General features: G+C 54.8%; 49 protein-coding genes (2 of these 49 cut by a window edge). 22 read left to right on the top strand and 27 right to left on the bottom strand.

What is annotated here, in order from left to right; genetic code table 11:
- Nucleotides 1–700, bottom strand: the 5' portion of a protein-coding gene (locus ACKWMY_RS00510; protein WP_409485717.1) for an MBL fold metallo-hydrolase. It extends 122 nt beyond the left edge of the window; 700 of the gene's 822 nt are visible here — the first part of the coding sequence; its start codon is at nucleotides 698–700; its stop codon lies beyond the left edge, outside the window.
- A 367-nt stretch (nucleotides 701–1,067) separates the two neighbouring features.
- On the opposite strand from ACKWMY_RS00510, the gene ACKWMY_RS00505 reads away from it, so the two are divergent.
- Nucleotides 1,068–3,245 (top strand): extracellular solute-binding protein, encoded by a 2,178-nt coding sequence (locus ACKWMY_RS00505; protein WP_409485716.1) that lies wholly within the window; start codon nucleotides 1,068–1,070, stop codon nucleotides 3,243–3,245.
- A gap of 60 nt (nucleotides 3,246–3,305) precedes the next feature.
- Here the strand turns inward: ACKWMY_RS00505 and cysS are convergent, their stop codons facing one another.
- A complete protein-coding gene (gene cysS, locus ACKWMY_RS00500) occupies nucleotides 3,306–4,691 on the bottom strand; it encodes a cysteine--tRNA ligase (protein ID WP_024528446.1) in 1,386 nt (461 codons plus the stop codon).
- A gap of 286 nt (nucleotides 4,692–4,977) precedes the next feature.
- Between cysS and ppiB the strand changes: the two genes are divergently transcribed.
- The 4 genes from ppiB (at nucleotide 4,978) to purK (ending at nucleotide 7,925) form a co-directional block, all read left to right on the top strand.
- Nucleotides 4,978–5,472: a peptidylprolyl isomerase B gene (gene ppiB / locus ACKWMY_RS00495; protein ID WP_024486088.1), complete on the top strand. Its 495-nt coding sequence runs from the start codon at nucleotides 4,978–4,980 to the stop codon at nucleotides 5,470–5,472.
- A gap of 10 nt (nucleotides 5,473–5,482) precedes the next feature.
- Entirely contained in the window at nucleotides 5,483–6,205 is a 723-nt protein-coding gene (locus tag ACKWMY_RS00490) for a UDP-2,3-diacylglucosamine diphosphatase (protein ID WP_309046894.1), read from the top strand.
- A 131-nt stretch (nucleotides 6,206–6,336) separates the two neighbouring features.
- On the top strand, nucleotides 6,337–6,861 hold the full coding sequence (gene purE, locus ACKWMY_RS00485) for a 5-(carboxyamino)imidazole ribonucleotide mutase (RefSeq protein ID WP_024486090.1): 525 nt from the start codon (nucleotides 6,337–6,339) through the stop codon (nucleotides 6,859–6,861).
- Nucleotides 6,858–7,925, top strand: coding sequence for a 5-(carboxyamino)imidazole ribonucleotide synthase (gene purK, locus ACKWMY_RS00480; RefSeq protein WP_409485715.1), 1,068 nt, complete (start codon nucleotides 6,858–6,860; stop codon nucleotides 7,923–7,925). Before purE ends, purK begins: the two co-directional genes overlap by 4 nt.
- A 237-nt stretch (nucleotides 7,926–8,162) precedes the next feature.
- Here the strand turns inward: purK and ybbP are convergent, their stop codons facing one another.
- Nucleotides 8,163–10,595, bottom strand: coding sequence for a putative ABC transporter permease subunit YbbP (gene ybbP, locus ACKWMY_RS00475; protein ID WP_409485714.1), 2,433 nt, complete (start codon nucleotides 10,593–10,595; stop codon nucleotides 8,163–8,165).
- Complete coding sequence (ybbA, locus tag ACKWMY_RS00470; protein WP_024486093.1) at nucleotides 10,592–11,278, bottom strand: putative ABC transporter ATP-binding protein YbbA; 687 nt, start codon at nucleotides 11,276–11,278, stop codon at nucleotides 10,592–10,594. The genes ybbP and ybbA overlap by 4 nt, the downstream gene beginning before the upstream one ends.
- Between ybbA and tesA the strand changes: the two genes are divergently transcribed.
- From tesA to ACKWMY_RS00455, 3 genes are all read left to right on the top strand, one after another.
- Nucleotides 11,249–11,887, top strand: coding sequence for a multifunctional acyl-CoA thioesterase I/protease I/lysophospholipase L1 (tesA, locus tag ACKWMY_RS00465; protein WP_161629483.1), 639 nt, complete (start codon nucleotides 11,249–11,251; stop codon nucleotides 11,885–11,887). The two genes, ybbA and tesA, sit on opposite strands and share 30 nt — an antisense overlap.
- Nucleotides 11,888–11,912: 25 nt before the next feature.
- Entirely contained in the window at nucleotides 11,913–12,689 is a 777-nt protein-coding gene (locus ACKWMY_RS00460) for an SDR family oxidoreductase (protein ID WP_409485713.1), read from the top strand.
- Between the two features lie 85 nt (nucleotides 12,690–12,774).
- A complete protein-coding gene (locus tag ACKWMY_RS00455) occupies nucleotides 12,775–13,629 on the top strand; it encodes a co-chaperone YbbN (protein WP_161739601.1) in 855 nt (284 codons plus the stop codon).
- 43 nt (nucleotides 13,630–13,672) lie between these two features.
- On the opposite strand, the gene ACKWMY_RS00450 is transcribed toward ACKWMY_RS00455, so the two are convergent.
- From ACKWMY_RS00450 to ACKWMY_RS00430, 5 genes are all read right to left on the bottom strand, one after another.
- Nucleotides 13,673–14,899, bottom strand: a complete 1,227-nt coding sequence (locus tag ACKWMY_RS00450; RefSeq protein ID WP_409485712.1) for an MFS transporter — start codon at nucleotides 14,897–14,899, stop codon at nucleotides 13,673–13,675.
- Between the two features lie 43 nt (nucleotides 14,900–14,942).
- On the bottom strand, nucleotides 14,943–15,845 hold the full coding sequence (locus ACKWMY_RS00445; RefSeq protein ID WP_024528439.1) for a carbamate kinase: 903 nt from the start codon (nucleotides 15,843–15,845) through the stop codon (nucleotides 14,943–14,945).
- Between the two features lie 70 nt (nucleotides 15,846–15,915).
- The gene (locus ACKWMY_RS00440; protein WP_065686309.1) at nucleotides 15,916–16,734 is read right to left on the bottom strand and encodes a DUF2877 domain-containing protein; all 819 of its coding nucleotides are present in this window, start codon (nucleotides 16,732–16,734) and stop codon (nucleotides 15,916–15,918) included.
- Nucleotides 16,735–16,777: 43 nt separating this feature from the next.
- Complete coding sequence (locus tag ACKWMY_RS00435; RefSeq protein ID WP_024528437.1) at nucleotides 16,778–18,043, bottom strand: DUF1116 domain-containing protein; 1,266 nt, start codon at nucleotides 18,041–18,043, stop codon at nucleotides 16,778–16,780.
- Nucleotides 18,044–18,052: 9 nt separating this feature from the next.
- Nucleotides 18,053–19,720, bottom strand: coding sequence for an acyl-CoA synthetase FdrA (locus ACKWMY_RS00430; protein WP_409485711.1), 1,668 nt, complete (start codon nucleotides 19,718–19,720; stop codon nucleotides 18,053–18,055).
- Nucleotides 19,721–20,128: 408 nt separating this feature from the next.
- Between ACKWMY_RS00430 and allD the strand changes: the two genes are divergently transcribed.
- The 4 genes from allD to allE all read left to right on the top strand — a co-directional run bounded on the left by allD (nucleotide 20,129) and on the right by allE (nucleotide 24,650).
- Nucleotides 20,129–21,178 carry an ureidoglycolate dehydrogenase gene (allD, locus tag ACKWMY_RS00425; RefSeq protein WP_024486472.1) on the top strand — a complete coding sequence of 350 codons (1,050 nt, stop codon included), beginning with the start codon at nucleotides 20,129–20,131 and terminating at the stop codon, nucleotides 21,176–21,178.
- 120 nt (nucleotides 21,179–21,298) lie between these two features.
- Complete coding sequence (gene allC, locus ACKWMY_RS00420) at nucleotides 21,299–22,546, top strand: allantoate deiminase (protein ID WP_309047885.1); 1,248 nt, start codon at nucleotides 21,299–21,301, stop codon at nucleotides 22,544–22,546.
- A complete protein-coding gene (locus ACKWMY_RS00415; RefSeq protein ID WP_059200049.1) occupies nucleotides 22,543–23,820 on the top strand; it encodes an MFS transporter in 1,278 nt (425 codons plus the stop codon). Before allC ends, ACKWMY_RS00415 begins: the two co-directional genes overlap by 4 nt.
- A gap of 44 nt (nucleotides 23,821–23,864) precedes the next feature.
- The gene (gene allE / locus ACKWMY_RS00410; RefSeq protein WP_074027782.1) at nucleotides 23,865–24,650 is read left to right on the top strand and encodes a (S)-ureidoglycine aminohydrolase; all 786 of its coding nucleotides are present in this window, start codon (nucleotides 23,865–23,867) and stop codon (nucleotides 24,648–24,650) included.
- A gap of 421 nt (nucleotides 24,651–25,071) precedes the next feature.
- Here the strand turns inward: allE and ACKWMY_RS00405 are convergent, their stop codons facing one another.
- The 9 genes from ACKWMY_RS00405 to ACKWMY_RS00365 form a co-directional block, all read right to left on the bottom strand.
- Nucleotides 25,072–26,418 (bottom strand): MFS transporter, encoded by a 1,347-nt coding sequence (locus ACKWMY_RS00405; protein ID WP_024528432.1) that lies wholly within the window; start codon nucleotides 26,416–26,418, stop codon nucleotides 25,072–25,074.
- 127 nt (nucleotides 26,419–26,545) lie between these two features.
- Nucleotides 26,546–27,853 (bottom strand): uracil/xanthine transporter, encoded by a 1,308-nt coding sequence (locus tag ACKWMY_RS00400; protein WP_199063378.1) that lies wholly within the window; start codon nucleotides 27,851–27,853, stop codon nucleotides 26,546–26,548.
- Nucleotides 27,854–27,924: 71 nt separating this feature from the next.
- Nucleotides 27,925–29,286 (bottom strand): allantoinase AllB, encoded by a 1,362-nt coding sequence (allB, locus tag ACKWMY_RS00395; RefSeq protein ID WP_074027779.1) that lies wholly within the window; start codon nucleotides 29,284–29,286, stop codon nucleotides 27,925–27,927.
- Nucleotides 29,287–29,360: 74 nt separating this feature from the next.
- Nucleotides 29,361–30,815, bottom strand: coding sequence for an allantoin transporter (locus ACKWMY_RS00390; RefSeq protein ID WP_409485710.1), 1,455 nt, complete (start codon nucleotides 30,813–30,815; stop codon nucleotides 29,361–29,363).
- A gap of 203 nt (nucleotides 30,816–31,018) precedes the next feature.
- Nucleotides 31,019–31,900: a 2-hydroxy-3-oxopropionate reductase gene (glxR, locus tag ACKWMY_RS00385; RefSeq protein WP_199063380.1), complete on the bottom strand. Its 882-nt coding sequence runs from the start codon at nucleotides 31,898–31,900 to the stop codon at nucleotides 31,019–31,021.
- A 10-nt stretch (nucleotides 31,901–31,910) separates the two neighbouring features.
- Nucleotides 31,911–32,690 (bottom strand): hydroxypyruvate isomerase, encoded by a 780-nt coding sequence (gene hyi / locus ACKWMY_RS00380; protein ID WP_065686302.1) that lies wholly within the window; start codon nucleotides 32,688–32,690, stop codon nucleotides 31,911–31,913.
- An 11-nt stretch (nucleotides 32,691–32,701) separates the two neighbouring features.
- Entirely contained in the window at nucleotides 32,702–34,483 is a 1,782-nt protein-coding gene (gene gcl / locus ACKWMY_RS00375) for a glyoxylate carboligase (protein WP_409485709.1), read from the bottom strand.
- A gap of 134 nt (nucleotides 34,484–34,617) precedes the next feature.
- Nucleotides 34,618–35,433 (bottom strand): HTH-type transcriptional repressor AllR, encoded by an 816-nt coding sequence (gene allR, locus ACKWMY_RS00370; RefSeq protein WP_024528426.1) that lies wholly within the window; start codon nucleotides 35,431–35,433, stop codon nucleotides 34,618–34,620.
- A 68-nt stretch (nucleotides 35,434–35,501) separates the two neighbouring features.
- Nucleotides 35,502–35,993: an ureidoglycolate lyase gene (locus ACKWMY_RS00365; RefSeq protein ID WP_065686476.1), complete on the bottom strand. Its 492-nt coding sequence runs from the start codon at nucleotides 35,991–35,993 to the stop codon at nucleotides 35,502–35,504.
- Nucleotides 35,994–36,335: 342 nt separating this feature from the next.
- Here ACKWMY_RS00365 and allS point away from each other — a divergent pair, with 342 nt between their 5' ends.
- Nucleotides 36,336–37,259: an HTH-type transcriptional activator AllS gene (gene allS / locus ACKWMY_RS00360; protein ID WP_024528424.1), complete on the top strand. Its 924-nt coding sequence runs from the start codon at nucleotides 36,336–36,338 to the stop codon at nucleotides 37,257–37,259.
- A 9-nt stretch (nucleotides 37,260–37,268) separates the two neighbouring features.
- On the opposite strand, the gene ACKWMY_RS00355 is transcribed toward allS, so the two are convergent.
- Nucleotides 37,269–37,610 carry a hypothetical protein gene (locus ACKWMY_RS00355; RefSeq protein WP_024528423.1) on the bottom strand — a complete coding sequence of 114 codons (342 nt, stop codon included), beginning with the start codon at nucleotides 37,608–37,610 and terminating at the stop codon, nucleotides 37,269–37,271.
- A 350-nt stretch (nucleotides 37,611–37,960) separates the two neighbouring features.
- Here ACKWMY_RS00355 and ACKWMY_RS00350 point away from each other — a divergent pair, with 350 nt between their 5' ends.
- The 4 genes from ACKWMY_RS00350 to ACKWMY_RS00335 all read left to right on the top strand — a co-directional run bounded on the left by ACKWMY_RS00350 (nucleotide 37,961) and on the right by ACKWMY_RS00335 (nucleotide 40,122).
- On the top strand, nucleotides 37,961–38,386 hold the full coding sequence (locus ACKWMY_RS00350; protein WP_074032030.1) for a hypothetical protein: 426 nt from the start codon (nucleotides 37,961–37,963) through the stop codon (nucleotides 38,384–38,386).
- Nucleotides 38,387–38,391: 5 nt separating this feature from the next.
- Nucleotides 38,392–38,607, top strand: coding sequence for a hypothetical protein (locus ACKWMY_RS00345; protein WP_024528421.1), 216 nt, complete (start codon nucleotides 38,392–38,394; stop codon nucleotides 38,605–38,607).
- A 148-nt stretch (nucleotides 38,608–38,755) separates the two neighbouring features.
- Nucleotides 38,756–39,661, top strand: coding sequence for an SPFH domain-containing protein (locus ACKWMY_RS00340; RefSeq protein ID WP_021180096.1), 906 nt, complete (start codon nucleotides 38,756–38,758; stop codon nucleotides 39,659–39,661).
- Between the two features lie 2 nt (nucleotides 39,662–39,663).
- On the top strand, nucleotides 39,664–40,122 hold the full coding sequence (locus tag ACKWMY_RS00335; protein WP_065686299.1) for an NfeD family protein: 459 nt from the start codon (nucleotides 39,664–39,666) through the stop codon (nucleotides 40,120–40,122).
- Here ACKWMY_RS00335 and cueR read toward each other — a convergent pair.
- Nucleotides 40,119–40,520 carry a Cu(I)-responsive transcriptional regulator gene (cueR, locus tag ACKWMY_RS00330; RefSeq protein ID WP_065686298.1) on the bottom strand — a complete coding sequence of 134 codons (402 nt, stop codon included), beginning with the start codon at nucleotides 40,518–40,520 and terminating at the stop codon, nucleotides 40,119–40,121. The genes ACKWMY_RS00335 and cueR overlap by 4 nt on opposite strands.
- Nucleotides 40,521–40,620: 100 nt before the next feature.
- On the opposite strand from cueR, the gene copA reads away from it, so the two are divergent.
- The 3 genes from copA (at nucleotide 40,621) to ybaK (ending at nucleotide 44,989) form a co-directional block, all read left to right on the top strand.
- Nucleotides 40,621–43,335, top strand: a complete 2,715-nt coding sequence (gene copA / locus ACKWMY_RS00325) for a copper-exporting P-type ATPase CopA (RefSeq protein WP_409485708.1) — start codon at nucleotides 40,621–40,623, stop codon at nucleotides 43,333–43,335.
- A 149-nt stretch (nucleotides 43,336–43,484) separates the two neighbouring features.
- Nucleotides 43,485–44,288 carry a TraB/GumN family protein gene (locus ACKWMY_RS00320; protein WP_024528416.1) on the top strand — a complete coding sequence of 268 codons (804 nt, stop codon included), beginning with the start codon at nucleotides 43,485–43,487 and terminating at the stop codon, nucleotides 44,286–44,288.
- Between the two features lie 221 nt (nucleotides 44,289–44,509).
- Nucleotides 44,510–44,989, top strand: a complete 480-nt coding sequence (gene ybaK / locus ACKWMY_RS00315) for a Cys-tRNA(Pro)/Cys-tRNA(Cys) deacylase YbaK (RefSeq protein ID WP_074032028.1) — start codon at nucleotides 44,510–44,512, stop codon at nucleotides 44,987–44,989.
- Between the two features lie 42 nt (nucleotides 44,990–45,031).
- Here ybaK and ushA read toward each other — a convergent pair whose 3' ends face one another.
- Nucleotides 45,032–46,684 carry a bifunctional UDP-sugar hydrolase/5'-nucleotidase UshA gene (gene ushA / locus ACKWMY_RS00310; protein WP_024528414.1) on the bottom strand — a complete coding sequence of 551 codons (1,653 nt, stop codon included), beginning with the start codon at nucleotides 46,682–46,684 and terminating at the stop codon, nucleotides 45,032–45,034.
- Nucleotides 46,685–46,935: 251 nt separating this feature from the next.
- On the opposite strand from ushA, the gene ACKWMY_RS00305 reads away from it, so the two are divergent.
- Together ACKWMY_RS00305 and ybaL are read left to right on the top strand one after the other, a co-directional pair.
- Nucleotides 46,936–48,156, top strand: coding sequence for an MFS transporter (locus tag ACKWMY_RS00305; protein ID WP_409485707.1), 1,221 nt, complete (start codon nucleotides 46,936–46,938; stop codon nucleotides 48,154–48,156).
- A 225-nt stretch (nucleotides 48,157–48,381) separates the two neighbouring features.
- A complete protein-coding gene (gene ybaL / locus ACKWMY_RS00300) occupies nucleotides 48,382–50,073 on the top strand; it encodes a YbaL family putative K(+) efflux transporter (RefSeq protein ID WP_065686293.1) in 1,692 nt (563 codons plus the stop codon).
- Nucleotides 50,074–50,126: 53 nt separating this feature from the next.
- Here ybaL and ACKWMY_RS00295 read toward each other — a convergent pair whose 3' ends face one another.
- The 6 genes from ACKWMY_RS00295 to htpG all read right to left on the bottom strand — a co-directional run.
- Nucleotides 50,127–51,431: an inosine/guanosine kinase gene (locus ACKWMY_RS00295; RefSeq protein ID WP_024528411.1), complete on the bottom strand. Its 1,305-nt coding sequence runs from the start codon at nucleotides 51,429–51,431 to the stop codon at nucleotides 50,127–50,129.
- A gap of 111 nt (nucleotides 51,432–51,542) precedes the next feature.
- Complete coding sequence (hemH, locus tag ACKWMY_RS00290; RefSeq protein ID WP_409485706.1) at nucleotides 51,543–52,505, bottom strand: ferrochelatase; 963 nt, start codon at nucleotides 52,503–52,505, stop codon at nucleotides 51,543–51,545.
- Nucleotides 52,506–52,632: 127 nt separating this feature from the next.
- On the bottom strand, nucleotides 52,633–53,781 hold the full coding sequence (locus ACKWMY_RS00285; protein WP_409485705.1) for a glycerate kinase: 1,149 nt from the start codon (nucleotides 53,779–53,781) through the stop codon (nucleotides 52,633–52,635).
- 135 nt (nucleotides 53,782–53,916) lie between these two features.
- Nucleotides 53,917–55,050 carry a sugar diacid recognition domain-containing protein gene (locus ACKWMY_RS00280; protein ID WP_098928396.1) on the bottom strand — a complete coding sequence of 378 codons (1,134 nt, stop codon included), beginning with the start codon at nucleotides 55,048–55,050 and terminating at the stop codon, nucleotides 53,917–53,919.
- A 112-nt stretch (nucleotides 55,051–55,162) separates the two neighbouring features.
- Nucleotides 55,163–55,807 carry an adenylate kinase gene (adk, locus tag ACKWMY_RS00275; RefSeq protein WP_024528407.1) on the bottom strand — a complete coding sequence of 215 codons (645 nt, stop codon included), beginning with the start codon at nucleotides 55,805–55,807 and terminating at the stop codon, nucleotides 55,163–55,165.
- Nucleotides 55,808–56,054: 247 nt separating this feature from the next.
- A protein-coding gene (gene htpG / locus ACKWMY_RS00270; protein ID WP_173410227.1) for a molecular chaperone HtpG crosses the window boundary here: on the bottom strand, nucleotides 56,055–57,671 show its 3' portion. The gene runs 249 nt beyond the window's last position; 1,617 of the gene's 1,866 nt are visible here — the last part of the coding sequence; its start codon lies off the right edge, out of view — the gene reads right to left on this strand; it ends in the stop codon at nucleotides 56,055–56,057.

Raw genomic sequence — 57,671 nt, 5'->3', positions numbered from 1 at the left:
TGCCGGCATGCAGGCACTCCATCGCACGCAGTTTCTCTTGCGCGGCAAACACGGTTTCCAGGCTCATATGGTTATCGGTGCGATCGTCGCCGTTGAAACCGTAAGTGCATTCCAGCACCACCAAATCCAACGCTTTGCCCTGTAGCCACTGCCAGGTGAGTTCCGGGAACCAGCCCGAATCATGGCCATAGAAAATCGTCTGCCCGTCTTTTTCGATCACATACACGTAGCAAAGCTCCCACTTGGCGTGGTTGGCCAGCAGCGGTGTGATCTTGTAGCCATGGCTTTCTACGGTGACGAAAGGCACCAGGCAGTGAAAACCAAAGCGCTGTTTGCTGTAGCCCGGCAATACCGCAGCACAGCCGTTGATCGCTCGATCGTTACCAAAAATCTCCAATGGATGGTCGATATTGAAACCATAACCCTCCATGCGGCTAAACAGCTCACCGACGTTGAAATGGTCTGGATGAGTGTGAGTAAACAGCAGGTCGGTGATACCACTTGCGTCCAGCCCATCACGCAACAGCTGTTGACTGAACTCCGGGGCGACGTCGATCAACATCACATCATCAATAATCGCCGAAGAGTGGGTACGCAGATCTTTCCCCTTGAGAAAACGGGCCTGTTGGCAATGTTCACAGCGGCAAAACGGATTGGGGACCCCTTCAGATGCAGCCGATCCCAGGAAATGTATTTTCATTTTTTATCCTTTTTATTCAGTACATTACTGACCTATTGCTCCTATCCCCTTCGTTAATGTGGTCGACGAAAGTGATTTTGGAACGTGTCAATCATAGTCTTGAGGGCAAAAAACGGTTAATACTGCAATGAATATTGGTGATCTGCTTCAAAAATTTAATTTAATATTTATTAAAATCAAACAACTAAAAATAAACATTGGTAATTATTACGTTTTTCATCAATTTTGTGGCACTGGATTAATTAAGGACAAATAACAACCACCTAATGATGGAACGATCCAAATTTTATGCTTGAAGAGAAATCGAGATAGCGAAGCGCCCAAGCCGGTGTTAGCATCAAAACAGGCGGCTCAAAGCGGTGGGAAAATGGCAACTATCAAGGATATAGCGAAGCTGGCGGGGGTATCACACGGCACCGCTTCCAACGTGCTCAACGGGCGCGGCAATGTCAGCGTTGAAAAGATCGAGGCGGTCAAACAGGCTGCCCAGCAAATGGGTTATCAGATCAATGCCCAGGCGCAGTCGCTACGCGCCAGCAAAAGCAGTGGCGTTGCGCTGATCCTGCCCGATATCAACAGCGAGCAGTATCACCAGCTCTACCGTGGGCTTCAGCAATCATTACGATCTTCTTTCCCGGGCGATCTGGATTTGTACGTCACTAACGATCTGCCCTCTGCCGAAAGGGATATCTTGCAGACGCTGGCCGCAAAATCCTACCAAACCATCGTTACCGTCTCCTGCCTTGCCGACAGCGAAAGCTATTATCAGACGCTAAGGCTGCCAGCGGAGCAGATCCTGTTTGTCTATCGCCATCCAGCGCAGGCCAAGGTCACATTCAGCCTGAACTTTTGCCAGGCGGGCCAGGCCATTGCCAGCGAGATCGCCCGCGAACAACCCGCGCACGTTGGCGTGCTATGTGAGCCCCTCGCTTATACTAACGGCCAGTGTTTTGTCGAGGCATTGAAAGATACGCTGGCACAGTTAAGCCCATCGACCCAGTTAACGGTCGTTCCGTCACCGGCCAGTGAATGTCACACCGCCGCTTTTGCTTTTTTTGCTGGCCAGCCGCCACAGCTACTTATTGCTCAAGACAGTGAAAAAGCCCGTTGCCTGACGCAGGCGGCCTATCTGGGTAGCGCAGCACCCTGCCCACCGATCTGGCAACTCAGCGATAACGAACCCGCCGTGGTAGCCAATCAGTACCACTATCAGATGGATTACGCCCGGCTGGGCCTGGAAATTGCCCGATATATCTGCGGATTGGCAACACTGGCCGATGAGCTGATACTGGATAGCCGTGGCTTTGCTCTGGACGTTCAACCCATGCCCGCCGTTTCTGAGCAGGGTGAAACGCTGAACATGCTGATCTTGCCTAGCCCCTCGACCGATGCGCTGAAGAAGCTGTTGCCGCATTTCTATCGTCAGACCGGTATCAAGGTTAATCTCGCGGTTTATCCTTACGATGAAGTGTTTGAGATCCTCTCGAATCTGCATCTGCATCCTTATTACGATTTGCTGCGTATCGATATGGCCTGCCTCCCCTGGTTTGCGGAAAAGGCCCTCACGCCGTTGACAGAGATCGCGCCAGCACTACCAGAACTGCTGGAAAACTTCTCGGCAGAGGTTGGCCATCATTTCAGCCAGATTGACGGCAAAGCCTATGCGTTGCCGTTTGATGCCAGCACCCAGTTGCTGTTCTATCGCCGAGATCTGTTCGAAGACCCCACGGTCAAACGCATGTTCTATGAGAAATCGGGCAAAGAGCTGAAGATCCCGACCAGTTTCGCCGAGTTTGATGACATTACGGCCTTTTTCACGGCGACTCATCAATCCGGCAACCCGCAACGTCCGATAGGTTCATCAACGACTCTCGGGAGTTCCGGGTTAATTGCTACCGAATATCTACTGCGCTATTACGCGTTAGGTGGGCGGCTAGTGCACCAAGACAAACCGGTGCAACTGGAGGCAACCTTGGCCATCGAAGCGTTGCGGCAATATCAGCAACAGCTTACCGTCACCACCAATCTCAACAGTGAATGGTGGAATGCTGCGGTGGCCCAGTTTGAGCAAGGCCAGTTGGCGATGCTGATCATGTATATGAATCTGTTCAACGACGTCGCCCACAGCCCTCTATCACCGGCGATTGGTTACGCGCCAGTTCCTGGCAACATGCCGCAGATGGGCGGTGGCTCGTTAGGCATGTCTCGTTTCAGTGATAAGAAGGCGCAGGTAGAGCAGTTCTTCCGTTGGCTGTATTCGGCTGAAATTACCGAGCATCTGGTGCTGTTGGGCGGTAACAGCGCCCACCGCAGCATCTATCAGAACCAACGCATTCTGCATCTCTATCCGTGGTTTAACCTGCTGCGAGATAATCCTAGTATCGGCATCCGTGAATCTCGGGGTTTACAGGGCGAGTTGTTTAACCTGCGCCATGCGGAGATCATTATCGGCCAGGGCGTGACCAACGTCGTGAACAAGATAATGGATCCGCAGCAAGCTATTGATTACATCAACCAGCGCCTGCTCAGCGAAGCCCATGCTTAAGGCATAAAAAAACCGGGAAGCCACAGCAACCCGGTTTTATTAACTTAATAAGTTCTTAGTTTACTTACGACGCCAGCTAGTCCCTTGCGGGCCATCTTCCAGCACGATATTCATCTCGTTCAACCGATCGCGAGCGGCATCTGCCAGCGCCCAGTCTTTGGCGGCACGTGCGTCGTTACGCTGTTTGATCAACGCTTCAATCTCTGCCACTTCCGAGTCGTCCGCTTGCGCACCACCTTGCAGGAACTGTTCTGGCTCCTGTTGCAGCAGGCCCAATACCTTGGCCAGTTTACGCAGCTCTGCCGCCAACCCATTCGCCGCCGCCATGTCTTCGCTCTTCAGACGGTTTACTTCACGCGCTAAATCGAACAACGCGGAATAGGCTTCTGGGGTGTTGAAGTCGTCGTCCATGGCTTCACGGAAGCGCGCTTCAAACACTTCACCGCCAGCAGGTTGCGCATTGGCATCGGTGCCACGCAGTGCGGTGTACAAACGTTCCAGCGAGGCGCGCGCCTGCTTGAGGTTATCTTCGCTGTAGTTCAGTTGGCTACGGTAGTGGCCAGACATCAGGAAGTAACGCACGGTTTCGGCGTCGTAGTAGCCCAGCACGTCGCGGATGGTAAAGAAGTTGTTCAATGACTTGGACATCTTCTCTCTGTCGATCATCACCATCCCGGAGTGCATCCAGTAGTTGACGTACGGACCATCATGCGCACAGCTGGATTGGGCAATCTCGTTCTCGTGGTGCGGGAACATCAGATCGGAACCACCGCCGTGAATGTCAAAATGGGTGCCTAGCTGTTTGCAGTTCATGGCCGAGCATTCGATATGCCAGCCTGGGCGGCCTGGGCCCCACGGCGATTCCCAGCTTGGTTCGCCCGGCTTGGACATCTTCCACAGCACGAAATCCATCGGGTTGCGTTTCACGTCGTCGATTTCCACACGTGCACCGGCTTGCAACTGCTCCAGATCCTGGCGGGACAGCAGGCCATATTGCGGATCGCTATCGATGGAGAACATCACGTCGCCGTTGCTGGCCACATAGGCATGATCGCGCGCCAACAGGCGTTGGGTGATCTCGATGATTTCTTCGATATGGTGGGTGGCACGCGGCTCTTGATCCGGGCGTTCGATCAGCAGCGAATCGAAATCGGCGTGCATCTCTGCCAGCATACGCGTGGTCAGTTGATCGCAGGTTTCGCCGTTTTCTGCCGCGCGGCGGATGATTTTATCATCCACGTCGGTCACGTTACGCACGTAGTTCAGCGAATAGCCGAGGTAACGCAGGTAGCGCGCTACCACGTCAAAAGCAACAAAGGTACGCCCGTGGCCGATATGACACAGGTCATAAATGGTTACCCCGCACACGTACATACCGACTTTACCGGCATGAATGGGCTTAAATTCCTCTTTTTGACGACTCAGGGTATTAAATATCTTTAGCATCAGGGCTGTCCGTGGTGTGCGTGATAACAAACATATCCGCATATTGAAACCCGAAGGCTGCTCTATTGCAAGGTCAAGCCCAAGGATTGCTGAATTGATCGGCAGAAAATTGCGTGAGATCGGAATTAACCCAATCCAGACCAAGACAACAACACGTGTATTTCTGCCGCTGAACTGCCACCCTAGCCACTGCTGACTGATTAATTGAGATATGTTATAAAGTCGGTCTGATTGCTCACACGCCTTCCTATGTGACAGCTCATTTCATCTTGCTAGGACTAAAACTATGGTTACTTTCCACACCAATCACGGCGATATCGTTATCAAGACCTTTGCTGACAAGGCACCGGTTACCGTTGAAAACTTCCTGAACTACTGCCGTGAAGGCTTCTACAACAACACCATCTTCCACCGTGTCATCAACGGCTTTATGGTTCAGGGCGGTGGTTTTGAACCTGGTATGCATCAGAAAGACACCAAAGCAACCATCAAGAACGAAGCTAACAACGGCCTGAAAAACACCCGTGGCACCCTGGCAATGGCTCGTACCAACGATCCACACTCTGCCACCGCCCAGTTCTTCATCAACGTGGTGGATAACGACTTCCTGAACTTCCGTGCTGAAAACTCCCAGGGTTGGGGTTACTGCGTATTTGCCGAAGTGGCAGAAGGCATGGACGTGGTCGAGAAGATCAAAGCGGTAAAAACTGGCCGCAGCGGTATGCACCAGGATGTACCGGTTGAAGATGTCGTGATCACCAGCGTTACCGTCAGCGAGTAATCGCGGCTGCATGAGCACGCTGTTCATCGCAGACCTGCATCTATGCGCACAGGAACCGGCAATTACTGCCGGTTTTCTGCGTTTTTTGCAGCGAGAAGCCGTTCACGCCGACGCATTATACATTCTGGGCGATCTGTTCGAAGCCTGGATTGGTGATGATGACCCCGAGCCGTTGCATAGCGAAATTGCCGCCGCACTCAAGACGTTGCACCAGGCTGGAGTCCCCTGTTACTTCATTCACGGCAACCGCGATTTCCTGTTGGGTAAGCGCTTTGCCAAGCAGAGCGGTATGATCCTGCTACCTGAAGAGCAGGTCGTTGAGCTGTATGGCCGCAAGATCCTGATCCTGCATGGCGATACCCTATGCACCGACGATCAGGCCTATCAAGAATTCCGCAAGAAAGTTCATAACACCTGGATCCAACGTGCTTTTCTCGCGCTCCCTCTGCGCTGGCGCTTGAAGATCGCCGCTAAAATGCGTGCGCGCAGCCAACAAAGCAACCAATACAAATCCACCGCGATTATGGACGTCAACCCGCAGGCCGTTGAGCAGGCCATGTTGCGCCACAACGTCCACTGGATGATCCACGGCCACACCCATCGCCCGGCAATCCATCCGCTGGCATTACCAAACGGAGAAGCCCATCGCGCGGTGTTGGGAGCCTGGCATACACAAGGCTCAATGATTAAAGTCACGGCAGATGCCGTCGAACTGATCGAGTTCCCCTTCTAGGCCGTTTTCACGCTTTTGATGGCAAAAACCGTCGACGCAACCGTTTTCCTCGCCCTGTACCCATGGTATGCTCTACGCCCTCATACGGCCTGCCAGCCGACGTTTGTCCACATCACAGGAGCCATGCACTCATGGGAGCCACCGCTACTTCAGCCGCCAACGCTGGGGTTAAAATCGCAATCGTAATGGGTTCAAAAAGTGACTGGGCCACAATGCAGTCCGCGGCCGAAGTTCTGACCACGCTGGATGTCCCGTTCCATGTCGAAGTTGTCTCCGCCCACCGCACGCCGGATAAGCTGTTCAGCTTTGCCGAACATGCCAAGGCCATGGGTTTTGACGTGATCATCGCCGGTGCCGGTGGTGCTGCGCATTTGCCAGGCATGTTGGCGGCCAAAACGCTGGTTCCAGTGCTGGGTGTGCCGGTACAAAGCGCCGCATTGAGCGGTGTCGATAGCCTGTATTCCATTGTGCAAATGCCACGTGGCATTCCGGTGGGTACGCTCGCCATCGGCAAAGCCGGTGCGGCCAACGCCGGGTTGCTGGCAGCACAAATTCTGGCGCTGCACGATGCCGGGCTGGCACAGCGGTTGGCGCAGTGGCGTCAGGCCCAGACCGACGAGGTGCTGAACCACCCGGACCCACGGGAGGACGCATGAAGCCGGTTTGCGTACTGGGTAACGGCCAGTTAGGACGTATGCTGCGTCAGGCTGGTGAACCACTGGGAATTGCAGTTTATCCTGTCGGCCTGGATGCCGAGCCGGAAGCGGTGCCCTATCAAAATGCGGTGATCACCGCAGAGATCGAACGCTGGCCAGAAACCGCCCTGACCCGCGAATTGGCGACGCACAATAACTTCGTCAACCGCGATATCTTCCCGCGTTTGGCCGATCGCCTGACACAGAAGCAACTGCTCGATCAGCTTCATCTTGCTACCGCCCCTTGGCAATTGCTGGCAAATGCTGGCGAATGGCCGCAGGTGTTTGCCACCTTGGGTGAGTTGGCGATCGTTAAACGCCGCGTGGGTGGTTATGACGGCCGTGGCCAGTGGCGTTTGCGCCCGGGCCAAGAGGCGGAGTTACCGGCGGATAACTATGGCGAATGCATCGTTGAGCAGGGGATTAATTTCTCTGGCGAAGTGTCGTTGGTGGGCGCTCGTGGTCACGATGGCCAGTCGGTATTCTATCCGCTGACTCACAACCTGCACGAAGAGGGCATTCTGCGTACTAGCGTAGCGCTGCCACAGCCCAATCCGGCGTTGCAGCAGCAGGCCGAGCAGATGTTGGCTGCGATCCTCGATGAGTTGAACTACGTAGGCGTGATGGCGATGGAGTGCTTTATCGTCGGCGACAGCCTGCTGATCAACGAGTTGGCTCCGCGTGTCCACAACAGTGGCCACTGGACGCAGAACGGCGCTTCCATCAGCCAGTTTGAGCTGCATTTACGTGCCATCCTGGGGCTGCCGCTGCCTAAGCCGGTGGTGAATACGCCTTCCGTGATGGTCAACCTGATCGGCACGGCGGTGAATCAGCAATGGCTGGGCCTGCCGCTGGTACATTTGCACTGGTATGAGAAAGAGGTGCGTGAGGGGCGTAAAGTGGGTCACCTGAATCTCAACGATCCCGACGCAGCTTCTTTGCAACAGGCGTTGCAGGCGTTAGCACAGCTGCTGCCAGCCGAGTACCAAAGTGGCTTGGCCTGGGCGCAGCAAAAGCTGGGGTGATCTTGTGGGGTGATAGGCATTTAATCTCGGTGTATTCCCCTCACCCTAACCCTCTCCCACAGGGAGAGGGGACTTACCGTGCCACAAATTAACTACGGTATTCATCCTTTACATCAATCCGTTAAAGACTAACGCCTTCACCTGATAGCAACCCCGTACGGCCCCCTCTCCCTGTGGGAGAGGGTTGGGGTGAGGGGCAATTAACCTTGCTCTACCATCGCTACAGCCAGTAAAAAATTAACCTTCGTAGCTGCGGAACAACGCCCTGCCGCGCAGCAGGCGTACACCAAGCCAGCCGCCACACAGCGAGAGCAGCAAGGCACTCAGCAATGGTAACGCCCACCACAGCACCGGCGTAGGTGCCCACGGGAAGTCGAACACCTTGGTTTGCAACAGCCACAGTGCCGCTTCTGCCCCCACCGCCGCCGCGATGCCAGCCACCAACCCCAGCAACGCAAACTCGCACCACAGCGTACCGCGCAACAGGCGTTTGCCTGCGCCTAGCGTGCGGTAAACCACCAGTTCCTGCCTACGCTGCCGCATCCCTACCTGTACCTGTGCCAGTAACAGCAGACCACCGCAGATCACCACCAGCACTACCATCACCTCCAGCGCCCTGCTCACCTGCTGCAACACGCCGCCGACCTGCTTGAGGATCGAACCGATATCCAGCAGGCTCAGCGTTGGGAACTGGCGGTTAAGCTGGGTTAGCACCTTGCCGTCGCCGTCATAGCGGAAGCTGGTCAGCCAGGTTTGTGGTTGGCCGTCCAATGCACCCGGCGGGAAGATAAAGTAAAAGTTCGGCTTCAGGCTTTCCCAATCTACCTGCCGCAGACTGGTGACTTTGGCGCTGAACGATTGGGTATCGCCGCTGAACGTCAAGGTATCACCCAGTTGGATCTTGAGCCTGCCGGCGATCCCTTCATCCATCGAGACCTCGCCGGTTTTCGGCGGCCAGGTACCTGCCGTCAGCGGGTTATGATCCGGCAGATCGCTTTGCCAGGTCAGATTCAGTTCACGGTTCACCGCCTCGCCACCGGGATCGTCTTCATGCACCCGCTCCGTCGCCACCTGCTGGTTAATTTCTGACAGGCGCACACGTACGATGGGATAGAAGGTTTCCTCATGCAGTTGATGCTGTTGCAAGAAGGCTTTCACCTGCGGAACCTGTGCCGTGGTCATATTCAGCAGGAAATAGTTCGGGCTGTCTGGCGGTAACTGCTGTTGCCAACGATCGAGCAGATCGCCACGCAAGACCAGCAACAGAGCCAGCAACATGAACGACAGCGAGAATGCCGCTAGCTGGCTGATCGTCACCCAAGGCTGATGCAACAGGCGGTTCACCGCCAACCGCAGCGCCAGATTCTTAAGAGTGATGCGCCGCAGCAGCAACAGGCTGCCCCAGCCAATTCCCCCTAGCAGCAAGGCCAGCACCACTATACCGGCCAGAATGGCCCACAGTAGGGTACTTGCCCCCATCAATACCGTCAGTAGCCCGACCACAATCACCGCAGTGGCTGGCAGGAAGTAACGCAGCGGCCAGACGTTGGCTACCACATCCCGGCGCAGTACGCGCAGCGGCTGAGTCGCCAGCAGTTGCCGGTACGGGCGCAGCCCAACCAGCAGCGAAATCATGACCAGAGCCCCCATCGCCCAAAGCCACGGCCAGCCCCCGGCGGCGGGGAGTTCCCCCGGCAACACTGGTGCCAGCAAGCGGATCAGCACCGCTTCAAAACCGAGACCAATCACGCTACCGCATATTCCCGCCAGCAATAACACCGCCAGCCACTGGCCAATAATCAGCTTACTGAGCGCCTTTCTGCCAGCGCCCAGGGTTTTCAGCACCGCGATCAGATCATAACGGCTGCGGCAATAGTGGCTCATCGCCACCGCTACGGCGGCGATCGACAGCAGCAAGGTCAGCAGCGCCGAAAGCAGCAGGAACTGTTGGGAACGCTGTAGCGATTTGCCCAGTGCGCTGCCGGACTCCTCTAACCCATACCAGCGCTGATCGGGTTTGAGCTGCGGTTTGAGGCGTTCTTCATAGCGTTGAATATCGGTTGGCGCACCGGCAAACATATAACGGTAGGTCAGGCGACTGCCCGGCTGTACCGCTCCGGTTTTATCCACATCTGCCAGGTTGATGATAATGCCAGGTGCAGTCTGGAACGGATTGAAGCCAGAATCCGGCTCCTGCACGATTTCACCGGCGATGCGTAACGTGGTATCCCCCACCTCCAGATTATCGCCGACCTTGATATCCAATAATGCCAACAGGCGCGGAGCCACCAACACGCTGCCCGGCACAGGTTTGAGATTGGCTGGCAGGGTTTCCAACTGCCCATACAGCGGGTAGGCCGCATCGGTAGCCTTGACGTTGGCCAGTAGTGGACGATCCCCGGCGTAGGTCATGGTGGTAAAAGAGAGCTGGCGGCTGACTTTCAGCCCCTGTTGTTGGGCATCGAGCAGCCAGCCTTCCGGCACCGGGCGCGCGGTACGCAATACCCGATCCCCGGCGATAAAGTCGCGGCTTTGCTGGCTCAGGCCTTTGTCCATGCGATCGCTGATGCTCCCCAGTGCCAACACGCAGGCGACAGACAGCGTCAACGCCAGCCAGACGATCAGCAGCGAAGGCGAACGCCATTCACGCCAGAACCAACGCCAAATCATGCTTCCTCCCACAGCTTGCCTTCACGCAAGCGCAGCCGCCGCTGACAGCGCGCCGCCAGGGTCTCGTCATGGGTGACCAGGATCAGTGTGGTGGCGAAATCGCGGTTGAGGGAGAACAACAGATCGGCAATGCGCTCACCGGTCTGGCGATCGAGGTTGCCGGTAGGTTCATCGGCGAACAGCACCCGTGGACGGCCACTGAACGCCCGTGCCAGCGCCACACGCTGTTGCTCCCCGCCGGAAAGTTGTGCTGGCAGATGGCTAAGACGCTTGCCTAACCCCAGCTGTTCCAGCAGTTGCACCGCTTGGTCCCGGCTTTGACGATCGCTTTCACCACGCAGCAGCGCGGGGAGTTGTACGTTTTCCAACGCGTTCAAGGTGGGGACCAGCATGAACGACTGGAACACAAAACCGACGTTTTTTGCCCGCAGCGCAGCGCGCCCTTCTTCATCCAGTGCGGTCAGCGACTCCCCCAGCAGGCTAACTTCTCCTTCGCTGCCGTCGTCCAGCCCGGCAAGGATGCCCAACAAGGTCGATTTACCTGAACCGGACTCGCCGATCAGCGCAATTGTCTGTGCGGGTTTGACAACCAGCTCGACTCCGGTAAGGATGGTAAGCTGATGCTCACCCTGACCAACGTGTTTACTAAGATGATGAACTTCAAGAACGTTTTCCGCTGGCATCTTCCCTTCCTTTTGCTGTTGGGATTATTCAGTTTACGTGCTGTCGCGGCCGATACCTTGTTGATTTTAGGCGACAGTTTAAGTGCTGGCTATCGGTTGCCGGTAGCGCAAGCCTGGGCAACTCGCCTGGCCGATGAGTGGCAGAAACAACCTGGCCACCCGACCGTGGTCAATGCCAGTATCAGCGGTGACACCGCCGCTCAGGGGCTGGCACGCTTGCCCGAGCTGTTGAAACAACATCAACCCCGCTGGGTGCTGATCGAACTGGGTGCCAACGATGGTCTGCGCGGCTTCCCGGCTGCGGATATCGAGCGCGATCTCAACCAGATTATCACGCTGGTTTTGCAGGCGGGGGCCAAACCGCTGCTGATGCAAATTCATATTCCGCCAAACTATGGCCGCCGCTACACCGAGGCCTTCGGTGAGATCTATCCGGCGTTGGCCAAGCAGTTCAACATTCCGCTGCTGCCGTTTTACATGGAACAGGTGGTGATCAAACCGGAATGGATGCAGGATGACGGTTTGCACCCCAATCAGGATGCCCAGCCGTTTATCGCCACCTGGATGGCGCAACAGCTGGAACCACTAGTTAAACATGAGTCTAACTGAATAGGGTTAGCTACTAGGTAAAGTTATGCAAAAAGCGGTATTGATAACCGGCTGTTCCAGCGGGATAGGATTGATTGCAGCGCAAGATCTGCGTAACCGTGGCTATCGTGTGCTGGCCGCCTGCCGTAAGCCGGAAGACGTGGAAAACATGCGCCAGCTTGGGCTGGAAGGCATTGAACTGGATCTGGACGATAGCGCCAGCGTAGAACGCGCCGCCGCGCAGGTGATCGAGCTGACCAACGGGCGGCTGTACGGTCTGTTCAACAATGCCGGTTTCGGCGTTTACGGCCCACTCAGCTCGGTTTCACGCCAACAGCTGGAACGGCAATTCTCCGCCAACCTGTTTGGCACCCACCAGCTCACCCAGTTGCTGCTGCCAGCCATGCTGCCGCACGGTGAAGGGCGCATTATTCAGACCAGTTCAGTGATGGGGTTAATCTCCAGCGCCGGTCGTGGGGCCTATGCCGCCAGCAAATTTGCGCTGGAAGCCTGGTCGGACGCGTTGCGTATGGAACTGCACGGCAGCGGCATTCAGGTCAGCCTGATCGAGCCAGGCCCGCTGACGACCCATTTCACCCAGAACGTCAATCAGACGCAGAGCGATAAACCGGTGCATAACCCGAGTATTGCCAAGCGTTTGACGCTACCCGCCGAAGCGGTGTTACCAAAGCTGCGCCATGCGCTGGAAAGCCCCAAAGCCAAGCTGCGCTACCCGGTCACCCTGCTGGCGCATACCATGAGCATCCTGCGCCGCCTGTTGCCAGGCCGCGCGCTGGACTGGTTATTGCGCAGTAATGGTTAAGCAAACGGGGGCTAAGGGTTGAAGCGCGCCGCTTTGCCCCCATCTAGAATAGATTGGCTCCGCAAGATCAGATTAGAGAGAAACCATGCTAGCTCAAGCCGTTGTTGATATTAACGAAACTAACCTGCACCAAACGCTGGAACAGTCCATGTCCCAGCCGGTGCTGTTCTATTTCTGGTCGGATCGCAGCCAGCACTGTCTGCAACTCACCCCGATACTGGATAAACTGGCGGCGGAATACGCAGGTCAGTTCGTTCTGGCGAAGGTGGATTGCGATGCCGAGCAGGCGATCGCCGCCCAGTTTGGCCTGCGTTCCCTGCCAACCGTTTATCTGTTCAAGGATGGTCAGCCGGTTGATGGTTTCCAAGGGCCGCAGCCGGAAGAAATGATCCGCGAATTCCTGCAGCGTTTCCTGCCAAAAGCCGAAGACCTCAAGCTGGCAGAAGCCACCGAACTGTTGCAAGAAGACCGTGCTGCAGAAGCTCTTCCTTTGCTGAAAGACGCCTGGAGCCTCAGCAATCAGCGCAGCGATATCGGCCTGACGCTGGCGGAAACCCAGATCGCCCTGAACAAGACGGATGATGCCGAAGCGGTGCTGGCGACCATCCCATTGCAGGATCGCGATACCCGTTACCTCGGCCTGGTCGCGCAGATTGAGCTGATGAAGCAGGCCGCCGATACGCCGGAAATTCAGCAGTTGCAGCAGCAGGCTCAGCAACAGCCGGAAAACGTCGAACTTGCCGTGCAGCTAGCCTTGCAACTGCATCAGGTTGGCCGTAACGAAGAGGCGCTGGAATTGCTGATGGGTCATCTGAAAAAGGATTTGGCGGCGGCTAACGGTAGCGCCCGCAAGACCTTGATGGATATTCTGGCCGCACTGGGGACTGGCGATGCGCTGGCCGCCAAGTATCGCCGCCAACTGTATTCACTGCTGTATTAATCGAACATGGGCGCAGCCGAACGGTTGCGCCCTGCATCAAACATCAAGCCTCCTGCCCCGGTTTCCCCTCTTTGACAAACAACATGGCGATAAAGCCCACCACCGTGATCATCGCGGCAAAATAGAAGCCCGCATTCAACGTTCCCGTGCTGTCGGCAATGAAGCCGGTCACGTAAGGCGCAAAGATCGACGCCGCCATACCAAAGAAGTTATACAGCCCGAAAGCGGTACTGAGCGCGGCACGCGGTGCGTTGTCTGCTACCAGGGCGATCAGTACCGGGTTGAGGCTGATTTTGCCGATAAACCCATACAGCACCAATACGCCAATCAACGCCGCTTCACTGGTGGAATAAACGATGCCGAAGATCGCCAGCAGTGAGAAAGGCAGCATAAACAGCACCACCGGTTTTCTGCGGCCCAGCTTGTCGGAGATATAGCTGCAAATCAGCGTCCCGAGCACCGAGATCCACGGTACGATAGAGGCGATGCTGGCTGCGTGCACAATATCCATGCCGCGTTCTTTTTGCAGATAATACGGCAGCCAGGTAATGATCACGAAGAAGCCATAGATCGAGCAAAAGATGGTGATGTAGGCCATCAGCAGGTTACGGTTTTTAAACAGATCCAGGAAACTGAATTCGCTCTTTGCTGCCGCCGCTACCGGAGCGTCGCTGGCACTTTGCGGCGCTTTTTCCCGAATGAAAAACAGCATCAGCAGCGCCACAATCAATACCGGGACCGCCATCGCCAGGAACGGCATCTTCCACGAAGTATGAAAGTGTTCGATCATAAAGCTGGAAAGGTAATACCCCAGCGCGATACCGAACGACATCCCGCTGCCGATCACCGCACTGCCCAAGGTGATCCATTTCTTGGGGATGGCCTCGGATGAAAGCGCATACTGCGGGCCATAATAGACGCCTTGCGAAGCACCGGTCAGCATCCATAACACGATGAAAATCAGAAAGTTGGATGAGATGCTGACGGCAGCGATAAACAGCGCAAACAGCATAAAGCCGCTGACCAGAATGCGTTTTCTGCCCAAGCGGTCACCCAATAGCCCCGCAGGCACCTGTAAAATGGTGTAGGTCAGAAAGAACAGGCTGCTGATTAAGCCCAGATGGCTTTTTGACAGCCCGAACTCGGTTTGGATCTGCGGCATGATGGGGCTAAGTACCGAACGCCCGGCATAGATAACGACCCAGCCGAGGAAGAAGATCACTACGGTTTTAATCCAATAGGGCATTCGCTCTGTTTTTATAGTTTGCATATTCATTTTCCCTTGGTTGATGGGCCGCTCGGCCCATCCAGTATTACGGCGTAATTAATGTCCCCGCGGTGCCTGCCAGTACCGACTCGATATCTTGCAGGGCACCGATATGTGCCACCTTGCCGCTGCGCTGCACAAAGCGGCTGACCGCCATGATTTTTGGCCCCATCGAACCATCGGCTACGGCCATCGGGGCCAGTTCTTTGGTGGTGGCAGAACGAATGGCTTTTTGCTGCGGGGTGCCCCAGTGCTGATACACCGCATCAGCATCAGTGAGGATCACCAGGTGATCGGCGTCCAGGGCTTCGGCCAGTAACGCAGAGGCCAGATCCTTGTCGATCACCGCTTCGCTACCGATCATTCCCTGTGCGCTGGCCACCATCGGAACACCGCCACCGCCGTTGCAAATCACGATGTGGTTTTTCGCCAGCAGCAGATTAATCGCTTCAATATCGATGATCTTTTTCGGTTCAGGGGAAGGCACCACCCGGCGCAGGTATTTCCCATCCAGCTTCATGCTCCAGCCATACTTTTTTTCCAGCTCGGCTTGCTGTTGCGGCTCATAAACCGGCCCGATAAATTTGCTGGGTTCCCGATACGCCGGATCTTCGCTGTCTACCAAGACGCGAGTCAGCAACGTGGACACCGGCTGAGCAGGATGGAATGCCCCTAGCTGCTGGGCCAGCATATAGCCGATCATGCCCTGGCTTTCCGCCACCAGAATATCCAGCGGATACGGGGGAACATCGCGATAGGCCAGGTTTTGCAGTGCCAACAACCCCACTTGTGGGCCGTTACCGTGCACGATGGCGATGCGGTATTTCTTGGCCAGCTTGCCAATGGCATCGGCAATTAACGCAATGCTCTGATACTGATTCTCTGCAGATAACACCGCGCCACGCTTTAACAGGGCGTTGCCCCCCAAGGCAATAACTAACGTTTCCATTCAGGTACCCATTTTTCAAGTAATAGCAGCCCATACCGAACGGCATTCGGCATGGTTTTCCGCTGATAAATTAATAAAGACGATTGATTGCCATCGCGCCCAACCAGACGCCCAATAGCGTATCCGCACCGGAAAAATGCCCGGTTGCCAACATGTCGTTGATGGCTGCGGGTAATTCTTGTGGTCTGAGTAAGGCGCGTGCCAGGAGTTGTACCGGGGTGGAGAAGATCCCCTGCTCGGCAAACTGCAAATAGTGGACGCTGACCAAGGTGGTCAACTGGCTTAAGGGTTGGCTGGCGGCAAAAAAGGACGACAACCTTGCGACATCCACGCGGCTATCAAGATGAGCCGCCAGCAACATGCCCAGCACCGTGTCATCATTGCTTGGCGTCAAGCCAGGGCCTTTGCCAAGCACGGCGCTCCAGTCTACTTTCTGCCCCAACAACCAGGCGGTAAAGTGCTGCCGTAGTTCGCGAATTTCCAGACAATGCGGCTGGTCAACGAGGTTGTCCAGGCGGCCAAACAGGCCGGTCTGGGCATCAACATCGGCCAGCGCGGTAGCCAATGGCGGCAACGCAATTTCTCCGCTCACCTTCAGGCAGAGATCCAAGCACCTCCCCTGGCGATAGATGGCTATATCCTCCAGTTCGATCCCCGCCGGTGAAAGCTGGCAATGCTGGGCCGCAGGCAGGCTGTCAAAGATTTCGTCGAAGTCATCGTCGCCAATTTCCCAGCCCATCGGGCTAAGCCCACGCCCTTCACGGTGCAATGTCAGTAGCCGATCGTTAGGCGAGAGAAAGTTGATGGCATTGTTGAAACGCCCCACGCAGCGTAACGGGCCGTAATCTTGCGTGGCATAGCGGCTAATGGCTAACGCGGTGATGTCCATAACTTGCTCCCTAGCCCGGAGTCTCCTCCGGGCGAACCGGTTGTTACGCGCTGATACCCAGCTTTTCTGCCAGTGCTTCGATGGCTTTTTCAAAGCAGCCCAATGGAGCACGCACGGTACCGGCACCAATCTGCCCAACCCCGGCTTCACGGTGGGCAATCCCGGTGTTGATCAACGGAGTAATGCCGGTTTCCACCACCCGGCGGGCGTCCAGCCCCAGGCAAGCGCCCTGGAAGTCCCAGGTTGGGATTTGCAGCATCATGTTGCGTTCCAGGTAAATTTCGGCCATCTCTTCGGAGATATCGGTCGCGGCACTCATGCCACCGGCGGCACCGACAAAGCGTGTCACACCAGGCGCGGCGACCATGGCCGCACCGCCAATGCCGAATGTTTCGGTAATGGCGCTGTCGCCAATATCCGGGTTGGCGTCAGCCTGGCTATAGCCGGAGAAGAACAGGCCTTCCGGCGTATTGACCGGCGCGGTAAACCATTGGTCGCCCATGCCGCTGATCTTGACGCCAAAGTTTTTACCGTTACGCGTCATCACCGTCACGATGGTGCCTTGCTTAATCTCGGCCCCGGCGTCCATGGCCGCCTTGCAATAGGCCATCGCCAGGTTGAGGAAGAACTGATCGGTGATGCTGAGGAATTGCATGACCTTGGCCAGCTCAACGTTGTCCCGCTCAAGCAGGCTGATTTTAGGGGCTAACAAACGCATCAGCAGCGCCGACGCTGCGATATTACGCTGGTGGAACTCGTCCCCCATGGTGATGGCCTGAGCCATAACGGCGGTGAGGTCAATCCCCTCATCAAAGGTGGCCAGCACCTCTTTCAGTACCGGTGCCAGTGAGTCACGCATCCAGCGCAGGCGCGCCTGCACGTCTGGCCCATAGGCACCAAAGCGCATCACCTTACCGATCCCTTCGTTCAGGTTGCAGTAGGCATGGTTACCATGAACGGTGTTTTTCACCACCACCAGCGGCATATGCGCCGAGGTGATGCCCCCCATCGGGCCAACGGCACTGACGTTATGGCAAGGGATGAATTCAATCTCACCGTTTTCCAGCAGTGCCAGCGCCTGCTGCTCACTTTCAGCCCACTGTTCAAACAGGCATGCCCCAATGCAGGCACCGCGTACCGGGCCACTCATTTCCGCCCAAGTAACCGGCGGCCCGGCATGCAGCAGTTTTCTCCCCTGCGCCAACTGCGGGATCAGGTTTTTCGCTAAATCAACATCCTGCCAATGAGGGCGGGCTTCACGGATCCTGGCGATAACGGCAGCGTTTGCTTGTTCAATAGTTGCGGTCATATCAATCCCTTACTTTAAATTTTTCAGTATGTTAGCCAATCGTTGATTACCACCGGCCACCGGGGCCCATTGGTAATGCACCACTGAAATTTCGTTGGTTTGCAGATCGTCGGCAAAGCTACGCAAGCCTGCATTGATCACGGAAACACCGGCCAGCATGGCGGGTGCTGGTTCGTTATTACCCAGCGCTGGAGGGGCGATTAACTGGCAGGCCAGCGCGACCGCTTCAGGCAGCGAATTCATCACGGCAATGCCCGCCTCGGTGAGCGTGGCAATCTGTTTGGAGCGCTGCTGGGGGTCTTGTTCGGTGCCTGTCACCGTGGCGATAACTGCCAACGGATGGGCCGCACCACGTTTTTCGCGTACGCGTTTGACTTCGGTAGCCAAGGAATCTGCGGGATCTTCCTGCGCGCCATAGCCAATCACCACATCCAGCAGCAACACGCCAATCTGCGGCTGCTGAGCAAGGCGAGCGATTTCCTGATTACGGGTGGACGGGTCGATCATCGGGTGTGGTTTGCCCTGGGTGTAGAAATCGTCCCCCATATCGATAATGCGGTGTCCGTCGGCGTTGAGCATTGAGCCATGCTGATGCTTGCTGTCGGCCTCCACGCCCAATCGATCGGCCAGCAACATGGCGCATTCCGCCGCCAGCGTGCCACCGGCGTACAGGCCGGATATTTTGCCACCGCATACCGCAGGTTGCTGTGCGGCCATTTGCTGCACGTTTGCCAACATCGCAGCCAGGCGGGCGGCTTCATCCAACGTCGCGGCGAAGGAGATATTCCCCTCTTGTTTCGCAGGCGCTTTAGCTCCCAGGAACAGCGCGACCACCGGTTTGCCAAGGGTTTTCATCTCACCGATAACCCGTTGACGTACCGCTTCGGCCGGAGGCTTGGAGACAAACGCCAACACCTGGCTTTGCGGATCGGCCGCCAACATACGCAGTGCGCTGATAGCGCTGATACCACCGATTTCGGCAGTTAAATCACGCCCGCCCAAGCCAATGGCGTGAGAGATGCCTTGCCCAGCCAGGGTAATTTGTGAGGTCAGCTCCTGGATACCCGTTCCCGAGGCGCCAATGATGCCGATCATGCCTTTGGGGGCCACGTTGGCAAAGGCCAGCGGTGCCCCGGCAATATTGGCCGTGCCACAGTCTGGCCCCATCACGATCAGGCCCTTGTCACGCGCCTTGGTTTTTAGCGCCACTTCCTGCTCAACGCTGACGTTGTCGGAAAACATCATCACGTTGCAGCCATCGTCCAGTGCCTGATCGGCCAGCTGCGCGGCATATTCCCCTGCAATGGAGATCAGCACCATATTGGCATCCGGCAACTTCTGCCGCGCCATGCGCCAACTGCGTGCCTTGAGCAGGCGTTTACCGCCCTGCTGCCCCTGGGCAATGGCTTTCAACGCCAGGTCTAACGCTTCGCCGATCTGTGTGGTGATGCTGTCATCGGCAGATTCCGCCTTGATCGCCACGCAAATATCATTGGGGGTCGCTTCACTGAATTGCGGATGCCAGAAACCGGTCGCTTCAAGTAAGGATTTATTGGCCGGCGTCCCCATCATGACCGATATTTCTTCGACGTTGGGTGATTCGCTGAGCTTACGGGAAATTAGCATCAGGCTGACGGAATCCTGAAAGCTCCCTTTTTTTATAAAAGCATGGATCATAGTGATATCCTTAAAACAGCATGTGAACTTCTCAATGGGCGTTCTCAGATATTTTTAGTAACCTATTTATTTCAGACCCCATATTCTTATTGGCCAAGCTACAAATAAAACCCATTGACGAAGGTGAGTCTCATCACACTTTGCCCATTGTTAGAAAAAATCATCAAGTCTGGCGGGGATTAATTGAATTCAATCGTCAGAAAGACGGCGCTTTGTTAAAAATAATCTAACAATGGTAATGCCATTCAACGAAAATTTAAGCCAATAAAATAATAGCCGTCTGGATCACATTATTCCCTTGCTATGTTTATACAGTAGGAGACAGAGATAGTTTTAATAAACCGTATACCCGTCGTCTTTCAAGCTGCAGCTTGAAATCCATGGGGTATATCAATGGAAGGACTGTCAATGAAAGTCTCTAAGCAGCAACTGCATCAACTGATTCAAAATAAAATTCATTCTGCAGGCCTAAGCCAGGAACACGCCGGGATTGTCGCGGACGTTTTGGTCCATGCAGATGCGCGCGGGATCCATTCCCATGGCGCGGTGAGGGTGGAATATTATTCTGAACGCATCAGCAAAGGCGGCACCAATAACGACCCGCATTTCACCTTTGAAAAAACCGGCCCTTGCAGCGCAGTTTTTGATGGCGACAACGGTGCCGGGCATGTCGCAGCCAAGCTGGGTATGGACCACGCCATCGAAATGGCGAAAGAGAACGGCGTCGCGGTGGTAGGCGTTCGCCGCATCGGCCACAGTGGCGCGCTGTCTTACTTTGTGCAGCAGGCCGCCCATGCGGGCATGATTGGTATATCAGTGTGTCAGTCAGATCCGATGGTCGTCCCTTATGGCGGTGCAGAGGTCTATTACGGCACCAACCCTATCGCTTTCTCGGCGCCGGCCGAAGGCGACGACATCATGACCTTCGATATGGCTACCACGGTTCAGGCCTGGGGCAAGGTGCTGGACGCCCGCTCACGCAACGTGCCCATCCCGGATACCTGGGCGGTAGACAGCGAAGGCAATAACACCACCGATCCTTTCGCCGTCAGCGGGCTGTTGCCTATCGCCGGGCCAAAAGGTTACGGCCTGATGATGATGGTCGATATTCTATCCGGCGTGTTGCTTGGCCTGCCGTTCGGTAAACACGTCAGCTCGATGTATCACGACTTAAGTGCAGGCCGGGAATTGGGCCAGTTGCATATCGTGCTCAACCCAAGCTATTTCACCAACGAGGTGACCTTCCGCAAACATATCAGCCAGGTAATGAGAGAACTGAACGAAATCAAACCGGCACCTGGCGTGAAACAAGTGCTCTACCCTGGCCAGGGTAGCCATATGCGTGAAATAGAAAATGAAAAGAATGGCATCGATATTGTTGACGACATTTATCAATACCTGATTTCTGACGATATTTACCAGCGTTCCTACGACCATAAAGATCCGTTTGCCAGTTAATCGTCAGATTAATTAAATCAGGCGGAGAAAAGCTATTTTCGCCGCCATTTTCCTTATCAACCCTCCCGACAAAGCTGAGTTGGCGCATGTCTCAGGGACGTTACAAGCAGGCAGATAAATATGAAGAATTTCCAACAAGAAATTAGTGAAACTTCTGGCTGGTTATCCAAGATCGGGGCAGATCCCAGCGGCGGCATGACGCGCTTGCTGTATACCCCTGAGTGGGTGGAAGCCCAACAGGCGCTGAAGCAGGCTTTTGAAACCGCCGGTCTGGCGACCTCTTTTGATGCCGTCGGCAATTTATCCGGCCGCCTGCAGGGCAGCAAATATCCCGATCAGGTGATCCTTTCTGGCTCGCATATCGATACGGTCGTCAACGGCGGCAACCTTGATGGTCAGTTTGGTATCGAAGCCGCCTATCTGGCGATCAAACATCTGAAAGAAACCTACGGTGCGCCGTTGCGCACGCTGGAAGTCATCTCGCTGGCCGAGGAGGAAGGCAGCCGTTTCCCTTACGTTTTCTGGGGCAGTAAAAACATTATCGGTTCCGCTCGCCCGGAAGAAGTCAAAAGCATCTGTGATGCCAAAGGCGTGAATTTCGTTGACGCCATGCATAGCGCAGGCTTTGACTTCCGCCCGCAAAACCAGCCGCTGCGCAAAGATATCGCCGCCTTCGTTGAACTGCATATCGAGCAGGGCAAAGTGTTGGAGACCGAAGGAAAAACCATTGGTGTGGTCACCAGCATCGTCGGCCAGCGCCGCTACGATATCAAACTCAAGGGCGAGGCCAACCACGCGGGCACCACGCCAATGGGTTACCGTAAGGACACCGTTTATGCCTTCAGCCGGATCTGCTGCGAATCCATCGCCAAGGCCAAAGCGGAAGGCGACCCATTGGTGCTGACCTTTGGCAAGGTAGAGCCCAAGCCTAACACCGTCAACGTCGTGCCTGGTTTCACTCATTTCACCCTGGATTGCCGCCACACCGACAAAGCGACGCTGCTGCGTTTTACCCAAGAGATCGAAGCCGATATTCAGCGCATCTGTGCCGAAATGGGCATTGAGGTCGAGATCGACCTGTGGATGGATGAAACGCCGATCCCCATGGACAAACAGTTACTGGCCTGCGTCAGCCACCTGTGCGAAAGCCATAAGCTGAACTACCGCATGATCCACAGCGGTGCAGGCCATGACTCACAGATTTTTGCCCCGCACGTGCCGACGGTGATGATGTTTGTGCCAAGCATTGCCGGTATCAGCCATAACCCGGCGGAAAAAACCGAACTGCCCGACCTGGCCGAAGGGGTGAAAATTCTGGCGCATACCTTATACCAACTGGCCTATACCGAGCAGGGAGCCCGCCTATGAGCAACAGTAAAACCGCCTCCAACACCGGATTTGATCCGCTGTATTGGAAAAAAATCGTGGTGGTCCTGTGCCTGGGCTGGGCGGTGATCTGGATTTACCGCACGGTGCTGACACCGATCTTCCCTGAGATCCAGGCAACCATCGGCTCGCATTCCAACGCCGAGATGGGCCTGATCGCCAGCTTCTACTTCTTTGCCTATACCGGGATGCAAATCCCGGCCGGGATCCTGGTGGATAAGTTCGGCAAAAAGGTGGTGCTGATCCCAGGTTTTTGCCTGTTCATCATCGCCACCTTACTGATCGGCAACGCCACCAGCCTGACCATGATCTACGCCGGTAGCCTGCTGGCCGGGATGGGCTGTGGCTCTTACTACGGTTCAGCCTACTCGCTGTCATCAGAAAACATTCCGTTGGAACGCCGTGGTTTGGCCACCGCCATTATCAACAGCGGCTCTGCGCTGGGGATGGCCATTGGCCTGATCGCCTCCAGCCTGCTGGTGAAAAGCATGGGGATGGACTGGCAAATCATGCTGTTTATCATCACCGGCTTGCTGGTGGTAATGACGGTGGTGTTCTTCCTGGTGATCAAAGGGGGCTCCTATACCGCCTCTCTGGCCGCCAGCCCGGCTGCCTCCGCGGCCACTCCAGTGGAAGAGACCGAGGAAGCCAGTGGGTTGTTCAGCCTGCGGATGATTTCCGCCTACGTGATGTATTTCGCCACCTGCTATGGCTACTACATGATCGTGACCTGGTTGCCTTCCTTCCTGCAACAGGAACGTGGGTTCGAAGGCGTGGCCATCGGCTTCTCCGCCGCGCTGGTTGCCTTTGCCTCCGTTCCTGGGGCGCTGTTCTTCAGCCGCATGTCTGACCGTTTCCGCGCCAAGAAAGTGCAGTTGATCATCTTCTTGCAAATCTGCGCCGCAGTGACGCTGGTCTGCACCGTGATCTCACCTGACTCCACCACCCTGCTGGTCAGCCTGATCCTTTACGGCCTGCTCGGTAAGCTGGCAGTGGATCCAATCATGATCTCCTTCGTCGCGGATAACGCTCCGAAGAAAGGCTACGGCACCAGCTTTGGCGTGTTTAACTTTTTCGGCATGTCCTCTTCGGTGATTGCTCCATTCCTCACCGGGGTGATCTCCGACAGCACCGGCTCCAAGGTGATGGGCTTCTATATCTCGGCCGCCATCCTGCTGATCGGCACCGTGATCTTCTTTACCGTCAACGTGTTGATGAAGCAGAAAAACAATCGCCAAACGGCGGCACAGGCATAATTTTTGTTGTAGGGCTACGGCCCTGACTAATCAGGAGAATTAACGTGGGTTATATCAATAATCAGATTGGCTATCCAAAAGATATCCTAGCTTCGCGCTCCATTATCAAACGCGACAACTATGCCGTGATCCCACCGGATGGCCTGGTGCGTAACATCATTCCAGGCTTTGAGAACTGCGACGTTACCATTCTTGCCACCCCGAAACTGGGCGCCACTTTTGTCGATTATCTGGTGACACTGCATGATGGCGGCCGTAACCAGCAAGGCTTTGGCGGTGAGAATATTGAAACCTTGGTCTACGTTATCGAAGGCAACATCACCGCGTCAGCCGACAGCACCGATTATCCACTCACCACGGGCGGCTATCTGTATTGCCCTGCAGGTGTGATGCTGCGCCTGGAGAACACCAACGGCGGAAAACCAAGCCAGCTGTTCCTCTACAAGCGTGTCTACAACCGCATCAAGGGCTATGAAGCCCACGTGGTGAGCAACAACGTCAACAAGCTGGAAAAAATTCACTATGAAGGCATGAGCGATGTGATCCTGCAAGATCTGCTGCCGAAGGATCTGGGGTTCGACATGAACATCCATATCCTCTCCTTCAAGCCAGGCGCCAGCCATGGCTATATCGAGACCCACGTGCAGGAACATGGCGCTTATATTCTCAGCGGTGCTGGGATGTACAACCTGGATAACGAGTGGATCCCGGTCAAGAAAGGGGATTACATCTTTATGGCTGCCTATGTTCCGCAAGCCGGCTATGCGGTGGGCCAGGAAGAGTTCAGCTATATCTACTCGAAAGACTGCAACCGCGACGTTGACTTCTAATCCCGCCCAAAGGCCACGCTCTAAGTAGTGTGGCCTAATTGATTAAAGCAGAGTCTTCTTACTCATTCAGCAATCAATATTTCCCCTCACCCCAACCCTCTCCCACAGGGAGAGGGAGCCAGTTCAGCGCAACATTCAAGTGTAGAAGCCCATCGGTAAGACAAAGACTTTAATACGCTGGATTCAATCTATGGATTCGATACGCTGATGTTAATCGGTAACACGTTGCCAATCCTTAATTAAGGATCCCGGTGAAGACATTAATACGCTGGAGTTAATACGTGGCACATTCGGTCCCCTCTTCATCATTAACCAAAAAAAACCACACCCTCAGCCAATGTAATAGATCACCACATAGGCAGAGAAAGCATGGTTTTTTATCAATCGGAGCAATTATCAATAACCGAACTTCTATTGACTATTATTTATTAACCAGTTTTGCCGGAACGCTATAGGTCAATATGGCCCCCAATATCATCATACTGGATAGCACACACATCGCGACCAGATTACTCTCCGTGGTGTTTTTAAAGTAACCAATAATATAAGGAGAAATAAAACCTCCTATATTGGCAATCGAGTTAATTAGCGCTATCCCAGCAGCAGCGCAGGTACCGGTAAAGATAGCATTTGGCAAACTCCAGAACAGCGGCGAAGGGACCAGGCTGGAGGCAACAGCAATACATAATGCCACCATCACGATGACTTTATTGTCTGGGAACAGGCCGATAAAAATCAACGAAACCGCAGCAATACAAAAAGGAACAATGATATGCCAACGCCTTTCTCGGTGTTTGTCAGAGCTGCGTGCAGCCATTAGCATAGCGACAACGGCCAGCATATACGGCAGCATGGTCAGCAAACCGATATCCATTACCGAGCTTACCCCCGTATCACGGATCATGGTTGGCACCCAGAAGGCCAATCCCCCTTGCCCCATCACCGTACAGAAACAGATCAACCACATTTTAGTGAAAGCAGAAGACTTCAGCATGGTCTTCATTGTCCACTCCTGCGCTGCACCATCAGCACCTATCTTTTTCGATGTTCCCTGCACCATATCTTGGGTGATCATCTCTTTTTCTTGTGGACTGAGCCATTTAGCACTCTGATAGGTATTATCCAGGAAGAAGAAAATGACGACCGCAATCAATAATGCACGCGGACCACTGATAAAGAATAACCATTGCCAGCCGGACAGCTCGAACATGCCATTCATGTTTTCAATAATCCAACCGCAAAGTGGCCCACCGATGATGTTACTCACCGGTATCCCACAAACAAACAGCGCCGTCATTTTTGCCCGCTGGCTTGAAGGGAACCACAGTGTCAGATAGAGGATCACCCCCGGATAAAAACCGGCTTCGGCTAACCCCAGCAGGAATCGTGCCAGATAAAACTGTGTGGGATTGGTAATGAAGATACTCAGCATTGAAATCGTGCCCCATACCAACATCAACAGGGCGATGACCTTCCGCGCACCATACTTACTCAGTAAGATATTACTTGGCACACCGGCGATAATATAACCAATAAAAAATACACCAGCACCGAGGCCATAAACCGCCTCTGCCATCGACACATTACCTTGCAGAATATCCGGCATCATCTGGAATTTTGAAAATGATATCCCAACACGATCAAGATAACCGACGATATAGCTAATCAGTAATATCGGCATAATTCGCCAGGCTATTTTACGGTAGAGTTTAGCCTTGTCGGGACTGGCCAGAATAGCTTGATCAATCGCAGCATTATTGGTCGCCATATCGGATCTCCTTGGTTGGCATCCTGCTATTTCAGATTTTATTTCAGTGTCATTGGATTAAATCGCCCTCATCATCAAAGACAGGGCGGTGAGAATTTAAACAATATTGATTGCTATATTATAAATGCTAGCGTGGTTTCACCTTATCCCACGGAATACTATTCTCAACCAACACCGCCAATAGCACGCCAATCAACAGGCCATTGCTGAATAGCGGCCTGATGGTGATCGGCACCCCCTGCCAAAAGGAGGAAGGCATACTCATCAGGAATACGCCCAAAAATAGCGGTAGCGCCAGCCGATAAATGTTGCGGCTATTCAGTTCGATCTTGTTGATAAACAGCACCGAGGAGAACAGCAGCGGCAGATAAGAGGCCAGCATAACGGCACTGCTGACCGTGAGAGGAATACTGCAGAAGAATTGCGCAAGCGGCGTCAACATCCCCACCAGCAGGAATACCACGCTACCAATAATAAACGAGCGCTGACTGCTGTCTTGTGTCTGGGTCAGCAGGCCAATGGAAGAGACAAAAGGCGAGAAAGGCACCACGCCCAGTGGAGCAGCCAGGCAGGTCAGCCCACCTGAGACCATAAAGCTACGCCGGAACAGGCTTCTGCCCGCCGGGCCGTCCGCGTAAAAAATATCGGTGCCACGAATGGCGGCAAAGTTATTCGATACGTTGACCAAACCGGTCAGGACGGCGCTGATCACAATCCCCCAATGCAATTCCTGCGGCCACCCGAGTGGGAACAGCACCCAATCGCTGCCCGTGATCGGCACACCGGTGGGGGCAAACCACCAGCTGTAAACGCCCCAGCCAACCAGAGTGCCGATTAACAGCGCATATTTGCCGATCGCCCGCGGTAAAAAGGCAATAATGGCAATAATCAACAGCAACACCGTCAATGCCCAGTAAAAGGCTGGGGAGTTAATGGTCACGACGCCGGTATAAACGCCAAAAGGTAACCCCAGCATCCCTTTCATGAAGATGGTGATTAACTGCGCCCCCAGCAAAAACATAAACGTGGCCATCACCGCCGGACGGAACAGCCGTGCCAGGCGGAACCCCAAACCGCTAGCCCCAATAAGAATGGTCAAGATGCCAGAGATCAGGATCCCCACCGCAAGGCTGCCACCAATTTCTGGCAGCGGCGTGCCGTTGGCTGCTTCCGCCAGGGTCAGGGTTAAAATGGTCACCCACCACAGACCTGTTGGCCCTTCCATAATGGCTCGTCGATGGCCCAAAAACACCTGTGCCAGACAGGCCAGCGCCGTTGAGATAAAGGTATATTGGGTAATACAAAAGGTCACACCAGCAGAGAGGTTGAATGCCGATTGCAGGGTCGGTGGGATCACCACCGTATTGCAGAAAATGAAAAAGAACCACTGCAAACCCGATAACCAACTGCTACGACTGGCACATAACCCGTTCATGGGTGCTTCCTTCATATCCACTATCCCATCATTCACGCGCCCGCCCGGTGACGGGCGCTGATTAACTAGCGTTATTGCTGATGTTTAAGCACAAATTTACCGATCGGACGAACGCCAAAACCCGCCTTGAGATCGTAAATCACTTCGCCACGCAGGATGGTTTTGGCCACCCTTGCGTTGATTTTCCGCCCCACATAAGGGCTGACCTTATGGCGATACTCGAGATCGCCCGTTGCCAGTACGTAGCTGCTGTTGGGTTGAATGAACACCAGGTCGGCATCTTTCCCTACAGCAATGCGCCCCTTGTGCTTCAAACCAAAAATATCGGCGGCGTTGGTCGCCATCAATTTGGCAAACACCGGCAGCGACATGCCCCTTTTCTGCACCGCTTCATCGAACATGATATCGACGCAGTTTTGTATCCCGGCGATCCCGCCCCAGGCCTGCATGATATTGCCCGCTTTCATATCCGGTGGGCACGGCGAGTGGTCGGACACCAGGCAGTCAATCTCACCGTTAAACAGCTTATCCCACAGCCCTTTTTGGTTCTGCGCATCGCGGATCGGCGGTGAACACTTGGCCAGGGTGCCTATTTCCTCAAACTGGTCGGTATCCAGCACGAAGTAGTGCGGGCAGGACTCACAGGTGACCTGTTGCCCTTCCAGACGAGCGCGAGTCACTTCCGCCACCCCTTCTGGGCTGCTTATGTGGCAAATATGCAAGCGGCAACCCGCGACCTTGGCCAGATACAGCACCCGGCGGATCGCTTCAACCTCGGTGAATACCGGGCGAGAGGCGACATAATCGTGCGCCGTTACGCGCCCTTCCGCCTTGGCCTCTTCCCCCAACGCATCGCAAATCAGGGCGTTTTCGGCGTGCACCGCCACTAACTGATCCAGCTTGGCTAAGGTCTGCAAACCTTTGAAGTATTCGAAGTCGTTCACGTCGCGGAAGTCATTGCTGACGCTGCGATCGCCGCAGGTCGCTACAAAGCATTTATAGGCCACCACGCCAATCTCATCGAGCTCATGCAGCCGATCCAGGTTGTAGGAAACCAGGCCACCAAACTGGGCCGCATCGATGGTGAGCTTGCCTTCTGCCGCCGAGAACTTCATTTCTATCGAGGCTCTGTCCACCGTGGCTGGCAGTTGGTTCAGCGGCATTTCGACCATGGTGGTGATACCGCCCTTGGCCGCAGCACGCGTACCGGTTTCATACCCTTCCCAATGGGTACGGCCCGGCTCGGACATATGCGCATGGGCATCGATCATGCCCGGTGCCACCACCATTCCGCTGGCATCAATCTCCGTTTTAGCACCGGTAAGACCATTGCCGATGGCGGCTATCTTGCCCTCTTTAACCGCAATATCAGTAATGATGGCATCATGTTCTAAAACAACCTTACCGTTCTTGATAATTAAATCGTATGACATGGTCATGCTCCTTCGTGAAATTAAAGTATCATATTATTACGCTTAGGGTTATTTACTTCTTTATCATATTCACTTCAGGTATATTCTTGCCGATTAACCACTGTTCTACTTTTGAGTAGCGCATATAAACAGAATGCGCTGATAACGCCAACAAACCAGGAAACCCGTGATAAAGGCTCGAGTATTTCAATGAACTTACCGCCCAACGATAGCAACACAGCAAACAGCGTTACAATAAACGCCACGCTGTTAAAACCGTTATCGTAGTATTTATAATTACCGGGTTCGATATATAAGGTATCAAGGTCGATCTCGCTGCGCATCACGATGAAATAATGCGCCATCATCACGCCGATCACTGGCCCTAAAATTCCACCGATCACATCAAGGAACAGGTAGATGCTTTCCTGATTCTCCATCAGTTTCCACGGGCAGATAATCAGGCTGATGATGCTGGCAATCACCACGCCATTTTTATAGGTGAGTTTTTTCGGGGCGATAGCGGCAATCTGGTAACCCGCAGGTATGATGTTACCGGTCGCATTGGTGGAGATGGTGGTCATCAGGATCACCAGCACCGCAAACACCGAGGCGAAAATACTGTCCCATTTTTGTACGATATCCAGCACGTTCCAGGTATCAACGCCGTAATGAATGCTGGCCCCGGCCAGGATACAGACGCTGGCGACGGCAAACAGCAGATAGCCAACCACCAATCCCAGCGTTTGCCCCCAGGCCTGCTGGCGGAAGCTGCTGGCGTTCTGGGTAAAGTCCGAGGCGCTGACCGCCGGAGCGGCCCATACCGCCACCACCGCATTGATCACCACCAGGAACATAAAGCCGCCATTGTGAGTCGTTATAGCATTGGCCGGAACATAAGCGATGATGTTGTCCAGGCCAGCGATGGAAATAGCCCAAATGGCCATGCCGCCAAACACCACGTAGATGCAGGGGTTGAGGATCGCGGTAAACTTGTTGAGAATGCTGCCGCCTCCCAGGCCGATGGCCACGTTAACCGCCCAGAAAATCAGGAAGGCAATCAGCCCAGGCAGGCCGATCCCCAGCAGGTTGAAATCCCCGCCCAAAGTCAGAAACTGCGGCCACAGTTTGCCAATCAGGATCAGAAAAGCCAGCGAGCCTGCGTAACACTGCAAGCCAAACCACATGATGGCGGCCACGCAACCTCTGAGGATCCCAGGAAACAACGCGCCACGCACGCCATAAGAAGCACGTAGGATCATGGCAAAAGGAATACCGTATTTCGAACCGGCAGCGCCGTTCATCACCATCACAAAGGCAATAATAAAGGCGCTGAGAATAATGGCGGCCATGATGCTTAAGGTGGAAAGCCCCAGAATAAAGAAGCCCCCGACGGCTACATAGTTGGGTACGTTATGTACCGAACCCATCCACAAGGTAAAATAGTTAATTCCCTTCCAGGTTTTCTTATCCGCTTCTTTGGGTAATAGGTCCTCATGATAGCCGCGCCGTTGGTAAATCTCTCTCTGCTTATTGCTAATAGATTCCATGACAGGTCCTTCTTATATTAAATAAGAAAATAGCGTAGGTTTTTTTGTTTATTATCATTACAACAAACTGATGTTCTAATCTTTATATTAGTCAAATACCAATACGGCCAAGACAGACAGGAATATAACCATTAAACAACGATACGATAACCAGAATCTAAGTTGCAGGCGAAAGGCACCTGCAACTTGTTATGTCTTACTCTTTAGCCAGCCACTTTATGGTTAGCCATAATTTCCAACGCCTGTACCAACGCGGAATGGTCAAGATCTTTGGCACCATTGGCCGCACAGAGGTTGAACAGCTCTTGGCAAGTGGCAGTATTAGGCAAACTGAGCGCCAACGACTTCGCACCCTGTAACGCCAGATTGAGATCCTTTTGATGCAGGGAGATACGGAAGCCCGGCTCAAATGTCCGTTTGATCATCCGCTCACCGTGCACTTCAAGAATGCGCGATGAGGCAAAGCCGCCCATCAGCGCTTCACGGACCCGTGCCGGATCGGCACCCGCTTTGGAAGCAAATATCAGCGCTTCGGATACCGCTTCGATCGTCAGGGCTACAATAATCTGGTTGGCGACCTTGCAGGTCTGGCCGTCGCCATTGCCACCGACCAGCGTAATGTTTTTCCCCATCAGGGCCAGCAACGGTTTTACCCGCCCAAATACGCCTTCGTCACCGCCGACCATAATGGTCAAGCTGCCCTGCTTGGCCCCCACTTCCCCACCGGATACCGGCGCATCCAGATAATCAGCGCCCAGTTGGTTGATGCGTTTGGCAAACTCCTTTGTCTCCAGCGGCGAGATAGAACTCATATCCACCAGGATCTTGTTTTTGAGCGGTGCTTCGGCACAGCCTTTGGCCGCAAATAACACCTCTTCCACCTGCGGCGTATCGGGTACCATAATAAAAATAACGTCAGCCTGCTCGGCCACCTGCTTGGGAGTAGCACAGGCTATGGCCCCTTTCTCCACCAGCTCCGGCGGAACCTTATTCAAGGTGTTGGCATACAGCTGATGACCGCCTGCGATCAGCTTTTCAGCCATTGGCGTGCCCATGATCCCTAAACCAATAAAGCCTACTTTCATGATATGTCCCTCAATGTTGATATTGCTTAATCCATGACAGGCCGGCTGCCGTCGTGGTCGCAGGTTTGTATTCACAGCCGATCCAACCGCGATAGCCCATCTTGTCCAGCGCGCGGAACAGATAGTCGTAATTGATTTCCCCGGTTCCTGGCTCATGGCGCCCCGGATTATCGGCAACCTGGATATGCGCGATTTTCTGCAACAGCGTTTCCATGGTGTGGGCCAGTTCGCCCTCCATGCGCTGCATGTGGTAGATATCGTATTGAATAAACAGGTTAGGGCTCGCGACCCAATCCATCAGTTCCAACGCCTGACGAGTGGTTTGCAGATAGAAAGCGGGCATATCGTATTTATTGATCGGTTCAACCAACAGACGGATATTGGCCTTGGCCAACTCCCTTGCCGCATAGCTCAGGTTAGCGACCACAATCTCATCGGTCTTATGTTGGGCGACGGATTTATCCGGGTTACCGATCAGGCAGTTGATCTGCGCACAGCCCAGCGCACGGGCATATTCCACCGCCAGACCTACGCCATCACGAAACTCGGCCTCGCGCCCAGGCAGGCAAGCGATACCCCGCTCACCCGCAGCCCAATCCCCGGCAGGCAGGTTTTGTAATACCTGCGTGAGTTGATTCTCTTCCAGTGCGCCCCTCAACGCCTGCACGGAATAATCGTAGGGAAACATATATTCAATCGCCGTGAATCCCTGCTCTTTGGCACAGCGAAACCGCTGCATAAAATCGACTTCATTAAACAACATCGATAAGTTGGCTGAAAACTTCGGCATGAGCCTGCTCCTTACTGATAGTTGAAGTAGCTGACCGAGGTCGGCGCATCTTCTGGCGACTCGGCAACGGGTTCGAATTCAGTGACGTTATCCAGCTCTGTCCCCATCGAGATATTGGTGACCCGCTCGAGGATAATCTCCACCACCACCGGAACCTGATGCAGACGCATCAACTCTTGCGCCTGCTGGAAGGCCGGAGCGATATCTTCAGGCTTAACGACGCGGATCGCTTTACATCCCAGCCCTTCGACCACCTTGACGTGATCGACACCGTATTCGCCCCCTTCCGGGTTGTTGATGTTTTCATAGGACAGTTGGACGCAGTAATCCATATCGAAACCGCGCTGAGACTGGCGGATCAGCCCCAGGTAAGCGTTGTTGACCACCACGTGGATATACGGCAGCTTGAACTGCGCGCCAACGGCCAACTCTTCGATCATGAACTGGAAGTCGTAGTCACCCGAGAGCGCAATCACTTTGCGCTGCGGATCGGCGGCACAGACGCCCAAAGCAGAAGGAAGAGTCCAACCTAATGGGCCCGCCTGCCCGGCATTAATCCAATGGCGCGGTTTGAACACGTGCAGCATCTGCGCCGCCGCGATCTGCGAAAGCCCGATGGTGGTGACGTAGCAGGCATCACGCCCGAACGCCCGGTTCATCTCTTCGTAAACGCGCTGAGGTTTGATGGGCACGTTGTCGAAATGGGTTTTACGCAGCAGAGTTTGTTTGCGCTGGAGGCAGGTTTCCACCCACAGTGAACGATCCGGCAGCAGCCCTTGATCCGCACGTTCACGAGCTCTTGCCACTAACATTTGCAGGGCGATTTTGGCATCGGAAACAATACCCAGATCCGGGCAGATCACTCGGCCAAGCTGAGTCGGTTCGATATCAATGTGGATCACCTTACGCCCGGCGGTATATTTATCTACCGAACCGGTATGGCGGTTAGCCCAGCGGTTGCCGATGCCAAATACCAGATCCGAATCCAGCAGGTTGGCGTTACCGTAACGGTGTGAGGTTTGTAATCCGGCCATCCCTGCCATCAGCGGGTGATCGTCCGGGATACAGCCCCAGCCCATCAGCGTTGGGATCACCGGTACGTTGCAGGTCTCCGCCAGCTCTTGCAACAGGTCGGCCGCATCCGCGTTGAAGATCCCGCCACCGGCGATGAACAACGGTTTGCTTGCGGCACACAGCATGTCCAGGGCTTTGTCGATCTGCGCTTCAGTGGCCGCCGGTTTGTAAGCCCCCAGCGAGGAGTAGGTGTCCGGATCAAACTCAATCTCGGCCATTTGTACGTCATAAGGCAAATCGATCAGCACCGGGCCAGGGCGGCCAGAGCGCATCAAGTGGAAAGCCTGCTGCAACACGCGGGGCACCAGCGCCGGTTCCATGACCGTCACCGCCATTTTGGTCACCGGCTTGGCGATCGATTCAATATCTACCGCCTGAAAATCTTCCTTATGCAAACGCGCCCGGGGAGCCTGGCCGGTGATGCACAAAATGGGAATGGAATCGGCAGAGGCGGAGTAAAGCGCGGTGATCATGTCCGTTCCCGCTGGCCCCGAAGTCCCGAGACACACCCCGATATTGCCGGGTTTTGCCCTGGTGTAACCTTCCGCCATGTGGGAAGCGCCTTCAACATGACGCGCCAGATAGTGTTTGATGCCGCCGTGTTGACGCATCGCGTTATAGAAAGGGTTGATCGCCGCGCCAGGCACGCCGAATGCGGTGTTCACGCCTTCCTTTGCCAACACGTACATTGCCGCATCTACTGCTCGCATAATTGCCATCTAAACGTTCTCCTAAATTTTGGAAAAATTTTCCAAATTTAAAATGGGTTCAAAAAAACCCGTTCAGGTGATAAACGGGGAGGGAACCTCATCCTGCAGCCGCGATCGCGACCACAGGCTTGACTTTAAACGTACTATTTCTTGCTGCGCGACTCACCTAGCGCGGTACTGATGTCGTTGGCCACGTCACGCACCAATTCCCCCAGATCCTTGAAACGATCGCTGCTAACGCGCGAACTGGGCCCTGAAATGGAGATGGCCGCAATGACGTTGTTGTTGCGGTCAAAGATCGCCGAAGCCAGGCAATTCAGGCCAAGGGCATGTTCTTCAGCATCAACGGTATAGCCCTGCGCCTGCGATTGCGCTAAATCCTTGCGTAATAAATTTACGCTGGTCAGGGTCTTCGGAGTAAACGAGTGCAGCCCCGAACGTACGCACAAATCCAGCATCTCCTCTTCCGCCAGCGGATACAGCAGCGCTTTCCCTGCCCCGGATGCGTGCAGCGGTAAGCGGCTGCCAAGTGGCGCACACATACGCACCATGGCCTGGCACTCACATTGACGGATCAGCACCGCGTCAAAGTTATTCCTGATGGCCAGGTTGGCGGTTTCGCCTGATAGCAACATCAGCCGCCGCATATAAGGGCCCGCAACCGAAACCACGTCCCGGTCATTCATATAGGCCGCACCGACGGTAAACGACTGGATGCCGATATGCCACCAGCCAAGCTGGGGATCCTGAAAAACGAATTCCGATTTCTCTAATACTTTCAATAATCTGAAAGTCGTTGATAGCGGTAACTCCAACTTCTCGGACAGCACGGAAACGGATGAGCTTCCTCCGGCATTGGCCAGAAATTGCAGGATCTCCAACCCACGATCCAACGCCTGCGCGCCTTTCGTCGCCCCTGCTTCTGTCGTTGGTCTTCCCTTTCTGCGTACTTCGTTCATTCAGGCTTTCCTTATTTAGCTCAAGGTTTCTCCGCTATAATAAACAGCCTATGCGCTTGGGGACAGCGCTATCCAAGCACAACCCGGTAAGTCTCTGGCAATGTTTTGACGATACAGTTGTCGGCACCGCCACGATCCACCGTGAAAAAGTCGGTGATCGCACCGTAGGCAAACAGCGGGTGGTGCCAAACATTGCGGTGGTAATTCACCCCTTGCTTACCGTTGGTGATAAAGGCGCGCAAAGTATGTAACGGAATTTCGTCCCCTTCCCCGGCTTCAGCAACAATCACCACGAAGCGTTCCCCCTTCATAGGCATAAAAGCCTGTGAAGACAAAGGATGTTTCTCCAACACTGAGAACTCCAACGGAAGATCGCAAGGCTCAGATCGGTTGATGCTGACCAGCACCCGATGATCGTCGGCCACTTCTACATTGGCAAGATCATGATATCGTTCTGTTTTACCACCATTAATATGGAAAAAGGGCGCCCCCTCGATCTGCAATACATTCCCATAGGGTGCAAAAGCTTCAGGTGTTAACTCAACGGCAATCAGGTCCATCAGTTTCTCCAGGATCGTTTCAAAAAGGAACATTACTGAATGGGTTCACTCTAGACAGGTCGCCTTAAATTTAAAAGTTAATATTGGAAAAATTTTCCACAATACGATCTGCTGCACATTTTCTGTGCCACATTGAAAATATCTCATTAAAAATCAGCATATTAAAAAACACACCGCAACGATACAGTTCGTTAACAGAGCTGTTACTTTCAGCAGAGGAAGGGGAATAAAACGTGAGCGCGATCACGGGAAGCCGTTTTATGACTAACCCAAGGCAACTAAGGTAAGTAAATTCTTTTGCAACACTAGGAGAATGATGGCCGCACCGGTTAAGGAATCGATATGCTGGATCACGAAACAATTCGATCGTTTATCAAAGTCGCGGAATGCCAGAGTTTTTCCCGCGCCGCCGAATTACTGCACAAAACCACTGCTACCATCAGTTACCGCATCAAAACGTTGGAAGAAAGCATCGGCACCCAACTGTTTATCCGCACCACCCGCAGCGTCAACCTGACCCCCGCAGGTGAATACCTGCTGGAACGTTGCCGCCAATGGCACAACTGGCTCGACTCCATGCCCGATGAGCTACGCCAGATCAACGACGGCGTGGAGCATCAGGTCAATATCGTGATCAACAACCTGCTGTACAACCCGCTAAGCGTCGCCCGGCTGTTGGCCTACCTGCAACAGCGTTATCCCTTCACGCAGTTTCATATCTCGCGTCAGGTGTATATGGGAGTATGGGATTCGTTGCTGCACGGGGATTTTCAGCTGGCCATTGGCACCACCGGGTCTGAATCACTGGCTAATGACGTCAGCGTATTGAAATTGGGGGGGATCAGTTGGGCTTTTGTGGTCACGCCAGATCATCCGCTCGCGGCCTGCCAGGACAAGGCACTGCATGAAGATCGGCTGCGTAGCTACCCGGCGATCAACGTGGAAGATACTTCGCGCAACCTGACCAAACGCGTTGCCTGGCTGCTGCCCGGCCAAAAAGAGATCAAGGTGCCAGATCTGCGCAGTAAACTCGAATGCCATTTGCAGGGGCTAGGCGTAGGGTTCTTGCCGAAAAATCTTTGCCAACCCTATCTGGATAGCGGCCAGTTGATCACCCGTGAAGTGGTCAATCAGCGGCAACCGTCACCGCTCTCCCTGGCCTGGCGTAACGACTGTGGTAAAGCCGTGGAAGAAATTGTCACACTGTTCCAACGGCGCGATGAACGCATCACCGGCTTTGTGCAAAGCATTGATTTACCAGTTTAACACGCGATGTTATCGCTTCTGGGCCGCCACCTGGGCCCGGAGTTTCTTAATCGGCGGTGACGGCTCACGCTTCAGGACGTGCAGGAATTCATACGCCTTGTCATTGGTCGCGTACTCTGCCGGCACGCCAAAGTCCTGGATCATCATCCAGCGCTGGAACAGCTCCGGATCGGACTCTTTGATAAACCACAGCATTTTGACCGCGGTCGTGGCGATGGCCGGAATTGCGGTTACCGTGCCATTCACCCATTTATTCAGGGTGCTGCGCTGCACCCCCAAGAGTATGCACAGTGCAGGCTGCTCAATGCCTAATCGTTCCAGATAGCTTTTAAACTCTGCTTGATTATCCACCCTGCGATTTCCTCTTACTCTCTACAGACATGCCGCAGTTTAGCACATAAATTCCGTCCCCCACAGCTACGCAAATTCCGACACAGAGTTAACTTAACTCAAATTAAGGAGCTAATAGCTACGTGTAAATGATTTTTGAGATCTGTTCTCAGTAGCTGACAAAAATTGACATTGGTCAACATAATGGTTAAAACGTGATGCTTGTCTAAGAATATTCTGTAGCATCAGTTCGGTAAATCAACAAACCAGGCTAAACATCGCTTTATTTAGTAGCTAATAGCTTCTAAAAAAATGCATAAATAAACGCAGGAACACTCCGGTGTCATCCTGACTAACTCGAAGAACTAAAAATGATAATTAGAACACTGTCTACCGTGGTGATTGCCATCTTGCTGGCTGGCTGCACTTCTACGGCGTCGCGCATGGCTGAATGTGAAGCACAGGGCGTTTCCAAGGATACCTGCTATCTAGCCGAACAAAACCGTCAGACCGCCATTTACGCTGCGGCAGAGAAGCAGGCGTTGGAAAATGCGGCAAAACAGTACGCGCAATCGACGAAGAGCAAGACACTGCAGGCACGCATTGCCGGGATAGACATCAAGATCTCGCCGGATATCAAGCAGGGCTACATTGAGCAAACGGCAGCCGCGTTGACCGAAGAAAACCAGTATGCGCAGGTTTATCAGAAAGGTGTTTACACCGCCATCTGGTACCGGCAGAAACACAAGATTGTGTTGCTGCGTGATGGCCAAATCGTCGGCAGCGCCAAAGGATAGCTCTCTTGAAAAAATCCCAAACCGACAGATTCAAACATTTGCCCGAGATGCAGCAATTCGTTTGTCTTAAAGCGCTTCAACATATCGAGCAGACCGATCTGCAGTCCGGCGTGATCGGCATGGCGGTCAGCGTGTTGCTGACCGACGGCCACACCGTGACGCTGAGCAAATTCGACGCGGATCCTGAAGAAGTCTCCATTATCACTTCATGGCAACGTTAAGCCAGCTTGGTAAACCCGGTTAAAACTGCCCATTCACGGCGACATGCTGGCGTTTTCTGCAAAAAATGGCCTTACATTGGTGATACATTAGGCATTCCCCCTGTCGCTGGCGTAATATCTAGCAATATGTCTGACAGGAGGTTGTGCCATGTTTACCATTATTCCGATCGTGATCGTTGTCGCGTTGATTATCGTCTTCTCGAGCATCAAAATTGTCCCGCAGGGCTTCCAATGGACGGTAGAGCGCTTCGGCCGTTATACCAAAACGCTGATGCCGGGTTTAAACCTGGTAGTACCTTTTATGGATCGTATTGGCCGCAAGATCAATATGATGGAGCAGGTACTGGATATCCCTTCCCAGGAAATTATCTCGCGCGATAACGCCAACGTGTCAATCGATGCCGTTTGCTTTATCCAGGTGGTCGATCCGGCCCGTGCCGCCTATGAGGTCAGTAACCTCGAGCAGGCGATCGTTAACCTGACCATGACCAACTTCCGTACCGTGCTCGGCTCCATGGAGCTCGACGAAATGCTGTCACAGCGCGATAGTATCAACAGCCGCCTGCTGCATATCGTCGATGAGGCCACCAACCCTTGGGGCGTCAAAATTACCCGTATCGAAATCCGTGACGTTCGTCCACCGGCCGAACTGATTGTGGCGATGAACGCCCAGATGAAGGCCGAACGAACCAAACGTGCCGACATTCTGGAAGCGGAAGGGGTACGTCAAGCCGCGATCCTGCGCGCCGAAGGGGATAAGCAATCACAGATCCTGAAAGCCGAAGGCGAACGCCAGTCGGCGTTCTTGCAGGCAGAAGCGCGTGAACGTGCCGCCGAAGCAGAAGCACGGGCAACCCAGTTGGTATCTGACGCCATCGCCACCGGTAATATCCAGGCGATTAACTACTTCGTAGCCCAGAAATACACCGACGCATTGCAGAAGATTGGCTCGGCCAATAACAGCAAAGTGATCATGATGCCGCTGGATGCCAGCAGCCTGCTGGGCTCTATCGGCGGTATTACCGAATTGCTGAAAGACAGCAAAGGTAAGTAATTATGCTGGAACAGATCGCAGCAAACCCACAATGGTTCTGGATCTCGTTAGGCGGGCTGCTGTTGGCCGCGGAAATGCTCGGTGCCAGCGGCTATCTGCTGTGGAGCGGCGTTTCTGCGGTGATTGTCGGGGTAATTATCTGGCTGCTGCCGGAGTTGAGTTGGGAGTGGCAGGGTTCCCTGTTTGCCGTGATGACCATCGCCGTGGCCTATCTATGGTGGTACTGGCTGCGCAAGCGGCCAACGACAACCAGCGGTTCCCCGGTGCTCAACCAGCGTAACCGTCAACTGATCGGCACCCGTGCCACGCTGACCGAGGCGATGCATAACGGCCATGGCCGCATTAATATCGCCGACAGCAGCTGGCGCGCGCAAGCCAACGAGGATCTGCCGATCGGCACCGAAGTTGAAGTGGTGGCGGTCGAAGGCACCACCTTGGTGATCCGCGCCATTACGCGCTAGCCTTTGTGGCAGCAGCCTGCCAGATTATTAATGATCGGGCAGTCTGCGCCTTCATCGCCAGGGCATTGATCCGCCAGCGCCAGCAGCCGTTGGCGCATTTCCCCCAGTTCGCTGATGTGCTTTTCGATATCGGCGACTTTCTGCAGCGTGCGGGCTTTGACATCGGCACTGTGCCGCGCCGGATCGTTGAACAACGCGACCAGTTCACGGCACTCGTCAAGGTTGAATCCCACCTGGCGAGCCTGGCGCAATAACGTCAGTTCTTCAATATGCCTGGCGCTGTAGCTGCGGTAGCCGTTGTCCGTACGGATCGGGGCGGTCACCAATCCTTTCTCTTCATAAAAACGGATGGCTTTACTGGTCAAACCGGTTTTTTTGGCAACGTCGCTGATATTCACTTTATCTCCCTTGACCTTACCCTTGCTGGAAGGTTTAAGATCATTCTCAATGAAAAGAACCTAGGCGGTCAACCGCCATTATTTTGCGAGGAAAACCATCATGTCACAAACTACCGTGCTGGCGTTGCAGGGACTCTCCTGCATGAACTGCGCGCAAAAGGTGAAAAAAGCCTTGGAAAGTCGCGCAGATGTCGAACAGGCCAACGTCAACGTTCACTACGCTAAAATCACCGGCGCAGCCCCGGCTGCCGAGCTGATTGACAGCGTCGTTGCCGCGGGCTTCCAGGCAGAAGTCGCCCATCAGGCAGACACCGAGTTACAACTTTCCGGCCTCTCCTGCATGCATTGCGTGGGCAGCACCCGTAAAGCGCTGGAAGCGGTGCCGGGCGTGATCGCCGCCGATGTTACCATTGAGGGTGCCAAAGTCTATGGCGATGCCACACCAGAGCAGCTCATCGCTGCGGTCGAGGATGCGGGCTATCACGCCAGCCAGGCGGGAGCCAATAGCCACCCAAAAACTGAGCCGCTGACTGAATCTGCACCAACCTTGCCGGAACCCCAGGCAGCGGCCCCCTCTTCCCTTCCGGCAATCAAGACCGACGACGACAGCATCCAGCTGTTGCTCAACGGTATGACCTGTGCCAGCTGCGTCAATAAAGTGCAGACGGCATTACAGAACGTCCCCGGCGTTGAGTTGGCGCGGGTAAACCTGGCGGAGCGCAGCGCCCTGATCACCGGGAAGGCCACACCGCAGGCGTTGGTCGCTGCGGTAGAAAAAGCGGGCTATGGCGCCGAGATGATCCAGGACGAAACCAAACGTCGTGAACGCCAACAGCAAACCGCGCAGGCTAATATGAAACGCTTTCGCTGGCAGGCCGCATTAGGCTTGGCAGTGGGCGTACCGTTGATGGCCTGGGGCGTGTTTGGCGGCAGTATGTCACTGACGCCAGAAACCCAGAGGCCGTGGCTGATAGTCGGCATCATTACCCTGGCAGTAATGGTGTTTGCCGGTGGCCACTTCTACCGCAATGCCTGGCGATCGTTGATGAACGGCAGCGCCACCATGGACACGCTGGTCGCTCTGGGGACCGGTGCTGCCTGGCTGTATTCCATCAGCGTCAACCTATGGCCAGACTTCTTCCCGATGGAGGCACGGCATCTGTATTACGAAGCCAGTGCAATGATCATCGGCCTGATCAACCTTGGTCATGCCATGGAGCAGCGCGCGCGGCAGCGTTCTTCCCAGGCGCTGGAACGGCTACTGGATCTCACTCCGCCAACCGCCAGGCTAGTCACAGAACTGGGTGAGCAAAGTATCCCGCTGGCAGAGGTGCAATTGGGCATGACGTTGCGCCTGACGACTGGCGATCGCATCCCGGTTGACGGCGAAATCGTGCAGGGTGAGGTGTGGATCGATGAAGCCATGCTGACCGGCGAAGCGTTGCCGCAGCAAAAAGGCGTCGGCGATACGGTGCATGCCGGTACGGTGGTAGACGACGGCAGCGTGCTGTTTCGCGCGGCCGCCATTGGCACTCAAACCACGCTGGCACGTATTATCAAGCTGGTGCGCCAGGCGCAAAGCAGCAAACCGGAAATCGGTAAGCTGGCAGACCGCATCTCGGCGGTATTTGTGCCCACCGTGGTCGCCATCGCTCTGTTCAGCGCCGCTATCTGGTACTTCTTTGGCCCACAACCGCAGTTGGTCTACACGCTGGTGATCGCCACCACGGTGCTGATCATCGCCTGCCCTTGCGCTTTGGGGCTGGCAACGCCGATGTCAATTATCTCTGGCGTTGGCCGGGCCGCGGAGTTTGGCGTGCTGGTGCGTGACGCCGATGCGCTGCAACAGGCCAGCAATCTCGATACGCTGGTGTTCGATAAAACCGGTACGCTAACGGAAGGCCAGCCGCGCGTGGTGGAAATCATCACCTTTAACCAGGTGGATGAGCAGCAGGCCTTACGTTGGGCTGCAGCGCTGGAACAAGGGGCTAACCACCCACTGGCGCGAGCCATCGTCGAACAGGCTAAAGGGCAGACATTGCCTACTGTAGAGCAGTTCCGTACTTTGCGCGGCTCCGGCGTCAGCGGTGAGGTTGAAGGTGTGCAGCTGTTGCTGGGTAACGCCAAGCTGTTGCAAGAGAATCAGATCGCGACCGATGAGCTCACGCAGCAGATACAGCAACAGGCTGAACGCGGTATCACGCCGGTGCTGCTGGCTGCCAATGGCAAGCCTGCCGCGCTGATCGCCATCCGCGATCCGTTACGCAGTGACAGCGTGAGCGCACTACAGCGCCTGCATCAACAAGGTTATCAACTGGTGATGTTAACGGGCGATAACCCGGTGACGGCCAACGCGATTGCCAAAGAGGCCGGTATTGACCGCGTGATTGCTGGCGTGTTGCCCGATGGTAAGGCCGAAGCGATCAAACAGTTGCAGGCACTTGGCCACCGGGTCGCGATGGTTGGTGACGGCATCAATGACGCCCCCGCGCTGGCTCAGGCCGATGTCGGGATCGCCATGGGCAGCGGCAGTGATATCGCCATTGAAACCGCGGCGATCACCCTGATGCGTCACAGCCTGAACGGCGTGGCGGACGCGCTGGCCTTGTCGAAGGCAACGCTGCGTAATATGAAGCAGAACCTGCTCGGGGCATTTATCTACAACGCACTTGGCATTCCCATTGCCGCCGGTGTGCTATACCCGCTGACAGGGACCCTGCTCAGCCCAGTAGTCGCTGGCGCAGCCATGGCTCTCTCCTCCATTACCGTGGTCAGCAACGCCAACCGATTACTGCGTTTTAAACCCAAGCAGTAACCCTCCACCGGGGCGCAACCCATCGCGCTCCGGCCTTTTGAGATAATTCCCCTGCCCTCGGGCTTTATTGTCAGCCACTTAGCGTTTAGCATGGGGAAAAGCCAGCAGCCATCCTGCACGCTGGTGGAAAGGATCAGGAGCCACGCTGTATGGGTCAACTGTTACGCCGCATTGCTACCTTTCTCGGTATTATTTCCCCGCAGAGCTACACCTACCCGGCCCTGGACATCAGGCTTCCGGGAAATCGCCAACTGCATTTGGTCGGCAGCATTCATATGGGCACCGTCGATATGTCGCCCCTGCCTGCCCGGTTGGCAGCACGCCTGCGCCAGGCTGATGCGCTGATCGTTGAGGCCGATATCACCGGCTCCTCTTCGCCATTTGGCCACGCTGAGCCGCAACTCGAACTTGAACAACGCCTTGGTCATGAAGAATTCCAAAGGTTGCAGGTGCTATGCCAGGAGTTAGGGGCGGATGTTGAGAGCTTCTCTGCCCTTCCTGGCTGGCAGGTTGCGCTGATGATGCAAGCGCGGCAGGCACAGCGGCTGGGTTTACGCGCCGAATACGGGATTGATTACCAGCTATTGCAAGCCGCTAAAGTGCAGCAGATGCCAGTGATCGAACTGGAAGGCGCCGAGGAACAGCTGAGCATGTTGGAACAACTGCCAGAAGGCGGTATGGCCCTGCTGCACGATACGTTAGAGCACTGGCACACCAACGCCCGTTTGCTGCAAACCATGGTGAGCTGGTGGCTGGACGCCAAACCGAACGCCACGTTGGAAACGCTGCCCTCCACCTTCAGTGCCGAGTTGTACGATGTATTGATGCATCGCCGCAATCGCCACTGGCAGCAAAAGCTGGAAGCGTTACCGCCGGGCAACTATGTGGTGGCGGTCGGTGCTTTGCATCTGTATGGCGAAGACAATTTACCGGCCATGCTACAGGCACGATAAAAAAGTGGCCAATATCGCTATTGGCCAGTCAAAGAGGAATTTTTCATATTTTAGTTATACGCATTGTAACCGTGTTAACGATTACAATAGACAGGGTAGCAACCTGACGAACCTATTGGCAACTGCCTTTCATCCTCCTTGGCACAGGTTGCTCATTCGTCTCCATTTTTATCGTTTCGTTGCCACCGATGACAACGTCCCACAGTTTTGGAAAAGAGATTATGACACCCGCAGTGGTTCTGCTTGAAAAACAAAAGGTGGCCTTCACCCTCCACGCGTATCACCACGATAGCGAAGAAACCAACTTTGGCGACGAGGTGGTAAAAAAGCTGGGGTTGAACGCCGAACAGGTCTACAAAACGCTGTTGGTGTCCCTCAATGGCGATGCGAAAAATCTGGCCGTAGCGGTCACGCCGGTCGCGACCCAGTTGGATTTGAAGAAGGTGGCGAAAGCGCTAGGGGCCAAGAAAGCCGAAATGGCCGATCCGGCAGTCGCTCAACGTGTGACGGGGTATCTGGTTGGCGGGATCAGCCCACTCGGGCAAAAGAAACGCTTGCCCACGGTGATCGACAGCCCAGCGCAACAGTTTGCCACTATTTTCGTTTCCGGCGGCAAACGCGGGTTGGATATTGAATTGGCGGCCAGCGATCTGTGCCGCTTGCTGTCCGGCACCTTCGCCGAGATCGCCAAGCGGGACTGAAAAAGTAGGCCGTTAGCTTCCTCTGCAACGGCCTAGGTCACCTTACTTGTAAACGATCTCGCCTTTAGGCTCGTACGCCGCCGCATCCAGCGGTGAGTGCTTCTCGATATACTGCTTGAGCACCTCCGCATCGATAAAGCCGGTATTGACGTAGCTTGGCAGGGTATCAATCTTCGGATAACCGTCGCCGCCCAGGGCGTTGAAGTTCAGCGTCGCCATACGATAGGTCTTGTCTGCCTGTAAAGGTTCACCCTTGATCTTGACGTCGCTAACGCCTTTGCCGTCCGCCACCAAGCTGACGTTGGCGAACTGCGCATAGGCACCGGAATCCACCTTCATATTGGCTACCGCTGCCAGATACGGCTCAACCTCGCTGCCTTTCATATCGACATACACCAGCGTGTTGCCAAACGGCTGCACCTTGAGCACGTTTTTATAGGTGATATCACCAGCCTCGATCGAGTCACGCACACCACCACCGCTCATCACGGCGAAGTCTGCGTTGGCGCGCTCCATCTGCGCGGCTAGCAGCACGCGCGAAAGGTTGGTCTGCACGAAGCGGACTTTACTGCGATCCCCTTCCAGTTTGCCGTTGACGCTGCCCACCTTCACTTCCAACTGTGCCTTGCCCTTGTCCTGGAACGGCGTCAGCAGCTTCATCATCGACGGATCTTCCTGGATCTGCTGGGTGTAATAGACCCGCTCGCTGGTGCCGTCGGCTTTCTCTACCTTTTTCTTCAGGTTGATCGGGATCAGTTGGTAATGCATCAGTTTCAGCTCGCCGTTGCGGAACTGGAAGTCGGCACGACCAACGTATTTACCCCATTCGTGGGCCTGGACGATCCAGGTCCCGTTTTGGCGATCCGGCGAGCAAGGCGTACCCGGTACGTAATCCACCTGTTTGTGGTTTTCACTCGCCATACAGACCGGATCTTGCGAATGCCCACCGACAATCATATCCAGGTAGCCCGCAGGCAGGCTACGTGCCATCTCCACGTCGCCCGGCGCGTTGGAGCCATGGTTACCATCGTCGTAGTGGCCCATGTGGGTGGCAGCGATAATCACGTCCGGCTTTTCATCTTTGCGCAGTTGCTCCACCACCTGCTTGGCTTCTTGCGCCGGGACACGGAATTCGATATCGGTAAAGTATTCCGGGTTGCCGATTTTTGCGGTGTCATCGGTGGTCAGGCCGATCACCGCAATCTTCACCCCTTGCTTTTCAAACAGGGCATAAGGCTTGAACAGGCGTTGCTGGGTGCTTTTTTGATAAATGTTGGCGGACAGTAGCGGGAAAGAAGCCCACTTCTCCTGCTGGCGCAACACGCTGAGCGGGTTGTCGAATTCATGGTTGCCGATCGCCATTGCGTCGTAGCCGATCAGCGTCATGCCACGGAAATCGGGTTCTGCATCCTGCAAATCCGACTCTGGCACGCCGGTATTGATGTCTCCACCGGACAGCAGCAGCACGCTGCCGCCTTTCGCCGCCACTTCCTGACGGATGCTGTCCACCAGCGTCTTTTGCGCCCCTAGGCCGTACTCACCATGATCGTTCTGCCAGAAATGGCCGTGATGATCGTTGGTGTGCAGGATGGTGATATCGTAGGTTTTATCCTTTTCCCAGGCACTGACCGTTCCTGAAAACAACGTCAGGGAAACAGCCAACGCACATGCGGTGGTGTGAAGCGAAAAGCGCATGGCAGATCTCCATTGTTAATAATGGGTATTTTTTGATGAGGACGAAATTGTAACGCGAATCGACTGCAACTAATTTCAAATTTTTGCGACATACGTCAAATTATGTCGGAAAGGCACGGCCGGTCAGAATTTTATCGGCGCTCCCGATAGCACATAATGATCGAGAGAGAATCAGCTACCCCGTTGTCGGACGAAAGATGAACGTTATAAGATGTCGCTTTCCCTCTCTCACTTACCAGGCTAATAATAATATGACTGACCGTAGTGAAACGGATATTCCACCGGTAACCAGCAGCGCGGCCAAAGGCACGGCGTTCTCTATTCTCGGTGCTATCAGCGTTTCTCACCTGCTCAACGATATGATGCAATCGCTGATCGTGGCGATTTACCCGATTTTGCAAGCCGATTTTAGCCTTAGCTTTGTGCAGATCGGGATGATCACCCTGACTTATCAGCTCACCTCATCACTGCTACAACCGCTGATTGGTTATTACACCGATAAGCACCCGCAGCCTTATTCGCTCCCCATCGGCATGGGATTCACTCTGTCGGGCTTACTGCTGCTTTCGGTGGCCAACACTTTCCCTCTGGTGCTGCTGGCGGCCGCTTTGGTGGGCACAGGTTCCTCCGTATTCCATCCTGAGTCATCCCGCGTCGCGCGCATGGCATCCGGGGGGCGGCACGGTTTGGCCCAGTCGCTGTTCCAGGTGGGTGGCAACTTCGGCAGCTCCCTCGGCCCACTGTTGGCCGCCCTGATTATCGCCCCCTACGGCAAGGGCAATGTCGCCTGGTTCTCACTGGCTGCGCTGCTGGCTATTGTAGTCTTGTTGCAGGTCAGTAAATGGTATAAGCAGCAACATCGGGCGGCCCAAGGCAAGCCAAAAGCCGCTTCTCTGGTCAAACCGCTGCCAAAACGTACCGTCATGTTCTCCTTAAGCATCCTGCTGGTACTGATATTCTCCAAATACTTCTACTTGGCGAGCATTAGCAGCTATTACACCTTTTATCTCATACATAAGTTTGGCGTTTCGGTTCAGAATGCCCAATTCCATCTGTTTGCCTTCCTGTTTGCCGTAGCGGCAGGAACCATCATTGGCGGGCCTTTGGGTGATAAGTTTGGGCGTAAATATGTAATTTGGGGTTCTATCTTGGGCGCTGCCCCATTTACCCTGGCTTTACCCCATGCTTCTCTCTACTGGACCGGGATTTTGACGGTGATCATCGGGGTTATTCTGGCCTCGGCCTTCTCGGCCATTCTGGTGTATGCGCAAGAGCTGATCCCCGGCAAAGTGGGGATGGTTTCCGGTCTATTCTTCGGTTTTGCTTTCGGTATGGGCGGGTTAGGCGCGGCAGTTCTTGGTTATGTCGCTGATTTGACCAGCATCGAGCTGGTTTATCAAATCTGTGCATTCCTGCCGCTTATCGGCATTATCACTGCATTACTACCGAATATGGAGCATAACCAACAATAACCCTGACATTACCCCGGTTTAGCGCAGAAGTTAAACCGGGTTATCTACTCCAAAACCCCATTTAATCCGGTCAATTACGCCATAATTCTCCTTCCTTCTGCCAAAATAGACGAATAGTCTGGTTTTTTACACAAAACCCTAAATTAGCTAAGCAATAAACGCTCAAATGCAATAAACTAAATGTATCCTTTCGTAACACCCGTGAGCACAACCAGAGGAGTATGGATGCATAATTCAACACCCTTGATCACCACTATTGTTGGAGGGTTAGTACTCGCCTTCCTCTTCGGAATGCTGGCAAACCGCCTGCGCATCTCCCCGTTGGTAGGGTATCTAGCCGCAGGCGTACTTGCCGGCCCGTTTACCCCCGGTTTTGTCGCTGATACCTCGTTGGCGCCGGAACTCGCGGAGATTGGGGTGATCCTGCTGATGTTCGGTGTTGGTCTCCATTTCTCGCTTAAAGATCTCCTCGCAGTAAAAAATATCGCTATCCCAGGGGCCATTGCCCAAATCGCCGTTGCGACGGTGTTGGGGATGGGGTTGTCCAAACTGATGGGCTGGGATTTGGTTTCCGGCCTGGTGTTCGGCCTGTGTCTGTCCACCGCCAGTACCGTGGTACTGTTGCGCGCCCTGGAAGAACGGCAACTGATCGATAGCCAACGCGGGCAGATCGCCATCGGCTGGCTGATTGTCGAAGATTTGGCCATGGTGTTGGCCCTGGTGCTGCTGCCGGCATTTGCCAATATGCTCAACAGCGATACCGCCAGCACCACGCAACTGCTCACCGAGTTGGCCATCACCATTGGCAAGGTTATCGCCTTTATCGCGCTGATGATTATCGTCGGCCGCCGTGTGGTGCCATGGATCCTGGCAAAAACCGCCAGTACCGGCTCGCGCGAGCTGTTTACGCTGGCGGTATTGGCACTGGCGCTGGGTATTGCCTACGGCGCTGTCGGCCTGTTTGACGTCTCATTTGCCCTGGGTGCCTTCTTTGCCGGTATGGTGCTGAACGAATCGGAACTGAGCCACCGCGCAGCGCACGATACGCTGCCGCTGCGTGACGCCTTTGCGGTGCTGTTCTTTGTCTCGGTCGGTATGCTGTTCGACCCGATGATCCTGATCAACCAACCGCTGGCGGTGTTGGCAACGCTGGCGATTATCCTGTTTGGTAAATCGGTGGCAGCCTTCGCACTGGTCAAAATGTTCGGTCACTCCAAGCGTACCGCGCTGACCATTTCCGCCAGCCTGGCGCAGATTGGTGAGTTCGCCTTTATCCTGGCCGGATTGGGGGTCACGCTGGGCATGATGGATCAGCATGGCCGCAATCTGGTGCTGGCCGGAGCGATCCTGTCAATCATGCTCAACCCGCTGCTGTTTACCTTGCTGGAGCGCTATCTGGCCAAGACGGAAACCATCGAGGATCAGATCCTGGAAGAAGCGGTGGAGGAAGAGAAGCAGATCCCGGTCGATATCTGCAATCACGCCGTCGTCGTGGGTTATGGTCGGGTTGGTAGCCTGCTTGGGGCCAAGCTGAGCGAAGAAGGCGTCTCGATGGTGGTGATAGAAAACTCCCGCCCCCGAGTAGAAGCGCTGCGCGCTCAAGGGATCAAAGCGGTGTTAGGCAATGCAGCCAATCCTGAGATCATGGAACTGGCACGGCTCGACTGCGCACGCTGGTTGCTGCTGACCATTCCCAACGGTTATGAAGCCGGTGAGATCGTGGCCTCGGCCCGCACCAAACGCCCTACTCTGGAGATTATCGCCCGCGCTCATTACGACGACGAGGTTTCGTATATTTCCGACCGGGGTGCCGATCAGGTGGTGATGGGTGAACGTGAGATCGCCAACAGCATGTTGAATATCCTCAAGCTGGATACGCTGTCGGACGAAGAAAAGCTGGCCGCCTGCCCAATCTGAAGCCATTAAGCCGGTAAGAGCGCTAAAACCGCGCTCTTACCGGTTGTTGTTGGTTACCGTTCCCAGTAAGACTCTTCCAGACTGTCTTCCCGCTCCGGCAGCCCACGGGTCAAACGTGGCGAGTGCTGGTTAAGCACCTGATAGCTAACGCGGTTGGCATATTTGCAGACCTGCGCCAATGAAGAATAGGTCAGGTAGCTACGTACATGCTTGCTGGAGTTTGGCACGTTGTTACGGTGATAGCCGTTAGCGGCGATATCATGCAGCAGCGCAGACAACGCACCGTCGCCCGCACCGTTGGTATTCATGATCTTTTCCGGGCCGCCCATATACGGGGCGATATGCGAATAGACCTTGAGCGCGTTTTCGCAGCTTGCACGGCGCATCGCACGGCTGAATTCGAAGCGGTTAAACTCGGCGATATGGCCCGGCAACAGCGGATGCTGAGTTTCACGCTTGTTGGCCTCTTCGGTGTAGCCTGCCATGTACAGACCGTTTGGCCCAGCGGTACACAGCACCAAATCTACCCAGTCCAATGCCATCTCTGAGGCCATCAGCGGATCGCTCAACCCAGTGAGCTCCAACGCCTCATCTTCATTCATCGCCAGAATGGAAACATGTTCCCTGAGAAAATCACGCCACCACACCGGGTTATCCGCAATGACATACTTGGTGCCCAGCGTCAGCACCACCGGTACATCATGCTTTTTGGCAAACGCGATCGCCTGCATGGTGGCTTCCGGCATTGGCTCACCGGGTTTGCAACGCACCAGGTAGGAGGTCAGTACCAACGCGGCAGCCCCTGCGATCACTTCTTCAGGAATGCTTTCCGGGCGTAGCTGGTTCATCTGCCCCGGGCTGATGGCAAAGGTGCGCTCGCCGCTCTCGCTAATCAGCGTAAAGCAGCGGCCAATGGCCCCATCCACCGCTTGCAGGTAGTTGAGATCGGTACGACTGGAGGTGTTGCACAGATAGCGATAGGCATAGCTGCCAATTTTGACGTTGCTGCACATCACGCCGAGCAGCACGGAACGATCGTCCGCCAGTACCGAGTAGTTGTGCAGGGTGTTACCGATGGTGCCACCGGCAAATTGATGAGTGATCAGGTTGTTGTCGCTCAGTTCCTGATACAGCGCCTCGGCAACGTCGTCTTCAATGACCAGCGAATGGCCCAGGCTAAGGCCGTAGCGTTCTACAAACGCATCATCCACTTTAGCTTCGATATCTACCAGCGTCTGATCGATACCGACGACATAAGAGGTACTGACTTCATTTTCAGGCTGTGTCTGCTGCAATAACGGATCGCGAGCGTTGACCGGAAAATAATGTTTGGATTTACGTTTACCAGGAAATTTCATGTGATTGGCGGTGAGTTGCGGTGAACAGGCAGGAATGTTAGCACATTCCCGCCTGATTGCTGCGCTTTCACGTGAGCATTTTGCTAGCCGAGCGGTGAAAAGCCGGCTTGATTACAGCCGTTGACCCACCAGCTGTTGCATCATATCGATATGGGCGGCGTCATCATTAAGTGCCGGGATGTATTCAAACTTCTCGCCCCCCGCCTCAAGGAAGATTTCGCGGTTCTGCTCTTTGATCTCCTCCAGCGTTTCCAGGCAATCTGCAGAAAAACCGGGGCAGATCAGTTGGATATGCTTCACCCCTTGCGCTGGCAGGCTCTTCAGGGTTTCGTCGGTGTACGGCGTCAGCCAAGGCTCCCGGCCAAAACGCGATTGATAGGTCATCATCACCCGATCTGGGGCCAGAGGTATGGCCGCCGCCAACGCGCGGTAGGTATCTTCGCAACGTTGCGGGTAATCATCACCCAGAGTGGCGTAGCGTTTGGGAATACCGTGGAACGACATCACCAGGCGATCGGGCTTACCGTGTTCAGCGAACGACCGCTCAACGCTTTGCTGCAAAGCCAGGATATACGCTGGGTGCTCGGCATAGTCACGGATAAAGCCAATCGATGGCAGGCGGCGATAGCCTTTCAGCACCCGCGCCACACCATCCCAGACTGCGGCGCTGGTCGAACACGAGTATTGCGGATACAACGGCAACACCACCAGATTGGTCACGCCCTGCGCCAATAGGCTGTCGATAGCCTGTGCCAGGCTGGGTGAACCGTAGCTCATGCCCAGTTCTACCGGGGTATTTGGCATACGCGCCGCCAGCTCCCGCTGTTGGCGGCGGCTATAGACCAGCAACGGTGAGCCTTCATCCATCCAGACGGATTGATAAAGCTTTGCCACACGCGGTGAACGGATCGGCAGAATGATGCCGTTAAGAATTGGCCACCAGATCAGCGGGGCAGTATCGACCACCCGGTTGTCACTGAGAAATTCTTTCAGATAGCGTTTTACCGCCTGCGGGGTAGGTGCCTCTGGCGTACCCAGATTCACCAGCAATACCCCGTGTTTCTCTTGTTTCATTCCGATCCCCTTGTCCTTCCCGGCAAATACCCTGTTATTTCTCAGCGTATTAACAGCCACTCATGCGGCCTATTGTAACGGAAAAGCGCCGGACCGGAACCTATATCAATAACAGGTAGAACGGGGGTTATTTTTGCGCCAGTTGCCAGACGGCGGCTACGTTACGCGCCGTGACTTCCAGGTTATGGGCCGCGTCCGCCAGCGCCTCTGGCAGCGTCACGATGCGGTCGATCACCGAGAAAGCGGCGTCGATGCCGTGTTGATGCACCACCTGATAGTCTTTTGACAGGCTACCGGCAATGGCAATCACCGGTAATTGGTGGCGCTTGGCTACCCGCGCAACGCCGATAGGGGTTTTGCCGTGGATCGACTGGCTGTCGAGCCGCCCTTCACCCGTGATCACCAGGTCAGCATTACGTACCGCGTCTTCCAGATGCAGCGTTTCGATCACGATTTCGATGCCTGGCCGCAGCTCAGCGGCCAGAAAACCGATCAATGCCGCCCCCATGCCCCCTGCCGCACCCGAGCCGGGCACCTGCAATACCTTGCGCCCAGTGCTCTGCTCCAGGAGCGTGCCGTAATGATACAGCGCCTTGTCCAGTTGCTGCACCTTCTCCGGCGTAGCCCCTTTCTGTGGGCCGAAGATTGCTGAAGCCCCGTGATCGCCACACAGCGGGTTATCCACATCACAGGCTACCGTAATCTTCACCTGCTGCAAGCGGGGATCCAATTGGCTAAGATCGATATGCGCCAGTTGCGCCAACGCCGCGCCACCGGGCCGTAATTCTTGATTATGATGGTCGAGTAGCTTAGCGCCCAGCGCCTGCATCATGCCCGCCCCACCATCGTTGGTTGCGCTGCCGCCGATCCCCAAAATGATCGAGTCTACACCTTGTTGCAGTGCCGCCAGGATCAGCTCACCGGTGCCAAAGCTGGTGGTCACTAACGGATCGCGTTCGTCACCCGCCACCAGATGCAGCCCGGACGCGGCCGCCATTTCGATAACTGCGGTTTTCCCTTCCCCCAGCAGGCCATAAAACGCTGCGGTAGGTTTGCCCTGCGGCCCGCTCACCTGCACATTGATGATTTCCCCACCGGTGGCGGCCACCATCGCATCGACGGTGCCCTCGCCTCCGTCCGCCATGGGCAGCAACACATAGTGCGCCTGCGGATAGATTTGCCGGAAACCACGCTCGATCGCTTCTGCGACACCCTGAGCACTCAGGCTCTCTTTAAAGGAGTCGGGGGCAATTACCACTTTCTGTAGGGTGTTCATCGACAGTGCCTTAATCTTCAGAGGATGCCACTGCATCGGTTAGTGAATACCATACCCTGCCGACAACGGAAATTCTTTAGCGATAGACACAAACAAAAGGGTAAAAAATAACGTTATTTTGTGCATTCACACAATTCAATCCTGCATCAACATACCGATATACAGTTGCAAGACGTCCGCCAATTGATTGATCTTCAGGCCAGTCGTTTTTTCTACGCGCTGTAGGCGGTAACGCAGGGTGTTAACGTGAATATGCAGCTGTGCCGCAGTCTTGGTTTGGTCACAATTCTGATTGAAATAGTGGCGCAGCGTGTTTCTCAGCATCCCTTTCTCATCCAGGGCGCTCAATTGCTGCCAGGGCCGGGATAGCTCCTGCGCTCGCCAATCCTCCCCCAAATCACACAACAGAGAGGGCAGCGGGTAATCATCATAAAATAGCGTATGCTGGGGCAACTTAAGGCGGTGCGCCATGGTTTGCACTGCACGCGCGGTCTGAATGGAGCGGTAGACGCCCTCATCACCACTGTAAAAGCCCCCGACGATCAACCGCAGGCCAAAGCGTTGCTGGATCTCATGCTGGAGTTGCTGGGCCAGCTTGCGCTCCTGCTGCACGTCCCACACGCCCTGTCTCATACAGGCCGGGCGCAAGAGCACCAGTTCATTAAAGCTGGTCATGGTGATAAGCGCCTCACGCTGGGTGATCTCCAGCTCTGCCAGCAAGCCTCTCAGTGCCTGCGGCTGCGGCTCATACAGCTCAAGCAGCCAGACAATGCGTGGCTGTTGCAGATCCAGCTCTAAATAGGCCGCCATCGCCTCGCGCGAACCGGGTTCACTGTGCCCTTGCAGCAGTTGGTTGGCCAGCTCTTCCCGGTAACGCTTCTCCCACTGATGTTGATCGAGCATCGCGGCCTGTTCCACCATCAGCTCCGCCGCCATTTTCACCAGTTCACCATAGGCTCGCACCTGAGCCGGATCGCCGGAAACCCCTATCGCGCCGACCAGTTGATTGCGGAAACTGAATGGGAGATTGATGCCGGGTTGCACCCCCTTCAGATGCTGTGCCGTTGCCTCATCAATCTCCACCACCCGGTTTTCGGTCAGAGCCAATACCGCCCCTTCATGGCGCTGATACAGGCGTGAGGCGTTACCGGAGGCAATAATGACGCCGTTGCTGTCCATCACGTTGACCGAATGGTGAATGATGCTCATCGCGCGTTGCACGATCTGACGCGCGGTCGCTTCTTGCAAAAAATTTGTCTGCCTGGGCATGCGGCTTTTCCTGTCGGGCGAAACGGTAGCACTGATAACCTAGCATGAAGCGGCAAAAAAAAACGCCGGGCAGCAACAGCAAGCCCAGCGTTTTCTACAGCCTTGACACCGATTAGCCCAGAATGGTCGCCAGCTCAGCGCTCACTTCCGTCACCTTACGGGTGCCATCGATCTTGTGGTAGGACGTATTGCCCGCCTCGGCTTCTTTATGGTAGTAAGACACCAGCGGCGCGGTCATCTGATGGTATTCCACCAGGCGCTTACGCACGGTCTCTTCCTGATCGTCTTTACGGGTGGTCAACTCTTCGCCAGTGGCGTCATCTTTCCCTTCCACCTTCGGCGGATTGAATTTGATGTGGTACACGCGGCCAGAAGGCGCATGCACGCGGCGGCCAACGATACGATCGACGATCAGTTCGTCCGGCACGTCGAACTCCAGCACGTAATCCACTTTAATGCCGGCTTCTTTCATCGCATCGGCCTGTGGAATGGTGCGTGGGAAACCGTCCAGCAGGAAACCGTTACGGCAGTCTTCCTGGGTAATACGCTCTTTGACCAGCGCAATAACCAGCTCATCGGTCACCAGCTTGCCGGCGTCCATGATTTCTTTCGCCTTTTTGCCCAGCTCAGAACCGGCCTTAACGGCTGCGCGCAACATATCGCCCGTGGAGATTTGCGGAATGCCGTATTTCTCCATGATGAATTGAGCCTGAGTGCCTTTACCAGCGCCTGGAGCGCCCAGCAGAATGATACGCATTGCGTAAATCCCCTTGCTATGTATTTCCCTTCATTCTTCGGGCCGCGGCCGGAAGTCTATCGGGTTTGAGTTTTTATTAAATTTCGAAAACACTCAACCTTACCATTTCTGAGGGGGGTGGCTCAAGGTAGCGAGAGGAAATCGGTTGCGGAAAGATCGGGCTGAAACGAGGCAAGCAGCGAGAAAATTTAACCGGAATAGAAGAGATTACGCCCCAAACTCTAAGGTCTGGGGCGTATTTTGCTGATTAAGCGGACAACAGCTTATTCATGCGGCGGATAAACTGGTTTGGATCTTCCAGCGTCCCACGCTCGGCCAGCAGGGCCTGATCCAACAGCAGATCGATCCATTCGGCAAATTGTTCGTTATCGCCCACATCGGATGCGCGTTTGACCAACGCATGCTCTGGGTTCAGCTCGAAGATATACTTCACTTCCGGCGCAGCTTGCCCCGCAGCGGCAAACAGTTTGGCCATCTGGGTGCTCATCTCGTCGGCATCGGTGGTGACGATGGCCGGGGTATCGGTCAGACGATGCGTCAGACGCACGTCCTTCACGCGCTCACCCAGCAGCGTCTTGACCCGCTCGATAAACGGCTCCAGCTGCTTCTCGGCTTCTTTCTGCTCTTCGGTTTCATCCGCCAGTTTATCCAGCGCTTCATCCGCTTTGCTGACCGACTGGAACACCTTACCGTCAAACTCGGTCAGGTAGCTCATCATCCACTCATCGATACGGTCAGACAGCAGCAGGACTTCGATGCCTTTCTTGCGGAACAGCTCCAGGTGCGGGCTGCTCTTGGCGGCGGCATAACTGTCGGCAGTGATGTAGTAAATCTTGTCCTGGCCTTCGGTCATGCGGCTGACGTACTCTTCCAGCGAGACGGTTTGCGCCGAGCTGTCATTGTGCGTAGAAGCAAAGCGCAGCAGTTTGGCGATGGCCTCTTTGTTGCCGCCGTCCTCCGCTGGCCCTTCTTTCAGTACCATACCGAACTGCTGCCAGAACTTCTGGTAGGCTTCCGCATCGTCTTTCGCCAGCTTGTCCAGCATCTGCAACACACGTTTGGTCAGCGCGCCACGCAGGTTCTGGGTAACACGGCTGTCCTGCAGGATTTCACGCGAAACGTTCAGCGGCAGATCGTTGGAATCGATCAGGCCACGCACAAAGCGCAGGTAGTTCGGCATGAACTGCTCGGCGTCATCCATGATAAACACGCGCTGAACGTACAGCTTCAGGCCGTGTTTGTGATCGCGATTCCACATATCCCACGGCGCCTGGGCCGGGATGTACAGCAGGCTGGTGTACTCCTGCTTACCTTCCACCCGGTTGTGGCTCCAGCTCAGCGGATCGGTAAAGTCATGGGCAATATGCTTGTAGAACTCTTTGTACTCTTCTTCGGTCACGTCGGCTTTGCTGCGAGTCCACAACGCTTGCGCCTTGTTGATTTTCTCCCAGGTGACGGTGCCGTCTTCTTCATTCTTGGTTTCGATCTCTACCGGCAGCGCAATGTGATCGGAATATTTGCCAATCACCGAGCGCAGACGCCAGCCGTCGAGGTATTCGTCTTCGCCTTCACGCAGGTGCAGGGTAATTTCGCTGCCGCGATCGGCCTTGTTGATATCGGCGATGGTGTAATCACCTTCACCGGCAGACTCCCAGTACACCCCTTGATCTTCCGCTGCACCAGCCGCGCGGGTACGTACGGTGACTTTGTCCGCCACGATGAACGCTGAGTAGAAGCCCACGCCGAACTGACCGATCAGTTGGCTGTCTTTAGCCTGGTCTGAGCCGATAGACTCCAGGAAGGCCTTGGTACCAGATTTGGCAATCGTCCCCAGGTTTTCGATCACTTCTTCGCGGCTCATACC

It is taken from the genome of Serratia sp. J2, from assembly GCF_046269175.1.
Taxonomy (GTDB): domain Bacteria; phylum Pseudomonadota; class Gammaproteobacteria; order Enterobacterales; family Enterobacteriaceae; genus Chania; species Chania fonticola_C.
Note: the sequence above shows the minus strand (reverse complement) of the source record. Positions and strands in the feature narration are given on the sequence as shown.

Bases quoted from the DNA above. Each gene is read 5' to 3' on its own strand.
- allR (WP_024528426.1), bottom strand. From the start codon at position 35,433: ATGAACGAAGTACGCAGAAAGGGAAGACCAACGACAGAAGCAGGGGCG.
- hemH (WP_409485706.1), bottom strand. From the start codon at position 52,505: ATGAAACAAGAGAAACACGGGGTATTGCTGGTGAATCTGGGTACGCCA.
- ACKWMY_RS00440 (WP_065686309.1), bottom strand. From the start codon at position 16,734: ATGGACATCACCGCGTTAGCCATTAGCCGCTATGCCACGCAAGATTAC.
- ACKWMY_RS00455 (WP_161739601.1), top strand. From the start codon at position 12,775: ATGCTAGCTCAAGCCGTTGTTGATATTAACGAAACTAACCTGCACCAA.
- ybaL (WP_065686293.1), top strand. From the start codon at position 48,382: ATGCATAATTCAACACCCTTGATCACCACTATTGTTGGAGGGTTAGTA.
- allC (WP_309047885.1), top strand. From the start codon at position 21,299: ATGAAGAATTTCCAACAAGAAATTAGTGAAACTTCTGGCTGGTTATCC.
- ACKWMY_RS00445 (WP_024528439.1), bottom strand. From the start codon at position 15,845: ATGGAAACGTTAGTTATTGCCTTGGGGGGCAACGCCCTGTTAAAGCGT.
- glxR (WP_199063380.1), bottom strand. From the start codon at position 31,900: ATGAAAGTAGGCTTTATTGGTTTAGGGATCATGGGCACGCCAATGGCT.
- ppiB (WP_024486088.1), top strand. From the start codon at position 4,978: ATGGTTACTTTCCACACCAATCACGGCGATATCGTTATCAAGACCTTT.
- ACKWMY_RS00280 (WP_098928396.1), bottom strand. From the start codon at position 55,050: ATGCCCAGGCAGACAAATTTTTTGCAAGAAGCGACCGCGCGTCAGATC.
- ACKWMY_RS00490 (WP_309046894.1), top strand. From the start codon at position 5,483: ATGAGCACGCTGTTCATCGCAGACCTGCATCTATGCGCACAGGAACCG.
- allB (WP_074027779.1), bottom strand. From the start codon at position 29,286: ATGTCATACGATTTAATTATCAAGAACGGTAAGGTTGTTTTAGAACAT.
- purK (WP_409485715.1), top strand. From the start codon at position 6,858: ATGAAGCCGGTTTGCGTACTGGGTAACGGCCAGTTAGGACGTATGCTG.
- ybbA (WP_024486093.1), bottom strand. From the start codon at position 11,278: ATGCCAGCGGAAAACGTTCTTGAAGTTCATCATCTTAGTAAACACGTT.
- ACKWMY_RS00295 (WP_024528411.1), bottom strand. From the start codon at position 51,431: ATGAAATTTCCTGGTAAACGTAAATCCAAACATTATTTTCCGGTCAAC.
- ushA (WP_024528414.1), bottom strand. From the start codon at position 46,684: ATGCGCTTTTCGCTTCACACCACCGCATGTGCGTTGGCTGTTTCCCTG.
- adk (WP_024528407.1), bottom strand. From the start codon at position 55,807: ATGCGTATCATTCTGCTGGGCGCTCCAGGCGCTGGTAAAGGCACTCAG.
- ACKWMY_RS00335 (WP_065686299.1), top strand. From the start codon at position 39,664: ATGCTGGAACAGATCGCAGCAAACCCACAATGGTTCTGGATCTCGTTA.
- ACKWMY_RS00505 (WP_409485716.1), top strand. From the start codon at position 1,068: ATGGCAACTATCAAGGATATAGCGAAGCTGGCGGGGGTATCACACGGC.
- ACKWMY_RS00305 (WP_409485707.1), top strand. From the start codon at position 46,936: ATGACTGACCGTAGTGAAACGGATATTCCACCGGTAACCAGCAGCGCG.
- ACKWMY_RS00340 (WP_021180096.1), top strand. From the start codon at position 38,756: ATGTTTACCATTATTCCGATCGTGATCGTTGTCGCGTTGATTATCGTC.
- ybaK (WP_074032028.1), top strand. From the start codon at position 44,510: ATGACACCCGCAGTGGTTCTGCTTGAAAAACAAAAGGTGGCCTTCACC.
- tesA (WP_161629483.1), top strand. From the start codon at position 11,249: ATGAACTTCAAGAACGTTTTCCGCTGGCATCTTCCCTTCCTTTTGCTG.
- ACKWMY_RS00365 (WP_065686476.1), bottom strand. From the start codon at position 35,993: ATGGACCTGATTGCCGTTGAGTTAACACCTGAAGCTTTTGCACCCTAT.
- hyi (WP_065686302.1), bottom strand. From the start codon at position 32,690: ATGCCGAAGTTTTCAGCCAACTTATCGATGTTGTTTAATGAAGTCGAT.
- allD (WP_024486472.1), top strand. From the start codon at position 20,129: ATGAAAGTCTCTAAGCAGCAACTGCATCAACTGATTCAAAATAAAATT.
- ACKWMY_RS00285 (WP_409485705.1), bottom strand. From the start codon at position 53,781: ATGAACACCCTACAGAAAGTGGTAATTGCCCCCGACTCCTTTAAAGAG.
- ACKWMY_RS00405 (WP_024528432.1), bottom strand. From the start codon at position 26,418: ATGGCGACCAATAATGCTGCGATTGATCAAGCTATTCTGGCCAGTCCC.
- ybbP (WP_409485714.1), bottom strand. From the start codon at position 10,595: ATGATTTGGCGTTGGTTCTGGCGTGAATGGCGTTCGCCTTCGCTGCTG.
- allS (WP_024528424.1), top strand. From the start codon at position 36,336: ATGCTGGATCACGAAACAATTCGATCGTTTATCAAAGTCGCGGAATGC.
- ACKWMY_RS00350 (WP_074032030.1), top strand. From the start codon at position 37,961: ATGATAATTAGAACACTGTCTACCGTGGTGATTGCCATCTTGCTGGCT.
- cysS (WP_024528446.1), bottom strand. From the start codon at position 4,691: ATGCTAAAGATATTTAATACCCTGAGTCGTCAAAAAGAGGAATTTAAG.
- ACKWMY_RS00450 (WP_409485712.1), bottom strand. From the start codon at position 14,899: ATGCAAACTATAAAAACAGAGCGAATGCCCTATTGGATTAAAACCGTA.
- ACKWMY_RS00390 (WP_409485710.1), bottom strand. From the start codon at position 30,815: ATGGAATCTATTAGCAATAAGCAGAGAGAGATTTACCAACGGCGCGGC.
- ACKWMY_RS00415 (WP_059200049.1), top strand. From the start codon at position 22,543: ATGAGCAACAGTAAAACCGCCTCCAACACCGGATTTGATCCGCTGTAT.
- ACKWMY_RS00435 (WP_024528437.1), bottom strand. From the start codon at position 18,043: ATGACCGCAACTATTGAACAAGCAAACGCTGCCGTTATCGCCAGGATC.
- gcl (WP_409485709.1), bottom strand. From the start codon at position 34,483: ATGGCAATTATGCGAGCAGTAGATGCGGCAATGTACGTGTTGGCAAAG.
- purE (WP_024486090.1), top strand. From the start codon at position 6,337: ATGGGAGCCACCGCTACTTCAGCCGCCAACGCTGGGGTTAAAATCGCA.
- ACKWMY_RS00430 (WP_409485711.1), bottom strand. From the start codon at position 19,720: ATGATCCATGCTTTTATAAAAAAAGGGAGCTTTCAGGATTCCGTCAGC.
- ACKWMY_RS00400 (WP_199063378.1), bottom strand. From the start codon at position 27,853: ATGAACGGGTTATGTGCCAGTCGTAGCAGTTGGTTATCGGGTTTGCAG.
- copA (WP_409485708.1), top strand. From the start codon at position 40,621: ATGTCACAAACTACCGTGCTGGCGTTGCAGGGACTCTCCTGCATGAAC.
- ACKWMY_RS00460 (WP_409485713.1), top strand. From the start codon at position 11,913: ATGCAAAAAGCGGTATTGATAACCGGCTGTTCCAGCGGGATAGGATTG.
- ACKWMY_RS00320 (WP_024528416.1), top strand. From the start codon at position 43,485: ATGGGTCAACTGTTACGCCGCATTGCTACCTTTCTCGGTATTATTTCC.